Annotated in this window: 61 protein-coding genes, 1 tRNA gene, 1 pseudogene and 1 riboswitch (1 of these 64 only partly in view); of the genes and pseudogenes, 31 read left to right on the forward strand and 32 right to left on the reverse strand. The window is 61.0% G+C overall.

The window, feature by feature from the left end; genetic code table 11:
* The 9 genes and pseudogenes from BC443_RS18900 to cyoA all read right to left on the reverse strand — a co-directional run.
* A partial coding sequence (locus BC443_RS18900) for a hypothetical protein (protein WP_210766262.1) occupies window positions 1–323 on the reverse strand: 323 nt, incomplete at its 3' end.
* Between the two features lie 261 nt (window positions 324–584).
* Window positions 585–1,490 (reverse strand): cation diffusion facilitator family transporter, encoded by a 906-nt coding sequence (locus BC443_RS07235; protein WP_071231182.1) that lies wholly within the window; start codon window positions 1,488–1,490, stop codon window positions 585–587.
* 313 nt (window positions 1,491–1,803) lie between these two features.
* A complete protein-coding gene (locus BC443_RS07240) occupies window positions 1,804–1,965 on the reverse strand; it encodes a metal-sensing transcriptional repressor (protein WP_239496096.1) in 162 nt (53 codons plus the stop codon).
* Window positions 1,966–2,041: 76 nt separating this feature from the next.
* Window positions 2,042–2,179, reverse strand: a pseudogene (locus BC443_RS19065) (IS3 family transposase); the annotation flags it as partial.
* 90 nt (window positions 2,180–2,269) lie between these two features.
* Window positions 2,270–3,163: a heme o synthase gene (cyoE, locus tag BC443_RS07245; protein ID WP_071231183.1), complete on the reverse strand. Its 894-nt coding sequence runs from the start codon at window positions 3,161–3,163 to the stop codon at window positions 2,270–2,272.
* Between the two features lie 7 nt (window positions 3,164–3,170).
* Window positions 3,171–3,500, reverse strand: coding sequence for a cytochrome o ubiquinol oxidase subunit IV (gene cyoD / locus BC443_RS07250; RefSeq protein WP_071231184.1), 330 nt, complete (start codon window positions 3,498–3,500; stop codon window positions 3,171–3,173).
* Window position 3,501: 1 nt separating this feature from the next.
* Window positions 3,502–4,119 carry a cytochrome o ubiquinol oxidase subunit III gene (cyoC, locus tag BC443_RS07255; protein ID WP_071231185.1) on the reverse strand — a complete coding sequence of 206 codons (618 nt, stop codon included), beginning with the start codon at window positions 4,117–4,119 and terminating at the stop codon, window positions 3,502–3,504.
* A 2-nt stretch (window positions 4,120–4,121) separates the two neighbouring features.
* Window positions 4,122–6,104: a cytochrome o ubiquinol oxidase subunit I gene (gene cyoB, locus BC443_RS07260; protein WP_071231186.1), complete on the reverse strand. Its 1,983-nt coding sequence runs from the start codon at window positions 6,102–6,104 to the stop codon at window positions 4,122–4,124.
* 4 nt (window positions 6,105–6,108) lie between these two features.
* Window positions 6,109–7,101, reverse strand: a complete 993-nt coding sequence (gene cyoA, locus BC443_RS07265; protein ID WP_348769668.1) for a ubiquinol oxidase subunit II — start codon at window positions 7,099–7,101, stop codon at window positions 6,109–6,111.
* A gap of 472 nt (window positions 7,102–7,573) precedes the next feature.
* Between cyoA and BC443_RS07270 the strand changes: the two genes are divergently transcribed.
* From BC443_RS07270 to yidD, 3 genes are read left to right on the forward strand one after another with little or no spacing between them, the layout of a single operon-like run.
* Window positions 7,574–8,017 (forward strand): transcriptional repressor, encoded by a 444-nt coding sequence (locus BC443_RS07270; RefSeq protein WP_071231188.1) that lies wholly within the window; start codon window positions 7,574–7,576, stop codon window positions 8,015–8,017.
* Between the two features lie 36 nt (window positions 8,018–8,053).
* Complete coding sequence (gene hisI, locus BC443_RS07275) at window positions 8,054–8,497, forward strand: phosphoribosyl-AMP cyclohydrolase (RefSeq protein WP_071231189.1); 444 nt, start codon at window positions 8,054–8,056, stop codon at window positions 8,495–8,497.
* A 20-nt stretch (window positions 8,498–8,517) separates the two neighbouring features.
* Entirely contained in the window at window positions 8,518–8,808 is a 291-nt protein-coding gene (gene yidD, locus BC443_RS07280; protein WP_210766263.1) for a membrane protein insertion efficiency factor YidD, read from the forward strand.
* A gap of 40 nt (window positions 8,809–8,848) precedes the next feature.
* Here the strand turns inward: yidD and BC443_RS07285 are convergent, their stop codons facing one another.
* Window positions 8,849–9,277, reverse strand: a complete 429-nt coding sequence (locus BC443_RS07285; RefSeq protein WP_071231191.1) for a SufE family protein — start codon at window positions 9,275–9,277, stop codon at window positions 8,849–8,851.
* Window positions 9,278–9,450: 173 nt separating this feature from the next.
* Between BC443_RS07285 and BC443_RS07290 the strand changes: the two genes are divergently transcribed.
* Window positions 9,451–10,422: a DNA-binding protein gene (locus BC443_RS07290; protein ID WP_071231192.1), complete on the forward strand. Its 972-nt coding sequence runs from the start codon at window positions 9,451–9,453 to the stop codon at window positions 10,420–10,422.
* Between the two features lie 16 nt (window positions 10,423–10,438).
* On the opposite strand, the gene BC443_RS07295 is transcribed toward BC443_RS07290, so the two are convergent.
* Both BC443_RS07295 and nfuA read right to left on the reverse strand, forming a co-directional pair.
* Window positions 10,439–11,416, reverse strand: coding sequence for a TAXI family TRAP transporter solute-binding subunit (locus BC443_RS07295; protein WP_071231193.1), 978 nt, complete (start codon window positions 11,414–11,416; stop codon window positions 10,439–10,441).
* Between the two features lie 245 nt (window positions 11,417–11,661).
* A complete protein-coding gene (nfuA, locus tag BC443_RS07300) occupies window positions 11,662–12,249 on the reverse strand; it encodes a Fe-S biogenesis protein NfuA (RefSeq protein ID WP_071231194.1) in 588 nt (195 codons plus the stop codon).
* Window positions 12,250–12,445: 196 nt separating this feature from the next.
* On the opposite strand from nfuA, the gene metH reads away from it, so the two are divergent.
* The 3 genes from metH to BC443_RS07315 all read left to right on the forward strand — a co-directional run bounded on the left by metH (window position 12,446) and on the right by BC443_RS07315 (window position 18,459).
* Window positions 12,446–16,192, forward strand: coding sequence for a methionine synthase (gene metH / locus BC443_RS07305; protein WP_071231195.1), 3,747 nt, complete (start codon window positions 12,446–12,448; stop codon window positions 16,190–16,192).
* A gap of 118 nt (window positions 16,193–16,310) precedes the next feature.
* Window positions 16,311–17,963, forward strand: a complete 1,653-nt coding sequence (locus tag BC443_RS07310) for a nitrite/sulfite reductase (RefSeq protein ID WP_071231196.1) — start codon at window positions 16,311–16,313, stop codon at window positions 17,961–17,963.
* Complete coding sequence (locus BC443_RS07315; protein ID WP_071231197.1) at window positions 17,956–18,459, forward strand: DUF934 domain-containing protein; 504 nt, start codon at window positions 17,956–17,958, stop codon at window positions 18,457–18,459. The genes BC443_RS07310 and BC443_RS07315 overlap by 8 nt, the downstream gene beginning before the upstream one ends.
* Before the next feature lie 140 nt (window positions 18,460–18,599).
* On the opposite strand, the gene smrA is transcribed toward BC443_RS07315, so the two are convergent.
* A complete protein-coding gene (gene smrA, locus BC443_RS07320; protein WP_071231198.1) occupies window positions 18,600–19,199 on the reverse strand; it encodes a DNA endonuclease SmrA in 600 nt (199 codons plus the stop codon).
* 205 nt (window positions 19,200–19,404) lie between these two features.
* Here smrA and BC443_RS07325 point away from each other — a divergent pair, with 205 nt between their 5' ends.
* The 6 genes from BC443_RS07325 to pdxH all read left to right on the forward strand — a co-directional run bounded on the left by BC443_RS07325 (window position 19,405) and on the right by pdxH (window position 23,372).
* The gene (locus BC443_RS07325) at window positions 19,405–19,800 is read left to right on the forward strand and encodes a gamma-glutamylcyclotransferase family protein (RefSeq protein WP_170835859.1); all 396 of its coding nucleotides are present in this window, start codon (window positions 19,405–19,407) and stop codon (window positions 19,798–19,800) included.
* A 150-nt stretch (window positions 19,801–19,950) separates the two neighbouring features.
* Window positions 19,951–20,295, forward strand: a complete 345-nt coding sequence (locus BC443_RS07330) for an arsenate reductase family protein (RefSeq protein WP_071231200.1) — start codon at window positions 19,951–19,953, stop codon at window positions 20,293–20,295.
* Window positions 20,296–20,331: 36 nt separating this feature from the next.
* A complete protein-coding gene (gene wrbA, locus BC443_RS07335; RefSeq protein WP_071231201.1) occupies window positions 20,332–20,976 on the forward strand; it encodes an NAD(P)H:quinone oxidoreductase in 645 nt (214 codons plus the stop codon).
* Entirely contained in the window at window positions 20,973–21,359 is a 387-nt protein-coding gene (locus BC443_RS07340; protein ID WP_071231202.1) for a DUF2069 domain-containing protein, read from the forward strand. The genes wrbA and BC443_RS07340 overlap by 4 nt, the downstream gene beginning before the upstream one ends.
* 26 nt (window positions 21,360–21,385) lie before the next feature.
* Window positions 21,386–22,606, forward strand: a complete 1,221-nt coding sequence (locus BC443_RS07345) for a hypothetical protein (protein WP_083387277.1) — start codon at window positions 21,386–21,388, stop codon at window positions 22,604–22,606.
* A 118-nt stretch (window positions 22,607–22,724) separates the two neighbouring features.
* Window positions 22,725–23,372 (forward strand): pyridoxamine 5'-phosphate oxidase, encoded by a 648-nt coding sequence (gene pdxH, locus BC443_RS07350; protein ID WP_071231204.1) that lies wholly within the window; start codon window positions 22,725–22,727, stop codon window positions 23,370–23,372.
* 117 nt (window positions 23,373–23,489) lie between these two features.
* Here pdxH and BC443_RS07355 read toward each other — a convergent pair whose 3' ends face one another.
* The 4 genes from BC443_RS07355 to BC443_RS07370 all read right to left on the reverse strand — a co-directional run bounded on the left by BC443_RS07355 (window position 23,490) and on the right by BC443_RS07370 (window position 29,588).
* Entirely contained in the window at window positions 23,490–24,374 is an 885-nt protein-coding gene (locus BC443_RS07355; RefSeq protein ID WP_071231205.1) for a glycine betaine ABC transporter substrate-binding protein, read from the reverse strand.
* A 143-nt stretch (window positions 24,375–24,517) separates the two neighbouring features.
* Window positions 24,518–25,360 carry a proline/glycine betaine ABC transporter permease gene (locus BC443_RS07360; RefSeq protein WP_071231206.1) on the reverse strand — a complete coding sequence of 281 codons (843 nt, stop codon included), beginning with the start codon at window positions 25,358–25,360 and terminating at the stop codon, window positions 24,518–24,520.
* Window positions 25,360–26,562 carry a glycine betaine/L-proline ABC transporter ATP-binding protein gene (locus tag BC443_RS07365; RefSeq protein WP_071231207.1) on the reverse strand — a complete coding sequence of 401 codons (1,203 nt, stop codon included), beginning with the start codon at window positions 26,560–26,562 and terminating at the stop codon, window positions 25,360–25,362. Before BC443_RS07365 ends, BC443_RS07360 begins: the two co-directional genes overlap by 1 nt.
* Window positions 26,563–26,765: 203 nt before the next feature.
* A complete protein-coding gene (locus BC443_RS07370; RefSeq protein ID WP_071231208.1) occupies window positions 26,766–29,588 on the reverse strand; it encodes a bifunctional acetate--CoA ligase family protein/GNAT family N-acetyltransferase in 2,823 nt (940 codons plus the stop codon).
* A gap of 153 nt (window positions 29,589–29,741) precedes the next feature.
* Here BC443_RS07370 and BC443_RS07375 point away from each other — a divergent pair, with 153 nt between their 5' ends.
* The 5 genes from BC443_RS07375 (at window position 29,742) to glp (ending at window position 33,536) form a co-directional block, all read left to right on the forward strand.
* Entirely contained in the window at window positions 29,742–30,677 is a 936-nt protein-coding gene (locus tag BC443_RS07375; protein WP_071231209.1) for a histone deacetylase family protein, read from the forward strand.
* A gap of 105 nt (window positions 30,678–30,782) precedes the next feature.
* Window positions 30,783–31,415 carry an XRE family transcriptional regulator gene (locus BC443_RS07380; RefSeq protein WP_071231210.1) on the forward strand — a complete coding sequence of 211 codons (633 nt, stop codon included), beginning with the start codon at window positions 30,783–30,785 and terminating at the stop codon, window positions 31,413–31,415.
* 63 nt (window positions 31,416–31,478) lie between these two features.
* Window positions 31,479–31,814 (forward strand): DUF1244 domain-containing protein, encoded by a 336-nt coding sequence (locus BC443_RS07385; protein ID WP_071231211.1) that lies wholly within the window; start codon window positions 31,479–31,481, stop codon window positions 31,812–31,814.
* Window positions 31,811–32,341: a molybdenum cofactor biosynthesis protein B gene (moaB, locus tag BC443_RS07390; RefSeq protein WP_071231212.1), complete on the forward strand. Its 531-nt coding sequence runs from the start codon at window positions 31,811–31,813 to the stop codon at window positions 32,339–32,341. The genes BC443_RS07385 and moaB overlap by 4 nt, the downstream gene beginning before the upstream one ends.
* A complete protein-coding gene (glp, locus tag BC443_RS07395; protein ID WP_071231269.1) occupies window positions 32,334–33,536 on the forward strand; it encodes a gephyrin-like molybdotransferase Glp in 1,203 nt (400 codons plus the stop codon). The genes moaB and glp overlap by 8 nt, the downstream gene beginning before the upstream one ends.
* 21 nt (window positions 33,537–33,557) lie before the next feature.
* Here glp and BC443_RS07400 read toward each other — a convergent pair whose 3' ends face one another.
* The 6 genes from BC443_RS07400 to BC443_RS07425 form a co-directional block, all read right to left on the reverse strand.
* Window positions 33,558–34,106, reverse strand: a complete 549-nt coding sequence (locus BC443_RS07400) for an ACP phosphodiesterase (protein ID WP_071231213.1) — start codon at window positions 34,104–34,106, stop codon at window positions 33,558–33,560.
* Between the two features lie 20 nt (window positions 34,107–34,126).
* A complete protein-coding gene (locus BC443_RS07405) occupies window positions 34,127–34,477 on the reverse strand; it encodes a TusE/DsrC/DsvC family sulfur relay protein (RefSeq protein WP_071231214.1) in 351 nt (116 codons plus the stop codon).
* Window positions 34,477–34,767 (reverse strand): sulfurtransferase complex subunit TusB, encoded by a 291-nt coding sequence (tusB, locus tag BC443_RS07410; protein ID WP_071231215.1) that lies wholly within the window; start codon window positions 34,765–34,767, stop codon window positions 34,477–34,479. The genes BC443_RS07405 and tusB overlap by 1 nt, the downstream gene beginning before the upstream one ends.
* 38 nt (window positions 34,768–34,805) lie before the next feature.
* On the reverse strand, window positions 34,806–35,192 hold the full coding sequence (gene tusC, locus BC443_RS07415) for a sulfurtransferase complex subunit TusC (RefSeq protein ID WP_071231270.1): 387 nt from the start codon (window positions 35,190–35,192) through the stop codon (window positions 34,806–34,808).
* Window positions 35,193–35,206: 14 nt separating this feature from the next.
* Entirely contained in the window at window positions 35,207–35,599 is a 393-nt protein-coding gene (tusD, locus tag BC443_RS07420) for a sulfurtransferase complex subunit TusD (protein ID WP_071231271.1), read from the reverse strand.
* Between the two features lie 116 nt (window positions 35,600–35,715).
* Window positions 35,716–36,387 (reverse strand): Bax inhibitor-1/YccA family protein, encoded by a 672-nt coding sequence (locus BC443_RS07425; protein WP_071231216.1) that lies wholly within the window; start codon window positions 36,385–36,387, stop codon window positions 35,716–35,718.
* A 164-nt stretch (window positions 36,388–36,551) separates the two neighbouring features.
* On the opposite strand from BC443_RS07425, the gene BC443_RS07430 reads away from it, so the two are divergent.
* The 4 genes from BC443_RS07430 to BC443_RS07450 all read left to right on the forward strand — a co-directional run bounded on the left by BC443_RS07430 (window position 36,552) and on the right by BC443_RS07450 (window position 38,475).
* Window positions 36,552–36,642, forward strand: a tRNA-Ser gene (locus BC443_RS07430).
* Between the two features lie 377 nt (window positions 36,643–37,019).
* Window positions 37,020–37,271 (forward strand): hypothetical protein, encoded by a 252-nt coding sequence (locus tag BC443_RS07435; RefSeq protein WP_139284268.1) that lies wholly within the window; start codon window positions 37,020–37,022, stop codon window positions 37,269–37,271.
* A gap of 518 nt (window positions 37,272–37,789) precedes the next feature.
* On the forward strand, window positions 37,790–38,092 hold the full coding sequence (locus BC443_RS07445) for a hypothetical protein (RefSeq protein WP_071231219.1): 303 nt from the start codon (window positions 37,790–37,792) through the stop codon (window positions 38,090–38,092).
* Window positions 38,093–38,259: 167 nt separating this feature from the next.
* Complete coding sequence (locus tag BC443_RS07450) at window positions 38,260–38,475, forward strand: hypothetical protein (protein ID WP_139284269.1); 216 nt, start codon at window positions 38,260–38,262, stop codon at window positions 38,473–38,475.
* 107 nt (window positions 38,476–38,582) lie between these two features.
* Here the strand turns inward: BC443_RS07450 and BC443_RS07455 are convergent, their stop codons facing one another.
* Together BC443_RS07455 and BC443_RS07460 are read right to left on the reverse strand one after the other, a co-directional pair.
* Window positions 38,583–40,292 (reverse strand): potassium/proton antiporter, encoded by a 1,710-nt coding sequence (locus BC443_RS07455; RefSeq protein ID WP_071231221.1) that lies wholly within the window; start codon window positions 40,290–40,292, stop codon window positions 38,583–38,585.
* 132 nt (window positions 40,293–40,424) lie between these two features.
* A complete protein-coding gene (locus BC443_RS07460; protein WP_071231222.1) occupies window positions 40,425–41,285 on the reverse strand; it encodes a hypothetical protein in 861 nt (286 codons plus the stop codon).
* 75 nt (window positions 41,286–41,360) lie between these two features.
* Window positions 41,361–41,464: riboswitch (TPP riboswitch) on the forward strand.
* Between the two features lie 42 nt (window positions 41,465–41,506).
* Between BC443_RS07460 and BC443_RS07465 the strand changes: the two genes are divergently transcribed.
* From BC443_RS07465 to BC443_RS07480, 4 genes are all read left to right on the forward strand, one after another.
* Complete coding sequence (locus tag BC443_RS07465) at window positions 41,507–42,250, forward strand: ABC transporter ATP-binding protein (RefSeq protein WP_071231223.1); 744 nt, start codon at window positions 41,507–41,509, stop codon at window positions 42,248–42,250.
* Window positions 42,243–43,019, forward strand: coding sequence for an ABC transporter permease (locus BC443_RS07470; protein WP_071231224.1), 777 nt, complete (start codon window positions 42,243–42,245; stop codon window positions 43,017–43,019). Before BC443_RS07465 ends, BC443_RS07470 begins: the two co-directional genes overlap by 8 nt.
* 85 nt (window positions 43,020–43,104) lie before the next feature.
* On the forward strand, window positions 43,105–44,127 hold the full coding sequence (locus BC443_RS07475; protein ID WP_247643241.1) for an ABC transporter substrate-binding protein: 1,023 nt from the start codon (window positions 43,105–43,107) through the stop codon (window positions 44,125–44,127).
* Between the two features lie 24 nt (window positions 44,128–44,151).
* Window positions 44,152–45,051 carry a hypothetical protein gene (locus tag BC443_RS07480; protein ID WP_071231225.1) on the forward strand — a complete coding sequence of 300 codons (900 nt, stop codon included), beginning with the start codon at window positions 44,152–44,154 and terminating at the stop codon, window positions 45,049–45,051.
* Window positions 45,052–45,168: 117 nt separating this feature from the next.
* On the opposite strand, the gene BC443_RS07485 is transcribed toward BC443_RS07480, so the two are convergent.
* Both BC443_RS07485 and BC443_RS07490 read right to left on the reverse strand, forming a co-directional pair.
* Complete coding sequence (locus tag BC443_RS07485) at window positions 45,169–45,960, reverse strand: alpha/beta fold hydrolase (protein ID WP_071231226.1); 792 nt, start codon at window positions 45,958–45,960, stop codon at window positions 45,169–45,171.
* Window positions 45,961–46,101: 141 nt separating this feature from the next.
* A complete protein-coding gene (locus BC443_RS07490; RefSeq protein WP_071231227.1) occupies window positions 46,102–46,782 on the reverse strand; it encodes a 7-cyano-7-deazaguanine/7-aminomethyl-7-deazaguanine transporter in 681 nt (226 codons plus the stop codon).
* 270 nt (window positions 46,783–47,052) lie between these two features.
* On the opposite strand from BC443_RS07490, the gene BC443_RS07495 reads away from it, so the two are divergent.
* Window positions 47,053–47,355 carry a metalloregulator ArsR/SmtB family transcription factor gene (locus BC443_RS07495; protein WP_071231228.1) on the forward strand — a complete coding sequence of 101 codons (303 nt, stop codon included), beginning with the start codon at window positions 47,053–47,055 and terminating at the stop codon, window positions 47,353–47,355.
* A 45-nt stretch (window positions 47,356–47,400) separates the two neighbouring features.
* Here BC443_RS07495 and sohB read toward each other — a convergent pair whose 3' ends face one another.
* Window positions 47,401–48,441, reverse strand: a complete 1,041-nt coding sequence (sohB, locus tag BC443_RS07500; protein WP_071231229.1) for a protease SohB — start codon at window positions 48,439–48,441, stop codon at window positions 47,401–47,403.
* Between the two features lie 238 nt (window positions 48,442–48,679).
* Here sohB and BC443_RS18795 point away from each other — a divergent pair, with 238 nt between their 5' ends.
* On the forward strand, window positions 48,680–49,000 hold the full coding sequence (locus BC443_RS18795) for an SCP2 sterol-binding domain-containing protein (protein WP_071231230.1): 321 nt from the start codon (window positions 48,680–48,682) through the stop codon (window positions 48,998–49,000).
* 10 nt (window positions 49,001–49,010) lie between these two features.
* Here BC443_RS18795 and nudC read toward each other — a convergent pair whose 3' ends face one another.
* The 4 genes from nudC to BC443_RS07525 form a co-directional block, all read right to left on the reverse strand.
* Entirely contained in the window at window positions 49,011–49,781 is a 771-nt protein-coding gene (gene nudC, locus BC443_RS07510) for an NAD(+) diphosphatase (RefSeq protein ID WP_071231231.1), read from the reverse strand.
* Window positions 49,781–50,530 carry a DNA polymerase III subunit epsilon gene (dnaQ, locus tag BC443_RS07515; protein ID WP_071231232.1) on the reverse strand — a complete coding sequence of 250 codons (750 nt, stop codon included), beginning with the start codon at window positions 50,528–50,530 and terminating at the stop codon, window positions 49,781–49,783. Before dnaQ ends, nudC begins: the two co-directional genes overlap by 1 nt.
* 93 nt (window positions 50,531–50,623) lie before the next feature.
* Window positions 50,624–51,082: a ribonuclease HI gene (gene rnhA, locus BC443_RS07520; RefSeq protein WP_071231233.1), complete on the reverse strand. Its 459-nt coding sequence runs from the start codon at window positions 51,080–51,082 to the stop codon at window positions 50,624–50,626.
* Between the two features lie 193 nt (window positions 51,083–51,275).
* Window positions 51,276–52,157 (reverse strand): methyltransferase domain-containing protein, encoded by an 882-nt coding sequence (locus tag BC443_RS07525; RefSeq protein ID WP_071231234.1) that lies wholly within the window; start codon window positions 52,155–52,157, stop codon window positions 51,276–51,278.
* A gap of 165 nt (window positions 52,158–52,322) precedes the next feature.
* Between BC443_RS07525 and gloB the strand changes: the two genes are divergently transcribed.
* The 3 genes from gloB to BC443_RS07540 all read left to right on the forward strand — a co-directional run.
* Window positions 52,323–53,090, forward strand: coding sequence for a hydroxyacylglutathione hydrolase (gene gloB, locus BC443_RS07530; RefSeq protein ID WP_071231235.1), 768 nt, complete (start codon window positions 52,323–52,325; stop codon window positions 53,088–53,090).
* Window positions 53,091–53,166: 76 nt separating this feature from the next.
* Entirely contained in the window at window positions 53,167–54,330 is a 1,164-nt protein-coding gene (locus BC443_RS07535) for a transglycosylase SLT domain-containing protein (protein WP_071231236.1), read from the forward strand.
* 106 nt (window positions 54,331–54,436) lie between these two features.
* A protein-coding gene (locus BC443_RS07540) for an extracellular solute-binding protein (RefSeq protein WP_071231237.1) crosses the window boundary here: on the forward strand, window positions 54,437–55,032 show its 5' portion. The gene runs 1,264 nt beyond the window's last position; only the first 596 of its 1,860 coding nucleotides appear in the window; its start codon is at window positions 54,437–54,439; its stop codon lies beyond the right edge, outside the window.

A 55,032-nucleotide genomic window follows, 5' to 3' on the forward strand; every position in this document is an offset into this window, starting at 1 on the left:
GGAGCCTCCGTCAATGTGCCGCCGGAAAGCTCGGGCCAGGCCGCTTCGCCGGCGAGTGCTTGAAGGCGAGTGCTAGAGCTAGACATCGACCAGGGAAGGTGATCATGGATAGCATTTGGATGGTGTTCGGCCTGGCATTGCTTCCCGCGTTGGGAAACTTCGGTGGCGGGCTGGTTGCGGAGGTCTCGCGGACGCGTGGCATGTCGCATACACAGAAATAACGGATTATTGACATTGAGGACGACGGCGTGGGTATGGAAGCGTCCGCATTGTCGCAACTTGGTCAGCAAGAGAAACGCCTCAATGAAAGCAGCACGGTTCATGCTGTCCTATTGGCAGAACGCCGAGAGTCACATGGTCATCGTAGCGAGAATGGATTCATAAACACTTCCAGCCAGGCATAGAGCCCATGACATCTCCACACCCCCGATCTTGGCGTGGATATGCCGCTGGTCTCGTCAACCGAAAGGTGTCCGCACGACGGCAGGAGCGGTTCAGAAGCAGGCAAGCCCCCTAGGGGGCTTGCTATTCTTTATTGACGCTGTTACATGCAGCCTAGACGGGGCTCTGCTGCCTGTGGTCTCCTAATTCACATCACCAGCCCCGCAATCAGGATCGGCATCACAAACGTGACGGATAGCGGCATCCTCGGGTTGTAAGGTGGTGTGCTCAATACCGAAGCGCCCCCGCAATATCGTTTGCAACTGCGGCAGTATCTCTTCCCATCGTCCCATCGCTTCCACATCAATATGCGCCGCTAGAGCTTGACTGTTTGATGATAGGCTCCAGATATGCATGTCATGGATAGCAAAAACGCCGTCGACCCGGACAAGGGCGCAGCCGACTTCATGTGCATCGATTCCTTCTGGCACGCCTTCCATCAACACTTGCGTCACCTCACGCAGTAGTCGAACGGCGGATACCAGAATCAATAGGCTGACGAAAAGAGACAGGATCGGGTCCGCAATGGGCGGCCCGCCCAGATAAATGACCGCCCCGGCAACCAGCGCAGCGACCGAGCCCAGCAAGTCTCCCATTACGTGCAGGAGCGCTCCGCGAACGTTTATAGTCTGCTCTCCACGCATCAGCGCCCAAGCCACTGCGATATTCACCAGCAAACCGAGCCCGCCGATCGCCAAAACCATGCCACCGGCAACAGCGGGGGTGTCTGCCATGCGGCGGATCGCTTCATAGGCGATAAATACAATCACTCCGAACATAAACAGCACGTTAAACAGGGCTCCGAGAATTTCGGCGCGCTTGAGTCCAAAGGAATGCTGACGCGATGCCGGCTTCTTGGCCAGCCAAGCGGCGAAGGCACCAATCCCTAACGACAATGAATCGGTAAGCATGTGGCCTGCGTCCGATAACAGGGCAAGCGAATCAGCTATCAGGCCGCCGAATACTTCGACAGCTGCAAAACCTGTAGTGAAGACCAGTGCAAACAACAAGGTCTTGCCGCCACTATGGCTATGATTGTGGTCTGACATTGATGCCTCCTTCGTATATTGGCCATCGAGATTCCCCGCGAGCCGCTCTCACTCTCTATCAGGCCATTGGGTCGATATGTTTTTCCGCGCTAATGAAAGGCAGTTTGCACCTGCCACATTACGATTGGATATATTCACAAAGGAAGCCGTGGCTCGCCACGGCTGTCGTCCCGTAGCAGAAGTCATCCTAGTCGCTGGTGATCGTCGTACCGGCGCCAGTGCCTTTGAGCCTTTTCTTCGAGCGGGTGGTGGTGGTCTTGCTTTTTTACTCTCATTCATTTTGAGTCTTCCGTGTGCCAGGCTTTTATCTGCCTTACTTGAGGTAGGACTTAATGACCTGTAGTACCGCGTCCAAGTCTTGTTGCCGCTGCGCCAGTTCGGGCTCCCTGACGACGTGATCAGTCAGGTGCCCCTCCATGACGGCGGCCATCAACCCATTCACCGCCCCGCGAATCGCGGCGATCTGTTGCAGCACTCATCGGCACGCTTTTGTGATCGATAGCCATCACACGAAATGGCCATCGTGAAATAACGAAGAGGCACAAGGAACGTCATGCATGCATGTAGGGGCGCTGCTGGTTGTAGCGCAGCATCAGGTAGAAGCCGATATCCCGTAAAGCCTAACGCACCGATAAGTAACCGGTCGCGGACATCCATTCGCTCTTGTAGCTTCGAAATAACCGCTCCATGGACAAATTGGCCCCGCTTGGAGCGGCGGCTTCTCACATTGTGGGCGGACTTAAACCAGGGGGAAGGTCAATCCGTCAATCTCGATCCGATCATCCTGATGCAAGCGACAGCAGCGATTCGGCTATCGGCATTCGGCTATCCAGTGACATCATGACACTCAATGCAGTTACCACCACGATCGAGATACCGAAGACCTTGCGAGCCCAGGCTTGATCATTGGTGGTTCGGAAGCCTCTGAGCGTAATACTGAGCCAGTAACCGCCCACGGCAACGGCAACGATGGCGTAGGCCCATCCGGTATAGCCGGCAACCGATAGCATGACCGAGGCGATCACGAACAGCACCGTGTAGATCACGATATGTCGCTTGGCCACCGCGATGCCGTGCTTCACCGGTAGAACGGGTATCGATGCCGAGGCGTAGTCGTCGAAGCGAAAGATGGCAATCGCATAGGAGTGCGGCATCTGCCACATGCTGAAAATGATCAGCAATAGCAGGGCACCCAGATCGAACGTGCCCGTCACCGCACAGTATCCGATCACCGGTGGCGATGCGCCGGATAAACTTCCGATCAGCGTGCTGTAGACCGAGTGGCGTTTGAGGTAGAGGCTATAGGCACCCACATAGATGGCAAAGCCTAATGCCGCGAATCCGGTAGCCAACGGCGTCGTCATCCACGCCAGCAGGCCAAAACCGACGATACCCAGCAAGCACCCGAACAGCAGGGCGATCGGAATCGAAATCTCGCCGGTCACCATGGCTCGAGACTGAGTGCGTGCCATATGGCCGTCGATATCGCGATCGATAATGTTATTGAAAACACAGCCGGACGCGACGACCAACGAGGTGCCCAGTACCACTGCCAGAAATAACCACGGTTCGAAACGGCCACCGGCGGCCAGGAAATAGCCGCCGATGACTGTGACGAGATTGCCGAAGATGATACCGGGCTTGGTCAACGAACTGTAAGCCTTGTATGTCACTTGGCTATCACATCAAATTCAGACGGAGGTGGTGCATGATCCATAGTGATCCCCCGACAATCAGTCCTATGATCACCGCCGTAAATACAAAAAATCCACCAGATTCACGACCCTGCTGAGTTCTAAATTCGAGATGCATGAAAAGAATTAACTGCACCAGGACCTGAACTACCGCCGTGACAATCACCGTAATGGCAGTTGCCAGGATACTGAATTTCCCCAGCATGACTACGCCAAAAGCCGCCAGCGTTAGCGCAATCGATAGAATCAATCCAACAGTATAAGATTTATGGCTACCGTGGCTGGTGCCATCGTGAGAAGTGTGACTATCGTTCATGTCACATCGCTCCTATCAGGTAGACGAAGGAGAAGACGCAGATCCAGACAATGTCCAGGAAATGCCAGAACAGGCTCAGGCACAGCATTCGGGGTTTGGTCACACTGTCCAGCCCGCGTTTGGATATCTGGAAGAACATGATCGCGATCCAGATCAGGCCAAAGGTCACGTGCAGACCATGGGTCCCCACCAGGGTGAAGAAGGCTGACAGGAAGGCGCTACGGTCCGGACCGTAGCCTTCGGCGATGAGGTTATGGAATTCGTACACCTCCATCGCGACGAAGCCAAAGCCCAGCAGGAACGTTACCGCCAACCACTTGAGGACGGCGCCGCGGTCGCCAGCATTCTGCGCCAAGACCGCCAGACCGAAGGTGAAACTACTGATCAACAGCAGAAAGGTTTCGACCAGCACGAAAGGTAGCTCGAAGATCTCCTGCGAGGTCGGACCACCCGCAGTGGCGTTGGCCAGCACCCCAAAAGTGGCGAACAGCGTCCCGAAGATCACCAGATCGCTCATCAGGTAGATCCAGAACCCGAAGATCTTCATTGCGCCTGCGTCGTGGTGCTCATGCCCGTCGTGGGCATGAGCGTCATGTTGCTTGATTGTGTCGGTTGCCATGATTAAGCCTGCATCTCCAACCGTTTGTGGTATTCACGTTCGGTCTTTTCGACCTCCGCGGCGCTGACGTGGTAGTCGGTATCGTTATTGAAGATACGGAACATGAACGTCACGAACATGCCGATGGCCCCCAGACCCGCCAGCCACCAGATGTGCCAGATCAACGCAAAGCCGAACAACAAGGCAAACAGCGACAGGATCGGGCCTTCCGCCGTGTTCCTGGGCATGTGAATGTCCTCGAACTTGGTCGCCAGCTCGCGCTTGAAGCCACCCGGCTGCTGCTTCATCTCCCAGTAGCTATCGATGGACGCGACATCTGGCAGGTAAGCGAAGTTGTAGTTCGGGGGCGGAGAGGAGGTAGACCACTCCAGCGTACGCCCATCCCACGGATCGCCTGTCAGATCACGGTTCTTCTCGCGATCGCGAATACTGACGACAAGCTGGATCACGATGCAGGCAATGCCGCAGGCGATGATCACGGCGCCAAACCAGGCCACGATCATCAGCGGCTGCCACTCGGTCTGTTCGTAGGACTGCATCCGGCGCATGGCACCGAAGAAGCTCAGCGCATACAGCGGCATGAACGCGACGTAGAAGCCGATCAGCCAGCACCAGAAGGAGCGCTTGCCCCATTTTTCACTCAGCGTGAAGCCGAAGGCTTTCGGGAACCAGTACGTGAAGCCGGCCATCATCCCGAACACCACGCCGCCGATGATGACGTTATGGAAGTGAGCGATGACGAAGAGCGTGTTGTGTAGCACAAAGTTCGCCCCCGGCACGGCCAGCATGACACCGGTCATACCGCCCAGGGTAAAGGTGATGATGAAACCGATCGTCCAGAGTACCGGCGTCGTGAACTGGATGCGCCCGCGATACATGGTGAACAGCCAGTTGAAGATCTTCACGCCCGTGGGTATGGCGATGATCATCGTTGCAATGCCAAAGAAGGAATTTACATCAGCACCCGCGCCCATGGTGAAGAAGTGGTGCAGCCAGACGGTGAACGACAAAAATGCGATCACGACGGTGGCCCAGACCATGGTCTTGTAGCCGAACAGACGCTTCTTGGTAAAGGTCGCGATGACCTCGGAGAAGACACCGAACGCCGGCAAGATCAAGATGTAGACTTCCGGGTGGCCCCAGGCCCAGATGAGGTTGACGTACATCATCTGGCTGCCGCCCATATCATTGGTGAAGAAGTGCATGCCCAGATAGCGATCCAGAGTCAGCAGGGCAATGGTCACGGTCAGGATCGGGAACGACAAAATGATCAGCACGTTGGTGCAGAGCGCCGTCCAGGTGAAGATCGGCATGCGAAACAGGGACATGCCCTTGGTGCGCATTTTCAGGATGGTGACGAAGAAGTTGATCCCCGTCAGCGTGGTCCCGATACCCGATATCTGCAATGCCCAGATCCAATAGTCGACCCCAACGCCTGGACTGTATTTCAACTCCGATAGCGGCGCGTAGGCCAGCCAGCCGGTCTTGGCGAACTCGCCGATAACCAGAGACATGTTCACCAGAATCACGCCCACCGCGAACAGCCAGAAACTCAGGTTGTTCATGAACGGGAAGGCCACGTCGCGAGCGCCGATCTGCAGCGGCACGACCAGATTCATCAAACCGATGACCATGGGCATGGCGACGAAGAAGATCATGATGACACCGTGGGCGGTGAAGATCTGATCGTAGTGTTCGGGAGGCAGATAGCCCTCGGCGCCACCGGCAGCAATGGCTTGCTGCGTTCGCATCATGATCGCATCGGCGAAGCCGCGAATCAGCATGACGAGCGCAACGAGGAAGTACATCACACCGATCTTCTTGTGATCGATGGAAGTGATCCACTCGCGCCACAAATAACCCCACTTGCGATAGTAGGTAATCAAACCAACGAGCAGGGCACCGCCGAGGGCGATCGCCGCCGCCGTCACCATGATGATTGGTTGCTCGAATGGAATCGAATCTAAGCTGAGTTTTCCGAACATGACGTTACTCCGCTGCCTGCGCACTCATGGGCATTGAAGACTCCCGTGCTTCGTTGTGCTCGCCATGGTTGTCCGTACCCCCATGACCCGCTTTGTAACTTTTGATCAGATCGCCGTAGAAATCCGGCGAGACCTGCGAAAAGTATTCTACTGGATTGGCAATCGAGGGCTTGGCGATCTGGTCATAGTTCTCCGGGAACATCATGCTCTTGGGAGACTGTTTGATCTTGTCGACCCATGCCTGGAAATCCGCATCCGACGTTACGTGTGTGTCGAACAGCATTTCCGAGAAGCCTTCGCCGCTGTACTGGGTCGAACGGCCACGGAAGGTGCCGATCTCGTTGCCTTCGAGATAGACATCGTTGTCCATACCGGCCATGGCGTAGATCTGGCTACCCAGCGTCGGAATCATGAACGAGTTCATGACGGTACCGGAGGTCACGCGGAAGTGAACCGGCGTATCCACCGGAATGGCCAGCTCATTGATGGTGGCAATGCCTTCGTCCGGATAGATGAACAGCCATTTCCAATCGAGCGAGATCGCATCGATCGTCATGGTTTCCTCTTCACTGGCAATCGGCTTGTGCGGATCGTAAGAGTGCGACGTCTGCCATGTCAGGATGGCAAGAAAGAAAATGATGACGCACGGAATGGCCCAAACGAAGACCTCGATGATGTTCGAGTGCTCCCAGTTTGGCGTGTACTTGGCCGCGAGATTGGTTCCGCGATATTTCCAAGCAAACAGAATAGTCATCACGATGACCGGAATGACCACGATCAGCATCAAACCGAAGGCCGTGATGATCAGCGATTTCAGACCCTGACCAATCTCGCCGGTCGGATCCATCAGCGCTGAGCCACAGCCACTCAACAATAATGGCGCGGTTAACCACGTCATCACACTCAAATACTTGAGGGAGTTCCTTTTTCTCATCTCACGACCCCAGTGGAGGAAAGCTTTTCGGCCCTGCAACAATCGGTTAGCGGCCTGCATCATACGCCGCTAGCCAGGGCTGACAACTCTGACACGACGCGCAATGGCGTACCGAAGCATCGGACGTCGCCAACGAAGTAGGGATTTCGCGGTCGGCATTGTACCGAAAAAATGACTTTTGATCAGACGCTGGCGGGAAACTCCGCGTCAGTGTGGCGATATGTCGCAGACTGACGCGGCCCATTTCTCGATGTCACATCAGCGTAGCGCAACCTCGGGGTAAACCGAGCAGTATTTCGAAATCCCGAGCGATAAACATATCGGCATGTATGATGGATGATTCGGATCATGGCATCTCCATGAGTTCGCATAATATATATTATGTTAAATAGACTGTGTACGTATTGTCTTGCACGCATCGGCATGTCGAATCCCTGGATGACGATCCACCCCGTCCGGGTGAATTCTTGTCCGGTGGTTCCTTCCAGCGCTAACGCGTAGAATGTGGCCCTCTCGATGCTTACCGGGAAGTTCGATGCTCGATTCGGATGTGCTGCTCAAACAGGCAGATCAACAGTGTCAGGAACGCGGCGTACGCTTTACGCCGATCCGCCGTCGCGTACTGGAAATGATCTCCAGTACGCCAGGTGGTCTCAAGGCCTACGATCTGCTGGATCGTCTGTCGGACGAACATGCGTCCGCGAGACCGCCGACGGTCTATCGGGCACTGGATTTCCTGATCGAGCAAGGTCTGGTCCATCGCATCGAATCGCTCAATGCCTACATTGCCTGCCCGTGCCCCGAACACGTCCACCGATTCCAGTTGCTGATCTGCCGTCACTGCGGACGTGTCGAGGAACTGCATCAGGAAGCCGTCGGTGAAATGCTGGCATCCACGGCGCGCGAGCGCGGCTTCACGATCCAGCGCCAGACCATCGAGTTGCTCGGTGCCTGCGATGACTGCCTGGCGAAGAATTGAACGCGCAAGCCTGATTCCCTCTCTGCGAGAAACGTCATGTCCGATCTCTTTCACGATCTCGAACGCTCAGCGGTCGGCACGCAGCTCCCGATAACGGATGTCCTGCCGGCCGCCAAATGGAACGACGACGGTCTGATTCCCGCCATCGCGCAGCAGCATGACAGCGGCGAGGTGTTGATGATGGCGTGGATGAATCGCGCGGCGCTGGAAGAGACGCTGGCAACCGGTAGAATCTGCTACTGGTCCCGTTCCCGCCAGGCTCTCTGGCGTAAAGGGGAAACCTCCGGTCAGCAGCAGCATCTTGTCGAAGCCCGATTCGATTGTGATGGCGATACCTTGCTGCTCAAGGTGGATCAGTCCGGACCGGCCTGCCACACCGGCCGTCGCAGCTGTTTCTATCTCAAGCTGACGCCGACGGCCGCAGAGATCGACCGCGAGCCGTTGATCTCTCCGGACGAACTCTACGCCGGGAAACGCTGAGGTTAGCCGTGATCGCGAAAATCGCCACTTGGCTAATGACAGCGCTGATCCAGTGCTACCGTTATGCGATCAGCCCCCTGCTCGGCCCGCGCTGCCGGTTCTGGCCGACCTGCTCCAGCTACGCGCTGGAAGCCATTCGCCTGCACGGCCCATGGCGCGGCGGCTGGCTGACCTTGCGGCGGATTCTGCAATGCCACCCGTTTCATCCCGGCGGCGTCGACCCCGTTCCCGAGCCTCGCCATTCCGACTGCCATTGCCAGGCGACAGATACCGACCATCGAGACGATCCTGATCGCCGCGACGGGCACTGATGCAGATGAACGATGCTCGCTGACACGGCAAGTCACGGATTCAGTGAAGTTTCTGTGCGGCCTGTGTTTCGCGCGCGATCGCGTAGATCCGTTCGATCATCGCGTGCAGGCCATTGCTGCGGGTGGGTGACAGATGCTTGTCGAGCCCGAGCTCGGTGAGGAATTTGGGTTCGCCCTCGAGAATTTCCTGCGGCTCGCGGTCATCGTAGATACGCAACAGAATGGCGATCAGCCCGCTGACGATGGCGGCGTCCGAAGTGGCTCTGAAATGTAGGCGCCCCGCTTCCTCCGAGGACCGCAGCCACACGTTGGATTGGCAACCCTCGATCTTGTAGGCCGCCACCTGATCGGCCTCGGGATAATCCGGCAGCTGGCGCCCCATATCGATAATGTACTGGTAGCGATCCATCCAGTTATCGAAGATCGAAAATTCCTCGAGCAACTCTGCCTGGGCCTGTCCAATAGTCATAGCGCCTCCTCTCTTGAATTCACCCATTATAAAGCTTGAACGATCGGAGCCCCATAGATTCGATATCTCCATTACATAAGGATTTTTACGTATACACCTTACGTAAATGTCTTATGCTGTGGGCAGGAGCCGCCTAGAAGCTCCGCATCATTGGCAATGCAAGGGAATTCGACATGGCACGTAATGGTATCCGTTACGATGACGTCTGCCGCGCCATCGACACGTTGCAGAAACGTGGCGAGGCGATCAGCGTCCAGAAAATACGTGAGCTTCTCGGCACGGGCAGCTATACCACGATCAGCGACCATCTTCGCGAGTGGCGATTACGCCAGAATGGGGATTCGGTGCAATCCATCCCGCGCACCCTCGAGCGCCCGGAAGGCCTGGATAGCTGGGTGGCCGATATCTGGGACAAGGCACAACAGGCAGCTTACGAAAAGCTCGCGATCTACCGGCAGGAAGCCGACGAGCAGATCCGCGAGGCCGACGAGATCAGTCATCAGGCGCAACGCCAGAGCGAGAATGCCGAGCAGCGGCTGCAGGCACTCAACGACCACATGCTTCGCGTTCAGGAACGGCTCGAGACCAAGACGACGGAAGCCGCTCATCTCCAGGCCGAACTCCAGTCACTGCAATCCGCCCAAAGCCAACAGCAGAAGCGCATTCTGCAACTCGAGCAGGCCTGCCAGCGCCACCAGTCCAGTCTGGAGCAGGCCGAAAGACAGCACCGCGACGCGATGGCCAAGCAGCATCAGGCCAATCAGGCCAAGCTCGCGCAGGAAGAGAAGCGCCACGAGTCCGCCGAAACGCGTCTCATGGGATTGCTGGAAGAGGCCCGTCAGGAGCGCTTGAAGCAGGAAAGGCAGTACGAGCAACGCCTGACCTCGCTGGACCAGCGCTGCGAACGCCTGCAGCAGGATCTCTCCGAACAGCGCCGGCAGTATGGCCAGCTCCAGGAATCGCTGCGTGCCGACAAGGTGCACATGGAACAGACCGAGAGCGAAAAGCGGGTCAGCGACGACCGGGTCAAATCCATGCAGCAGGAGCGCCAGCGGCTGGAAAGCGAGCTCAAGAATCTACGGGTAGCCAACCGGGAGCTTCACGAGCGTCTATCTCGTGCTGCCCTGCCCCCGACGGCCAGTTGAAGCCTGCCACCTCGAGTCATTCGCTGCCGGGTGGCAGCAAACCGACCTCTTCGTAGTAGCGTCTTGCGCCTGCGTGCAGCGGTACGGTCAACCCTTCGCGAACCATGGCGGACGGGGTCAATGTCACCAGCGAAGGGTGTGACCGGCGAAACGCATCCAGATGCTCGAATACTGCCTTGACCAGTTGGTAGACGCGTTCCTCATCGACATCCTTGCGCGACAGTAACGTTGCCCGGACGCCGAAGGTCACGATGTCATCGGGATTATGGGCGTAGGTGCCACCGGGGATCACGGTTACGCCGTAGTACGGCATCTGCTCGATCAGCGCCTCGACCTCTGGACCCGCCACATTGACCAGGTGGGCCCCGCAGCCCCGGATGGCCTCGTCGATCGCCTGTGAGGGATGGCCCACCACATACAGGAACGCATCCAGTTTCCCGCTGCACATGACTCGGCTCATGTCCGTGGGCTTCAGCTCGCTGGCCAATGCAAAGATGTCTTCCGTTTCCCCCTTCATTTCCAGCAGCGAGTTGAGCGTGGCGCGCTGACCGGAGCCCGGATTGCCGACATTGACCCACTTGCCTGCAAGATCATCGAAATTGCGGATCCCGGGTGGCTTGGCGACCACGGTAAACGCCTCGGCATGCAGCGAGAAAAGCGTCCTGACACTCTCGTTGGGTCCGCTATCGTAGAACTGCTCGGTGCCGCGGGAGAGCGCATACTGAATGTCCGACTGGACGATGCCGAAATCCAGATCGCCGTTGCGAATGGCGCTGGCGTTGTAGAGAGAGCCTCCGGTCGTCAATGCCTGGCACGCCGACCCTGTGGCCTGTCGGTACAGCTCGCACATGGCCTTCCCTACCGGTAGATAGACGCCAGCGCTTCCGCCGGTACCGATCACGATCGGAGCATCCGCCCAGACAGGCAGGCTCCCCAAGGCCAGGAGACAAGCCAGATAACCACGGCAAAGCCGCTTTCCCCATGTCGAATGCATTCACTGATCTCCGCTAACAGCGCTTGTCTGATTGTTCGATTCTGCTTTCGACAACTATCGGCCGCAGGCGGAGAAGCTGAAATTCGACACGAGTTCGCAACGAGACCGGAACCACGAAAACGCGGGGAACCTTCGCCGAAGGCTCCCCGCAGGAAATGGTACCGGTTCGCGTTTTCATCGCCGGGCTTCGGCCCGAGATGCGATCTGGCGCTATCTCGACCGCAAACCGCGGTCGTGACGATCAATCAATAGTAGGCATTGGTCGTATCGGTGTGATCGGTCACATCGCGAATACCCGCCAATTCCGGGATACGCTCCATCAGCGTCTTTTCGACCCCTTCCTTGAGCGTCAGATCCACCGCCGCACAGCCCTGGCAACCGCCACCGAACTGCAGAACGGCGATCTGTTCTTCGGTCAGTTGAATCAGCCGGATTTCGCCGCCATGCGAGGCCAGACCCGGGTTGATTTCGCTGTACAGGATATAGTTGACGCGATCTTCGAGCGGGCTGTCGGCATTGACCTTCGGCATCTTGGCGTTGGGCGCCTTGATGGTCAGCTGCCCCCCCATACGATCCGGATTGAAGTCGACAACGGCCTCTTCCAGGAATGGCACGCTATTCTTGTCGAGATAGACGCTGAATTTCTCCAGTTCGAGCCGTTCGTCGCTCGGCTCCTCCTCCCCCGGACGACAATAGGCAAGACAGGTCTCGGCGTACGGTGTGCCGGGCTGCGTGATGAAGACGCGTACGGCGATATCGTCGACGTTCTGCTTGGCCAGCAATTCGGCCAGATACTCCTGGCCGCTTTCGGTGATCTGAATCGGTTGGCTCATGAGACTGCGGACTCTGCTTGAGATGTATCGCTATGGTAGAAAAAAGCGGCCATCAAAACAATCCCGAGTGATTTAGTCAGGCTTATTGTCGGACTGTCGTCGAAGTCCCGCCACATGAGCCTTTCTGATACCATGCGGCCCCTTGGCGTCTCGGACGGGACGCAATCGTTTCCCTCGCTGTTGGAGAGTTGCCACCATGCCTGCCATTGACACCACTGCTGCGCCCGACCCGTTGAGCCAAGCACTGAGACAGACGCTCGGCGAGCGCATCATGATCCTCGATGGCGGCATGGGCACGATGTTGCAGGACTACCGACTGGAAGAAGCGGACTTCCGCGGCAAGCGCTTCGCCGACTGGCCCAGCGAGCTCAAGGGCAACAACGACCTGCTGACGCTGACGCGCCCGGATATCGTCGAATCGATCCATCGGGCCTACCTCGAAGCCGGGGCAGACATCGTCGAGACGAACACCTTCAACAGCACGCAGCTCTCGCAGTCGGATTACGGCATGGAGTCGCTGACGGCCGAGCTCAACCGCGAGGCTGCCCGTCTGGCGCGCGAAGTCTGCGACGCGGTCGCCGCAGAAACCGGCATCCCGCGCTATGTCGCTGGCGTGCTGGGTCCGACCTCGCGCACCGCATCGCTCTCGCCGGACGTCAACGATCCCGCCAGGCGCAACGTGACGTTCGATCAGCTGCGCGACAACTACACCGAAGCCGCGACGGCCCTGATCGAAGGCGGCGCCGACCTGATCCTGATCGAGACGATCTTTGACACGCTCAACGCCAAGGCCGCGATCTACGCGCTGGAAGCGCTGTTCGAAGCCCGTGGCAAGCGCTTGCCCGTGATGGTCTCCGGCACCCTCACCGATGCCTCCGGGCGTACGCTCTCCGGCCAGACCACCGAGGCATTCTGGAACGCCGTGCGTCATGCCCAGCCACTGTCGATCGGCCTGAACTGTGCGCTTGGCGCCGAAGAGCTGCGCCCCTACCTCGAAGAGCTTTCCAACAAGGCCGACACCTTCGTCTCCGCTCATCCCAATGCGGGGCTTCCCAACGAGTTCGGTGAGTACGACCAGAGCGCCGAGGAGATGGCGGCGATCGTCGGCGAATTTGCCCGCAGCGGCTTGATCAACGTCATTGGCGGCTGCTGCGGTACGACCCCGGAGCACATCGCGGCGGTCAAGCGCGCCGTCGACGGCGTGGCGCCCCGCCCCATTCCCGAGCGCCCTGCCGCCTGCCGCCTGTCCGGCCTCGAGCCGTTCAACATCGAGGCGGACTCGCTGTTCGTCAATGTCGGCGAACGCACCAACGTGACCGGCTCCGCGCGTTTCAAGCGCTTGATCCAGGAAGAGGATTACACCACCGCTCTGGAAGTGGCCCTGGAACAGGTCGAGAACGGTGCGCAGGTCATCGATATCAACATGGACGAAGGCATGCTGGAATCCGAGGAAGCGATGGTGCGTTTCCTCAACCTGATCGCCGGCGAGCCCGACATCGCCCGTGTACCGATCATGGTCGACTCGTCGAAATGGTCGATCATCGAGGCCGGACTCAAGTGCATCCAGGGCAAGGCGATCGTCAATTCGATCTCGCTCAAGGAAGGTGAGGAAGCATTCCGACAACAAGCCACTGAATGTCGCCGCCATGGCGCCGCCATCGTCGTGATGGCATTCGACGAACAAGGCCAGGCCGATACCTTCGCGCGCAAGACCGAAATCTGCGAACGCGCCTATCGGCTGCTGGTGGACGAAATCGGCTTCCCGGCCGAAGACATCATCTTCGATCCCAACATCTTCGCCATCGCCACCGGGATCGAAGAGCACAACAACTACGCCGTGGATTTCATCGAGGCGACCCAGTGGATCCACAGGAATCTGCCCCATGCCATGATTTCGGGCGGTGTCTCCAACGTCTCCTTCTCGTTCCGTGGCAACAACTCGGTGCGCGAAGCGATCCATTCGGTGTTTCTCTATCATGCCGTCAAGGCAGGCATGACCATGGGCATCGTCAACGCCGGCCAGCTGGCGGTCTACGACGACCTGCCCGTCGAGCTGCGTGAAGCAGTGGAAGACGTCGTGCTCAATCGCCGTGACGACGGCACCGAACGGTTGCTCGACATCGCCGAGCGCTACCGTAGCGACGGCGGCACGGCCAAGAAGGAAGATCTCGAATGGCGCAGCTGGCCGGTCGACAAGCGTATCGAACATGCGCTGGTCAAGGGCATCACCAGCCACATCGTGGAAGATACCGAGGCAGCTCGTCAGGTCGCCGAGCATCCCATCGAGGTGATCGAGGGACCATTGATGGACGGCATGAACGTGGTCGGCGATCTGTTCGGCGCCGGCAAGATGTTCCTGCCCCAGGTAGTCAAGTCCGCCCGCGTGATGAAGCAGGCGGTGGCTTACCTGATTCCCTACATCGAGGCAGAGAAGTCCGGCGACACCCAATCCAAGGGCAAGATCGTGATGGCCACGGTCAAAGGCGACGTACATGACATCGGCAAGAACATCGTCGGCGTGGTGCTGCAATGCAACAACTATGAAGTGATCGATCTCGGCGTGATGGTCCCCGCCGAGAAGATTCTCAAGACCGCGCGTGATGAAAACGCCGATATCATCGGCCTCTCCGGGCTGATCACGCCCTCGCTGGACGAGATGGTCCATGTTGCCAAGGAGATGAAACGTCAAGGCTTCGAGTTGCCGCTACTGATCGGAGGTGCCACGACCTCGAAAGCCCACACCGCAGTCAAGATCGCGCCGCAGTACGACGAGCCGGTGATCTATGTCAGCGACGCTTCCCGCGCCGTGGGCGTTGCCAGTCGCCTGCTCTCGCCGACGCAAAAGCCGGCTTATTTTGCCGACATCCAGAAAGAGTACGATCAGGTTCGCGAGCGCAATGCCAAGCGCCGCCCCAAGGCCGCCGACCTCGACTACGCCGCGGCCAGGAAACGCCGCTTCGATACCGACTGGAATGGCTTCGACCCGGTCAAGCCGATCCAGCCCGGACTCACCGTGTTCGACGACTACGATCTCGAAGAGCTGGTCGAGTTCATCGACTGGACGCCCTTCTTCATGACTTGGCAGTTGTCCGGCAAGTATCCCAGGATTCTCGAGGATGACGTGGTTGGCGAAGCGGCGCGCAGCCTGTTCCACGATGCGCAGACCATGTTGCGCAAGCTGATCGACGAGCGTCATCTTCAGGCTCGTGGCGTGATCGGCCTGTGGCCGGCCAACAGTGTCGACGACGATGTCATCGAAGTGTATGCCGATACGCGCCGTGACACGGTAGTCGAAAGACTCCATCATATCCGACAGCAGAGCACCAAGGGCCGTGATGGCATCTGCTACAGTCTGGCGGACTTCATAGCACCCAGGACCAGTGGCAAACTCGACTGGATCGGCGGCTTCACCGTCACTACCGGACATGGCGTCGACGAGCTGGCCAAGCGCTACGAGGCGGCTGGCGACGACTACAATGCGATCCTGGTCCAGGCCCTGGCCGACCGCCTGGCGGAAGCATTCGCCGAACGGCTTCACGAGCGCGTGCGCAAGGAGTTCTGGGGCTACGCGCCGGAAGAGACACTGGACAACGAAGCCCTGATCGCCGAGAAGTATCAAGGCATTCGTCCGGCGCCCGGTTATCCGGCCTGTCCCGACCACACCGAGAAAGCCGCGCTGTTTCGGTTGCTGGACGCTACGGACAATGCCGGTGTCGAACTGACCGACAGTTTTGCCATGTGGCCTGCCGCAGCGGTATCCGGCTGGTACTTCGCCCATCCCGGAGCGAAGTACTTCTCGACGGGCAAGATCGGTCGCGACCAGGTCGAGAGCCTGGCCCAACGCAAGGGGATGACACTTGCAGAAATGGAGCGCTGGCTGATGCCGGTGCTCTCTTACGACCCCGATGCCAATGGAGAATTGCCTGCCTCGAAGGCCTCGTAGCTTCGCCGGTGTAATAACGGCAAGGCAATAAAATATGATTATTTATTCTTTCATAGAATAAAGCGCACGCGGTAAGGTGCTCGCCTTGGCAATCCATGACTAGCAGGATTAGGCCCGAATGTATCGTTACGATTCCTATGACCAGACGCTCGTCGACGAGCGCGTCGACCAGTTCCGCGATCAGATGCGCCGCTATCTCGAGGGCAAGATCAGCGATGAGGAATTCCTGCCGCTACGCGTGCAGAATGGCCTCTATATTCAGCGATACGCCCCCATGTTGCGTATTGCGATCCCTTACGGAATGCTGGCCTCCTATCAGCTTCGCAAGCTTGGCGAGATTGCCGCACGCTACGATCGTGGCTACGGCCACTTCACCACGCGAACCAATCTGCAGCTGAACTGGCCGAAGCTCGAGGACGTACCGGACATTCTGGCCGATCTGGCCAGCGTGCAGATGCATGCCATCCAGACCAGCGGCAACGATATCCGCAACACGACTACCGACCAGTTTTCCGGTATTGCCGCCGACGAAGATGTCGACCCACGCCCCTGGTGCGAGCTGATTCGTCAATGGTCGACCTTCCACCCGGAATTCGCCTATCTGCCACGCAAGTTCAAGATTGCCGTGACCGGTGCCGAGGAAGATCGCGCAGCCATCCAGGTCCACGACGTAGGTCTGCGCCTCTGGCGGGACGACGAGGGCGAGGTTCGCGTCAAGGTGCTCGCCGGCGGCGGCCTGGGACGCACCCCGATGATCGCCAGCGTGATGTGCGAGGACCTGCCGTGGCGACATCTGCTCACCTACCTGGAAGCTCTGGTACGGGTGTATAACCAGTTCGGTCGTCGTGACAACAAGTTCAAGGCGCGCATCAAGATTCTGGTCAAGGCGCTGGGTATCGATGAATTCCGACGTCGCGTCGAAGAAGAATGGGTTCATCTCAAGGATGGTCCCCAGACCCTGACCGAGGAAGCGGTTTCCGCCGTGGCCGAGCATTTCGTCGATCCGCCCCGCCGTGAGGTCGCCGAAGACGCCATCGCGGCCTTCGAGCGCCTGCGCGGGGAAAACCGCGCCTTTGCACGCTTCGTGACCAACAACGTCACGGACCATAAGGTGCGCGGCTACAAGGCCGTGACCCTGTCGCTCAAGCGTCACCAGCACTCGCCCGGCGACGTGACCTCCGAGGACATGGCCGCGGTGGCGGACCTGGCCGACGAATTCGGCTATGGCGAACTACGCGTCACTCACGAGCAGAATCTGGTGCTGACCGACGTGCCGGTGGATCGCATGGAGGAACTCTGGCAGCGTCTCGATGCCCTGGGCATGGCCAATCCTACCGTGGGCACCCTGACCGACCTGATCTGCTGCCCCGGTGGCGACTACTGTGCGCTGGCCAACGCCAAGTCGATTCCGATCGCCCAGTCGATTCAGCAACGCTTCGAGGACCTGGATTTTCTCTATGACCTGGGCCCGCTGGAGCTCAACATCTCAGGCTGCATGAATGCCTGCGGCCACCATCACGTCGGCCATATCGGTATTCTCGGTGTCGACAAGAAAGGCGAGGAGTACTACCAGATCTCGCTCGGTGGCAGCCAGGGCAACGAGTCTTCCCTGGGCAAGATCCTCGGCCCCTCCTTCTACCGTGAAGACGTGACGGACGTGATCGACAAGCTGCTCAAGGTCTACATCGGAGAGCGCACCCCCGACGAGACATTCCTGGATACCTATCGTCGCATCGGCCTGAAACCCTTCAAGGAGCAAGTCTATGCCTGAACAGCATCGTACTCTGATCGCTGATCGCCGCGTCCAGGATGACGACTGGGTGCTCCTCGAGGAAGGCGCGGAGCGTCCGGCGGGCACACGGGTCATCGTTCCGTTGGCGGCGTGGCGGGAAGCTCGGGGCGAAGACGTTGCCCCGCTGCTGACCAGCGATACCGAGCTCACGCCCGAACTCGCCGAGGAATTGCTCGATGCTCCGCTGATCGCCATCGATTTTCCCAAGTTTACCGATGGCCGTGGCTACAGCATCGCGCGTCTGCTGCGAGAGCGCTATGGCTATGGCGGCCAGGTTCGTGCCGTGGGGGACGTCCTGATCGATCAGCTATTCTACATGTCGCGATGTGGCTTCGACGCCTTCTCGCTGCGCGAGGATCAGATCGTCGAGGATGCCCTGCATGCCCTGGATAGCTTCAGCCTGAGTTACCAACCGGGCACCGATACTACGGAGCCGCTATTCCGGCGTCGGATGCGTGAACGCCAGGCCGGTTGAATCACCGCCATTTCGGCAGACCTTCTCGACAAATATCGAAAGTCGATAAATGTTGGAAGTCGACAAATACCGAAAGCTTGAAGACATGATCGCCCCGGCCCCGCCTGATGACTGCGCCGGGGCGATTGCATTTCACCATTTCACCCCCGCCGTTTCTGCTGGCGTTCGCGATTACGCGCCCTGGCGCGATCGGACTTGCGCAGCATCACGAAAGTGGCCCCCATCCCGCCTTGCTGAGGTGGCGCCGTACTGAACGCCTGAACCTGCTCGAATTGCCTGAGCCAGTGATTGAGATACGACCGCACGATGTTGGCGTGCCCATCATCATCACGAGTGCGCCCGTGAACGACGAGAACGCTGCGCAGGTCATGTTCGTAAGCGTCACGGAGAAAGCCGAATACCGCGCGACGGCACTCGATCACCGGCATGCGCATGATGTGCAGGCGCGCCTCGGCGGCATAGCCGCCATGACGCAATCGCTCCAGTACGCCAATCTGGATGCCGTCACGGCGAAATTCGATGGGATCGTGCGCACCAACCAGGTCGACGAACTCATCGGAGAGAAAATCGCGTTCATCCTCGATGGTCTGCAAGGCACTCTCGCGGCGCGCCAACTGGGCATCGGAGGGTGACGTCTGGGCCCGAACCATCGCGACCTTGTCGCGACCTTTCTTGAGGGGTTGCACATCGTTACCCAAGGCTTCGCGGAATGCCTGGTAGTCGTTGGCAGCGTGACTCATGATGGCGTTCCTCCGTCAGTAACGTGGTTAGCGCTTGGACTTCAAATGCTAGCATGGGGTTCGATGTCATGATCAATGTCATGGCAACCATCTTGCCGACAGGCAGTATCCGCATCTTGTGGAGATTGACGACAATGGCTCTCGCGCCCCGCCATGCCGATAGGGATTTTTCGTGATGCGACGCTTTTGCAAATGGTTTTTCATCTTGCTGGTCATAGGAATCGCCATCGGTTCCGGAGGCTTCTGGTATACCTTCATGAGCCCGTATGGTTACCACCCTTCGGAAACTGCCGTTATCGACGAGCGGATTCCGGAGCAGGATGTTTTCGTCTATGGCACGCTGCGCTACGACTGGCTGCGCTGGATCATCATGGGCACGCCAATCGAAACACGCGAGGCGACATTGCCGGGATATCATCGTCAGGATCTCGATATCCAGCCACAGCCGGGTGCCGAAGTGCATGGTGAGGTTCTGACGATCGACCCTGCCGCCCTGAAAGCGCTGGACCGTTACGAGCGTCTAGGCATTCGATATACGCGCGAAAGCGTCAAACTTGCCGATGGCACTACTGCCTGGGCCTACAAACGATTGTTTGATTAAGGTGGTAACGGAAAAAGATAACGGTATAAATGCAGGTGGTTCGATCCAACACTCGATTGAGGCGCCATTGCTACAACCGCTACAATGCGGGTCACCGTCCTCGGATCATTCCTGTGAAGACGCTCTGCCACACAAGGTCCCGTCGTACCGATGCCAACGCTCACGCTGTATCACAATCCCCGTTGCTCCAAATCTCGCGAAGCTCTGGCTCTGCTGGAATCTCGAGGCGTGGAAGTCATCGAACACCTCTACCTCAATGATCCGCTGACTCGGGAACAGCTCGAGGGTCTGGCCGGACGCCTGGGCGACGATGCCGATCGTATGCTGCGCCGTGACGAGCCAGAGTGGAAAGCCCGGGGCATCGGCGAACCGACACGAACCCAGATCATCGATGCCATCGTCGAACATCCGCGCCTTCTGCAACGCCCCATCGCCGATGACGGCGAATATGCGGTCATCGGACGTCCGCCACAGGCCGTTCTTCAACTGATTTGAATCCCCTGATTTTCCGCTCGCTCTCGAGGAACAGCCATGACCGACCACACGGCCGCCACCAGCCCTACCACGCCTTACGTTCTGGTGCTCTATTACTCGCGACAGGGAGCAACGAAGACGCTCGCAGAGCAGCTGGCCAACGGAATCGAGAGCGTTTCCGGCATTGAAGCGCGTCTGCGCACTGTGCCGGCGGTCTCGCCGGTCTGCGAAGCGACTGCGCCGGAAATACCCGACGAGGGTGCCATTTACGTCGACGAAGCCGATCTACGCCACTGCTCGGGCCTGGCGCTGGGCAGCCCGACCCGATTCGGCAACATGGCCGCACCGCTCAAGTATTTTCTCGATACGACCAGCGGGCTCTGGATGAATGGCGCGCTGGTCGATCGGCCCGCGACGGCGTTCACCTCGACGGCCAGCCTGCACGGTGGGCAGGAAAGCACCTTGCTGACCATGCTGATCCCGCTACTTCATCATGGCATGGTGTACGCTGGCGTCCCTTATAGCGAGACGACGCTGTTGAGTACCCAGAGCGGCGGAACGCCTTACGGCACCAGCCATTTGGCCGGCCCGAACGCAGATCGGGAAGTCGACGCCGATGAGCGCAAGTTGGCATTCGCGCAAGGTAGCCGCCTCGCTCAGCTTTCCCTTGCACTCAAGGCGATGAGGGATGCACGTTCATGAGTGAAGTTCCCACCCAGCATTCAGAGATAGCGGCTCTCGGCACAGCCCGACGCGCGGTATGGATTGCCTATGCGACGCTGTTGGCGCTGCTGGTGATCAGCGGCATTTGGCACTATATCCAGCAGCATGCGCAGGTCGCGGCGCTACTGGTGAGAATCCTGCCACTGGTACTGTTTCTACCGACAGTGTTGATGCAGCGGCGTCGAGGCCATATCTGGTTGACGGCCCTGGGCGTGCTTTACGTCGTTCAAGGCCTGATGATCGTCAGCAAGGGCGGCGGTTCGGTGCTGGTTTTTGCCGAAATTCTGGCCGCCGGCGCATTGGCGATCATGGCCTACCGATACGCTCGCTTGCGTGGCAGGCTCGATCGTCGCGTCTCATGAGGCCTTCGAGCATCTTGATTCTTGCCATGCTGGCAATCAGTGTGGCCTGCAATCTGTTTGGCTGGCCGGTCTGGCCGGCCGCCGTACTGGCCTGGCTGGCAACGCTGCGGCTATTTCGCACACTTCCTCGGACTTCGCGCCGTCAGGCCGGCACGCTCTTTGCCGCCGGCCTGTTGCTGTGGGGCGTGGCGCTGGTTCGCGGAACGCCCTATCCCTTGCTGGAAGCGCTCACCATCAATCAGTCGCTGCTGATGATGTTTGCCGGCGTGAGTTTTCTGACCATGGCCACGCCCATGGCCACCAAGAACCCACAACGGCCAGGTAGCATGATCGGCACCATGCTGGGCGCCCACCTGTTCGGCGCGGCCATCAATCTCTCGGTGGTCTTCCTGTTCGGTGAACGCATGCAGCGGGAAGGAAAACTGACGCGCTCACAGGCGCTCATCCTCGGGCGAGGTTTCACTGCCGCCGCGGCCTGGTCGCCGTTCTTCGTCGCCATGGGCGTGGCGCTGACCTACGCGCCCGGGCTCAACTACTTGAATCTGGTCCCCTGGGGACTGCTGACGGCAGCATTGCTGCTGATCCTCAACTGGATCGATGTCTGGCGATTGAAAGCCCCTTTCACCGGCTATCCCATCGAGAAGAGCGCACTGCTGATGCCCTGCCTGCTGGCGCTCGTGGTCATTGTGCTGCACCTGCTCTGGCCAGGGCTCTCGATCCCGCTGATCATTGCCATCGTTGCCCCGCTGTTCTCGTTTCTGTTGATGCCAAGGGATCATCGGCGCGAGCGCATGCAACATCAGTTCACGTATGGATTACAGCGGCTGGCCCCGCAATTTGCACTGTTCCTGGGCGCCGGCGTCATCTCTACCGGGCTGGCGGCGCTGCTGGCCAGCCTACCCGACGGACTCGACCTGCCAATCGCCCATTTCGGACACTGGCAAGCCTGGTTTGCGCTCGGCATGATCGTGATCATCTCGTTTACTGGCATCCATCCCTTGATAGGTATCGCCACCTTGGCGCCGCTGATTGCACCGCTCCATCCCGATCCGACCCTGCTCGGGATGCTGTTCTTGATGTGCTGGGCACTGGGCACCGGCAGCAGCCCGCTATCCGGCAGCAATCTGGCCATCTGCGTACGCTACCAGATTGCCGTTCAGGAGATGCTGCGCTGGAACCTGCCTTACGCCGTGCTGGGCTGGTGCTGCTGCGGGGCCGTGCTGGCGCTCCACGCACGTCTGGGCTAGCGATTCGCGCTGGGATGCCAAACAGCCCTAGGCTAATGACTAAGGCAAGCAAGCATCATCCACCAGCCGGTCAGGCTACAATGATCACCAACTCACATCGCTGCACGGAGAATCACAGATGAGCGACCTCGCCGGTATGCGACGGGACTACGAAGGCGAAGCCCTGGCGCCGGAAAACACCCCCGATACACCGCTCCCCTTGTTCGAAGACTGGCTGAAGCAGGCGACCGAGAGCGAAGGGGCGGATGCCAATGCCATGACGCTGGCTACGGTGGACAGCGAAGGCTATCCCCATGCGCGCATCGTGCTGTTGAAGGGCTTCGACGCACAGGGTTTCCGCTTTTATACCAACTACCAGAGTCAGAAAGGCAACGAGCTTGCCCATGTTCCCAATGCCGCCCTCGTGTTCTGGTGGCCGGGACTGCAGCGCCAGGTTCGTGTCGAGGGCAGTGTCGAAAAGGTCGATGCCAAGCAGTCGGACGATTACTTCTCCAGCCGGCCTCGCAAGAGTCAGCTGGCAGCCTGGGTGTCTCAGCAGAGCGTCGAAATCCCCAATCGGGACTGGATGCAGGAACGGTTGTCGCGCTTCGAGCAGGTTTACGCGAACCAGTCCGTGGAAAGACCGCCGCACTGGGGGGGATACTGTCTCGTCGCCCATGCGATCGAGTTCTGGCAGGGCCAGCGCAGCCGACTGCACGACCGTGTGCGCTACACGCGTCGAGACCTCCAGACGCAGGAGTGGCATCGCACCCGTCTGGCGCCCTGAATTGCCGACGTCGGCCTGCTATCCCGGTTTCGATAGCCGATAGAAGATAGCCGATCGCCAACGCAAAACGCCCGGTCTGACGACCGGGCGCTTCGTGGGGACTGATGGCGGGCCAGGTTATTCGGCAGTACCGTCGGTCCACTCGGCGACGACATCAGGATGTTCGTCGACCCACTTCTTGGCGTTCTCGTAGGGATCCGAACCCTCTTCCTGGTTCATGAGCATGACTTCGCCCATCTGATCCGGCGTCCAGTGGAAATTGTCCAGAATGGCGTAGGCCTGCGGCATCTCTTCCTTGAAGCCTTTGTGTACGACCGTGTTGATATGCTCGGCATCGCCGAAGGCCTTCTTGGGGTCGTCGAGATACTTGAGATCCCAGCGCGCAAACATCCAGTGCGGCGTCCAACCGGTCACCACGATGTCTTCCTTGTTCTGGATCGCACTGGCCAGCGAGGAAGTCATGGCCGCGCCGCTGCTCGACTGCAGCTGCAGGTCATCGATACCGTATTCGTCGATGGCATCTTCTGTCTGCGCCATCAGACCAGCGCCCGGATCGATACCCACGATCTTGCCATCGAATTCGTCAGCATGATCGTTGAGCTGTTCGATGGAATCGATATCGGTATAAGCCGGCACGACCAGCCCAAGCTTGGTCCCCTCGAGGTTGGGACCGAGATCCTCGACCTCGTCCTGGACCTGCTTGAGATAATCGCCATGAGTCGTCGGCAGCCAGGCGGCGACCATGGCATCGGCATCACCGGTGCCGACGGCCTGCCACATGACGGCCGCGCCCAGCGAGTTCATTTCAACGTCATATCCCTGCTCTTCGAGCACGGCGCGGATCACGTTGGTGGAAGCGACTTCGGAAGCCCATTCGACGTAGGCCAGCTTGACGGTTCCCTTGCTGTCCTGGGCCTGAGCGACACCGGCGGTCATGCTGATGCCGGCAGCCATCATCAAGGCGCCATAGCGAACGGCTTGTGACATTGCGTTGCGTGTCATCGACTTTCCCCTTTTTATGGTTTACGTACCGCAAGTCATGCTGCCGGCCAGAGCGCCGACAGCATCAGACTCTACTTCGTTTAAACGCCCTGTCTGGTTTAAACGCTCTACCTGATTTTCACGCTCTACTTGGCTTTCTCGCGCTACTTCGTCTTCTTGCCACCGCTGAGAGATTGCGTCAGCCGGTCCAGAAGCATAGCCATGATGACGACAGCGATACCGGCTTCGAAGCCTTCACCCGGACGCAACCGCTGAATGGCGCGCCAGACTTCGCTGCCCAGGCCGTTGGCGCCGATCATCGCCGCGATGACGACCATCGACAGCGCCAGCATGATGGTCTGGTTGATACCGCCCATCAGCGTCGGCAGGGACAGCGGCAATTGGACCTTGATCAGCTTCTGGCTGCGCGTGGAGCCGTAGGCGTCGGCCGCTTCGATCAGATCCTTCGGCACCTGCCGGATCCCCAGCGTGGTGAAGCGGATGGCCGGCGGCATCGAGAAGATCACCGTGGCGAAGATGCCGGATACCGAGCCGATACCGAAAAACGGAATTGCCGGAATCAGATAAACGAAGGCAGGCATCGTCTGCATGAAGTCCAGGATCGGCATGATCACCTTGTAGAAGCGATCGGATACCGCAGCCAGAATCCCCAGCGGCAAGGCGATCACGATAGCCACCAGCGTCGCGATGACCACCAGCGTCAGAGTCTGGATCATCGGGTTCCACAGGCCGAGGTTCCAGATCAGCGCCAGGCCGATCAGCGCCCCGATGGCCAGGCGCCGCCCACTGACTTTCCAGCACAGCAATACCACGACGGCGATCAGCGCCCATTCAGGCAGCCACATCAACCCGTCGTTGAGCAGATTGATGCCGGTCTGCGTACCGCGGGAAATCGCCCGGGTGACGCCGGAAAACTCGGTAGTCAGAAAATCCAGCCCGCCCTCGATCCAGTCGCCCAGCGGAATTCTTGGAATATCGAAATCCATCATTCTTCTCCCGTCTGCGCCAGTTGTTCGAGTACGGCACCCTTGACCACCACGCCGAGCAGCCGCTGCTGGTCATCGATGACCGCCACGGGAATGCTCTTGCCCTGAAACATGGGGTACAACGTGGCCAGCGGCTCGTCCGGACCGATGCGGGGGAAGTCGGTCACCAGCAGTTCCTGGATCGAATCCTTGCCGGCTTTCGCTGCCTCATCGAGGCTATCGGCCTCCAGGATTCCCAGCAGTTTGCGCTCGCGATCGACGACGTAGATCGAGTCCAGCGCATTCTCGCTCATCTTGCGCAATACGGTGCGCGGGCCGTCGTCGTGACGGGCCGTGGCGCGAACCGGGCGCATGACGCGACGTGCCGTCACGACGCGAGAGCGATCGACACCCTCGGTGAAGCGGGCGACATAGTCGTCGGCAGGACGTGTCAGCACTTCTTCCGGCGTGCCGATCTGCACGATCTCGCCATCACGCAGCAGAATGATCCGATCGCCGATATTGAGCGCTTCATCGAGATCGTGGGTGATGAAGATGGTGGTTTTCTTCATTCGATGCTGCAGCTCGATGAGCTCCTGCTGCATGTCGCGTCGGATCAGTGGGTCGAGGGCGGAAAAGGCCTCGTCCATCAACAGCACGCTGGAGTCGTTGGCCAGCGCACGAGCCAGGCCGACACGCTGCTGCATCCCGCCGGACAGCTGATTGGGATAGGCATCTTCCCAACCCTCGAGCCCCACCTGCCTGAGCGAATTCCTGGCCTTCTCGGCCCGCTCGGCCTTGTCGATGCCGCGAATCTCGAGCCCGTATTCGGCGTTCATCTGCACCGTGCGATGCGGGAACAGGGCGAAATTCTGGAACACCATCGAGAAGTGTCGACGACGACAGTGCAGCAGCGCCTTGTCGCTCAATTGGGGAATGTTCTCCCCACCGATGATGATGTCACCCTCGGTAGGTTCGATCAGGCGATTCAGACAACGAATCAAGGTCGACTTGCCTGAGCCGGAGAGGCCCATGATGACGAGGAGCTCGCCTTCCCGAACGTCGAAATTGATATTGGAGAGTCCGAGCGTCTGCCCGGTCTTTTCGAGGATCTGGGCGCGATTGAGACCCTCGTCACGTAGCTTGAGCGCTTTCTTGGTGTCGTCGCCGAACACCTTGCTCAAGTTTCGCACTTGAATCTTGGTTTGCTGTGTGTCGGTCATGTCAGGCCTAGGTTGGCAAAGCAGAAGAAGCTCTTCACGTGCCGGTTAACGCGCGTGTCGAACGGTATCTGTTAGTGTTGTTAGGTTTCGCATCATACGGTTTTATCAATAACCCTTCAAACGACAATATCCTATAATTGAATGATCGTTCAACTTATTGCCGTTTCTACCTGCTCCTCCCTGCGATCAAATCTTTCGTCTCGTCAGTCCAGTGCCGCCTCCAGACGATGGCGCTGCCAATCGCTCTGCGGTTCATTCAGCCGTAGCGTGGCTTCGAGCACGCCCTCTTCGATATTCAGGCGCAGCTCGAACCCCAGGCTTGCCAGCAATTGTCGCATCGGCAGGTTATCGCTCATGACCGTTCCGACCATGGCAAGCGTTCCCACCTGGCGGCTGTAATCGATCATCTTGCGCATCAGACGACGCCCGAGGCCAATGCCGTGGAAATCGTCACGGATGATGATCGAGAACTCGGTACGAATATTGTCGGGGTCGTTCCATACCCGCACCACGCCCAGCATCTCTTCGCCGCGTGGCCCGCTATCGCTGGCTTCTGCACTCTCACTTTCTTCGCGCCGGCGAACCGCGATGAACGCCATCTGGCGGTCGTAATTGATCTGGCTGAGCTGGGAAAGATCCCGCGTCGACAGCACCGCCTTGTGATGGAAATAGCGGTAACGAATGCTCTGCTCGGACAGGAAGGTATGGAAATGGGTGATCAGCGGCGCGTCCTCGCCTCGAATCGGACGAATTTCGACGTTCATCCCCGCCAGCACCACCGTTTCCCGCAACTGTTCCGGGTACGGCATGATCGCCTGTGTCGAGGCTTCCCCCAGATCTAGCGCGAAATCGACCGCCAGCAGACCCTCTTGGTTGAGCAGCAGCGGATTGATCTCGAGCCCTTTGAGGCGCGGCAGGTCGGAAGCCATCTGAGACAGTTTGACCAGCAGGCGAGAGACCCAGGCGATCGCCTCCCGAGGATCGTCGCTGTGTTCGCGAATCAGTCGACCTGCCCGCGTACGGTCGATGAGCTCTTCCGCCAGCCGCATGTTGAGCGGCGGCAGCGCCGTCTGGCGATCCGCCATGACATCGATCTTGTAGCCCCCGGTGCCGAAGACGATGACCGGGCCGAACTCCGCATCTCGCGTGATGCCGGCACACAACTGCAGCGAGCCCTTGCCGCGCTGCATGGTCTGGAGACAGTAGCTGTAGATGGGGCTGTCCGGCAGCGCTTCGCTGACACGCGCCTCCAGACGGACGACCGCATCTACCACGCTGCCGGGCTGCTCCAGGTCCTGAATCAGCGAGGCAGCCTGCCGACGCGATTCCCCGCCATAGCGAAACGGTTCGCAGTTGTCACGATGGACGACCTTGACCGCCCATGGCCCCTGCAGCCGTTCGGTGGCCCGCTCCGCCTGCTCCAGATCGAACACATACTCGCTGGGGGCACATTCGATACCGTAGGCCCCCAGCACGTCGCCGGTTTCCTGATGGGTCAGCCGATCCCGCTGGCGTGCCAGGGCATCGTCGATGAGCGCATGACAGCGCTGACGCATCTCGGCACTGGAGCCGAACGGCAGCGATGGCGGGGTCTCCTGCAACAGGTTCTGGACCTGGCGATAGCGCACCAGATGCAGGAAGGCTCTGACGGCCTTCTCCGGCGACACGTAGCTGGGAATGCCGGCGCGGTTGCAGGCCGCACGGGCATCCAGCGCCTCCTTCAGCCCCATCCAGCTCACCAGCAGGCGATGCCGGAAGCGCTGGCGCGCCTCGACCAGCGCATTGGCGGTCGCCAGGGATGGCGCCAGTCGTGTCGGCGCGTGCAAGACCAGCACCGCATCGACATTAGGGTCGCGCGTCACGATCTCCAGCGCACTCAGATAATCTTCCGGCGTGGCGCTGCCGCCCAGATCGACCGGATTGCGTCCCGGGCGGCTGACGTCCAGCTTCTGCGTGATCAGTGCCTGGGCGGATGCCTCGCTGAGTTCGGCCAGCAGACCGCCGCCGTCGATCAACTTGTCGATCGCCAGCAGCGCCGGACCGACGCCATTGGAGACGATCGCCAGACGATCGCCCTTCGGCGGCCTGAACCGCGACAGCGTTTCCAGCGCATCGAACAGTTCGTCGGAATCGTCGACGCGTACGACCCCGGCACGGGCCAGCGCGGCATCGACGATGGCATCGCGACGATCGATGCCGGCCGTCGGCGCAACCGGGCTCAGCGTCGCCTCGGCGGTGCGCCCGCTCTTGATCGCCAGCACCAGACGGTTACGCGACGATTCACGCAGCGCCGTCATGAAGTGGCGCGCATTGCGGAACGCCTCCAGATGCAGCAGCAGCGCCCGGCAGCGCCCGGATTGATTCAGGTAGTCGATGACATCCGGCAACTGGACGTCGAGGCTGTCTCCCAGCGTCACCAGATGGGAAAAGCCGACCTCGCGGCCAGCGGCCCAGTCGATCATCGCGTTGCCCAGCATGCCCGACTGGCCCAGGTAGGCAACGCTGCCATCGCCAATCGGCTGACTGGCGTAGGTCGCGTTGAGCCGCATGGAGGGAACCGCGACGCCGAGACACTCTGGCCCCAGTACCCGCATGCCGGATTGCAGCGTCGCCTTTTGCAGCCGTGCCCGCAGCGATCCTTCTCCTCGGGATCCACGCAGCGATCCTTCTCCCTGGGATCCAGCGAGCGCCTCGGCACCTTCGCCAAGCGACGCTCCGCCCGACACGATCAGCGCCGCCCTGACCTGCCTGGCACCTAGTTTTTCCAGGACCTCGGGCACGCCGTGCAAGGGCGAACAAATGATGGCGAGATCCGGGGTTTCGGGAAGGTCGGCAATACGCCGGAAGCAGGCCACGCCATGAACCTCCTTGTAACCGCGCGGATTGACCGCCCAGATCGGGCCGGGAAACCCTGCCAGAAGCAAGTTTTGAAGAACGACTCCCCCGGTCGACTCGGGCTTGGGGGAAGCTCCGATCACCACCAATGAGCGCGGAGCGAAAAATCGGCGCAGAAACTGCGTGGCCACGGTGGACCTCACGACGTTGGTTATGAGGTTTTCAACCCTACACGGTCAGGCCGCCGAGGTTTACCTCATAGACCAAAGTCGAAGCGCAACGGTGTGACGCAGCGCACCGCTCTCGCCCAGAATGGAGCGACTTCGAATCGGCTGGCGAGACCCATGATCACTTCGTATCTCACTCATCCCGACATCGCGCTGCACGACATGGGCTCTCACCACCCCGAGTCTCCCATGCGCCTCGAGGCCATACGTGCCAGGCTCATGCTGAGCGGCCTGCTGCAGCAGACGATGCAGTCGGAGCCCGGGCCGGCGACGCGCCTCCAGCTCGAGCGAGTGCATGCCCCAGACTACCTCAGCGCACTGGACGCACAGCGACCACAAAGCGGCCTTCAGCAGCTCGATAGCGACACGCGAATGGGACCGTACTCGCTGGAGGCCGCAGCGTTGGGTGCCGGTGCGGCGATCCGGGGTGTCGACCTGGTCTGCGGCAACCGTGCCGACAACGTCTTCTGCGCCGTGCGCCCGCCCGGCCACCATGCCGAGCGGGCGCTAGCGATGGGCTTCTGCTTCTATAACAACGTGGCCGTGGCGGCCGCCCACGCACGCGCCGTTCACGGCATAGAGCGAATCGCGATCCTCGACTTCGATGTCCACCAGGGCAACGGCACACTGGACATCTTCCACGACGACCCATCGATACTGGTCTGCAGCAGTTTTCAGGAAGCGTTCTACCCTTGGCGCTACCTGACGGGCCAGTGGCCCAACATCATCAATACGCCTTTGGCTGCCGGCACGGGCAGCCTCGGCTTCAGGAGAGCGGTGGAAGCGGCGTGGCTGCCTGCCCTGGATCGGCATCGCCCCCAACTGGTGCTACTCTCCAGCGGCTTCGATGCCCACCGAGACGATCCGCTGGGTCAGTTGGCGCTCGATCATGAAGACTTCTACTGGATTACCACGCTGGCGATGGATGTCGCGCGGCGGCATGCCGGCGGCAAACTGGTCTCGGTGCTGGAGGGCGGCTATCACCTGAAGACGCTGCCGTTGAGCGTCGAAGCCCATCTGACGGCACTGCTGGGCCACCCCTATTCGGCCTGACTTCGTGCCGAGCGCTTTCGGCGCAGGGCCTGGGCGCCGCGCTGTGATATTCTTGGGCCATCAATGCTGCACAATGATTTTCCCACGCTCCTGACAGAGAGTTTCATGGCCGCCAGTAACGATCAGGATGCCGCACTGCGCATCGCCGCCGGTCGCAAAGCCTTCGTCGAACCCCTTCGCCTGGGCGAGCGGCTCAAGGAGATACGGCTTTCGAACCATTGGACGCTGGGCGACGTCAGCGCCCGCACCGGGCTGGCCCGCTCGACGCTGTCCAAGATCGAGAACAACCAGATCTCGCCGACGTTCACCGCCGTTCAGAAACTGATCACCGGCCTGGGCATCGACCTGCCGCAGTTGCTCAAGCCCACCAAGCCCAAACGGCAGTCCAGCGGCCGGCGCGACCTCACCCCGCGCGGCGACGGCAAGCAGCACCCGACCCCGACCTACGAGCACGAGCTTCTCTCGTGCCAGCTGGCCCAGAAGCGGATGATTCCGTTCAAGACGATCGTCCGCGCTCGGCACTTCGAGGAGTTTCAGGAGTGGGTTCGCCACGATGGCGAAGAGTTCCTGATGGTTCTCGAGGGCAGAATCCTGATGTATTCGGAATTCTACGAGCCGCTGGCGATGGTCGCCGGCGATTCGCTCTACTTCGACAGCGACATGGGCCACGCCCTGGTTTCCACGAGCGAGAACGACGCCGTGGTGCTTTCGGTCTGCACGCCCGGCGACACGGACTGACGACGCGACGCTTCCACCGTGATTAATCCCCGATTTCATCTCCAGCAACGACGGGAGTCCCCGATGCATCACCTCGACGACCAGACCCGCACCGAACTCGAAGCCGCCGCCTTTCGTCGTCTACTTCGTCACCTGGACGACAACAAGGATGTCCAGAACATCGACCTGATGATCCTGGCCGACTTCTGCCGTAACTGCCTGTCCAAATGGCTGGTCAGCGCGGCCGAAGCGCGCGGCACCGAACTGGATTACGAGACGGCGCGCGAATATGTCTACGGCATGCCCTATTCCGAATGGAAAGCGCACTATCAGGCCCCGGCCAGCGACGAGCAGCTCGCCGCGCTGGAAGCGCGCCAGGCTCGCAAGGCCGAGGCCAATGGCGGCAAGGAAAATTCATGAGCGACTCGACCCTGATTCCGCTATCGATCGCGGTCCTGACGATCTCGGACACGCGTGACGAAAGCAGTGATCGTTCCGGGCAGACACTCGTCGATGCTCTCGAGGCGGCCGGCCATCGGCTCGCCGAGAAGCGTATCGTGCCGGACGACGTCTACCGGATTCGTGCCGTGGTCGCCGGATGGATCGCCGATGACGACGTGCAGGTCGTAATGACGACGGGCGGCACGGGTTTCACCGGACGCGACTCCACCCCGGAAGCGATCGCCCCGCTGCTCGACAAGCGTATCGAAGGCTTCGGCGAACTGTTTCGTCAGCTCTCGTTCGAGGAGATCGGCAGCTCCACCGTCCAGAGCCGCTGCCTGGGCGGTCTGTCCAATGCCACCGTGATCTTCTGCCTGCCGGGTTCGACCGGCGCCTGCCGCACCGGCTGGGATCGCATTCTCAAGGAACAGCTGGACAGCCGCCATCGCCCCTGCAATTTCGCCAACCTGGTGATTCCCGAGCGGGGGACGCATGGCCATGGCTGAGCAACCCAAAAGTGCACTCCAGAGTGTCGAACAGGCGCTCGAAGCGTTGCTCGACGGCGTCGGGCGCCTGGAAAGCGAGCGAATCGCCTGCCTCGATGCCGACGATCGCGTGCTTGCTGACGATGTAGAGGTCGCCATCGATGTGCCGCCGGCCGACAACAGCGCCATGGACGGCTATGCGCTGTTCAGCGGAGACAGCGGCAAGCGCTTGCCGATCTCCCAGCGCATTCCCGCCGGCCAGCCGCCGCAGCCGCTGACGCCCGGCACCTGTGCTCGAATCTTCACGGGGAGCGAAATACCGCCTGGCGCGGATTGCGTGGCGATTCAGGAAAACGTCGAGCTGGACGGCGACGACGCGATCGTCCCGGTGACCCAGATTGACCAGAACGTGCGTCGCCGTGGGCTGGACGTGGCCACGGGGCAGCCTCTGCTGGCCGCCGGCACGCGGCTCGGCGCCGCGGCCCTGGGGCTGCTCGCCGGACAGGGTTTCTCGACGGTGAATGTGGTGCGGCGGCCGAAGGTGGCGCTGCTGCTCACCGGCGACGAGATCGTCGAGCCCGGCCAGGCGCTGGCGCGCGGACAGATCTACAACAGCAACGGGCCGATGCTGGCGACGTTGATCCGCCGCTTCGGTGGCGATCTCGTCAGCCAGGTCAAGGTGGCCGACGATTTCGATACCACCCTGGCGCGCCTGCGGGAAGCTGCGGCCAAGGCCGATGTCATCGTCACCACGGGCGGCGTCAGTGTCGGCGAGGAGGATCACGTCAAGCCGGCGCTCGAGCAGTTGGGCGAGCTCTCGCTCTGGCGCCTGGCGATGCGGCCGGGCAAGCCGCTGGCGTTGGGAACGATCGGCCGGACCCGACTGGTCGGCCTGCCCGGCAATCCGGTTTCGAGCTATGTCGGCGCCTGGCTCTATCTGCGCCCATTGCTGGGCAAACTTCAGGGCTGCAGCGACAGGCTGTCGCTACCGGTGGTCAGCGCCGAAGCGCAGTTCGAGACTCGAACACAGGGGCGGCGCCACTACATGCGTGCCAATCTGGCGTTCGAGGGAGAGCGAGTCACCGCCAGCCTCTATCCCGAGCAGAGTTCGGCGGTACTGACCTCCTGCGCGGCCACCAATGCCTTCGCCGTGATCCCGGCCGACAGCCATATCCGTCCCGGTGATCGTGTCGACTGTCTCTGGCTGCAATACTGAAGACTGGCGGCAAGCGTCGGTTCACACACCGAACCGGCGCTGCATGTCGGGCCATAGCGTGGTGAAAGCGGCTTCGAGATGGTCGTACTCGTCGCGCAGCCAGGGCGTCAGCGCGGCGAGCTGATTGGGGCCGCGCAAGCGCTGGCCGATGCCGGCGATGGCGCGGCAGGTGAAATCGAAATCGGCATAACGTTGCAGCCAGTCGCCGTCGATCAGCGTCGGCACCATTCTCTCCAGACGCGCCGGCGCCTGCCGCTCGCCAAGGATCCGGTAACAGCGCTCCACCAGTGCCGCGTCCGGATGACGGCTGGCAAGAAAATGATCCCACACCAGATCCAGCGCGATACCGGCGAAACGCCGCTGGGCTTTCGGCGCCATCTGCAGCAGGCGCAACACTTCTGCGTGCCGATCGATGGCGGCATCGACCTGGCGGTGATGACGAATGCCAGACGCGACCGCTGCCGGCCACGATTCGAGATCGGCCCCCTTGACCCCGTCGGCGATCAGGTTGCCGTAGAGGAATGCATCGCTGCCGTGGCGCGAAAGCCAGGCGTGAGCGAGAAAGTTCATGGAGTCTGAATAACCGGGCGCTAGAGGCAGTTGGTCGGCTTGGGCAGGCCGGCCAGTCTGGCGCCGACCTTGGCCGGACTTTCGGGGAACAGCTGCATCAAGTAGATCGAGCTGCCCTTCTCCTCGCCTAGCGACTGCTTCACTGCCTTGACCAGCGGGCGCATGGCCGGCGCGGTCTCGAAGCGTTGGTAGAAGTCTCGCAGTACCGCGATCACTTCCCAATGGGCCGGCGTCAGCTCACGACCGTCATCCGCCGCCAGCGCTTCGGCGACGCTTTCCGACCAGTCGTCGAGCGAGACCAGATACCCCTCCGGGTCCAGCGCGATGGGTCGCCCTTCCACCAACAGTGTTCTTGCCGTTGTCGTTGCCATTAGAACCAGCTCACGCAGCGTTCATGGCTTTCCGTCAGCGACAGAAAGCCGTTCATATCGACGACGGCGATGGCCGGGCTGACCCGCTCGGCCAACCCCCGGGATGCCAGATCCTCCGCCAGCACCGACACGCGCCCTCCGAAAGGCTCGAGTGCGGCGCTGGCCGACGGTAGCGCCGCGTAACAGGCGTCTTCGATCAACAGTAGATGATCGTCGGCCCCGAAGGCTTCGCCCAGTTCTCGATAGACGGATAGCGACTGCGGGGATCGATTGAGCAGATGCAACAGCATTGGCGTCGTTCCAGGCCGGGAAGATCGAAATAAAGATCCTAGAAGATCAAGGCATGAGGGTGGTGCGCAAAGCACTCGGCCACCGCCTCAGCATTCAGGGGCACTACCGGCAGCATCAGGTCGTCGACCGAAAGCCCCCGCTCGGCGAGCGCCGTCTCGCTGACCCAAAGCGTGTCGATGTCATACATCTCCAGCATCGCCATCTGCGGGTGGGTGCCCTTTTGCCCCAAGGCACCCGCCTGCTGATCTTTCAGCAAGGCATAGACGCCATCGCCCTGGAACAGCAACCCGACCCGCTGGCCGAAGGCAGCCGCCACCAGCGCGACGTCGAGCCCCTCGCGAAGCCATTGCGAGCCGTGTGGCGGATGGCGCAGCACGATCAGCAGATCCTGCGGCACGGTTCCTACATCAGAAACGGTTTCCATATCCGAAAAAGTCGTCATGGCGCAAAGGTGATCAGTCGATCATTGGCTAGCATGGCATCGACCAACTGGCCGACGCCGGTCAGTTCGAACGGTGGCTCGACGCTATGCGCAGCCAGTCCGTGACGGCTGGCCTCGCTGGTATCCAGCACACCCCGGCGCAACCCCGCCGCCACGCAAACCAGCAGTTCGGCACCATGCGCTTCGTGGAGTCGTTTCCAGCCATCGGCCAGATGGACTTCGTCCTGCGGCGGTGACATCAGCGCCGAGGCGTTGTGAACCCCGTCATGGTAGAAGAAGACCGTTTTCAGACGGTGCCCCCCCGCCACGACGGTCTCCGCGAAACGCAGCGCCGAAAGCGCCGCCTGATGACTGTAAGGCGCGGCATGCACCAACAGAGCGTAGGTCAACATCGGCAATCGGTCGCTCCGTTTCGTGAGTCCCAAAAACGCCATGGTACCAAACGACAAGGCCCCACCGTAGTGGGGCCTCGAGTCATCCAGTATCACCAATGATCCGTGTACGCTCAGTCGCGAGACATCACGCCCAGGATCGACAGCAGGCTGATGAACAGATTATAGATCGACACATACAGCGTGATGGTCGCGAGAATGTAGTTCGTCTCGCCCGCGCGATTCACGATCTCGCTGGTCTGGTACAGGATCGCCGCCGAGGAAAACAGCACGAAGCCGGCAGATACCGCCAGCGCCAGCCCCGGGATGTTGAAGATCATCGCCGCAACCATGGCCAGTACCAGCACGATGGCGCCTGCCATCATGAAGTTGCCCAGGAAGCTGAAATCCTTGCGCGTGATCAGTGCAACGGCTGACAGACCCAGGAACGTGGCCGCGGTCATGCCCAAGGCGGTCATCACCAGTTGCGCGCCGTTGGGGATCGACAGGTAGAGGTCGATGATCGGCCCCAGCGTGAACCCCATGAACCCGGTAAAGGCAAATATTGCCGCAATGCCCGCGCCGGAGTTGGCCGTCTTGTGAACCAGGAACATCAGGCCATAGGCACCGATGAAGAATACGAAGACGTTGAGCTGCGTGACACCCATGGCCACGGCCGCGCCGGCGGTCACGGCAGAGAATAGCAGAGTCATGGCCAGCAACATGTAGGTGTTACGCAACACCTTGTTGGTGCTGACCGCGCTCGATCGACGATCGGCGATGTCGTGCGATGTTCGAAAATCCATTGTAGTCCCCTCAGTTCTGTTGAAACTCACCCATAGACCAGAATGCCCTTGCAAAGTTCCCCTGACAAGCGCTATGGAAGCCCCCGGAGAAGAAATAACTTATTGAAAGCTAAAGAACCTATTGACGTCCTCGACCGAGCTGGTAGTATGCCTCGCCGTAAGCCGGAGGGATGGCAGAGCGGTTGAATGCACCGGTCTTGAAAACCGGCGTAGGTTAATAGCCTACCCAGGGTTCGAATCCCTGTCCCTCCGCCACTTTTTCGAGAAAGGTCAGCTACTTAGCTGGCCTTTTTTCGTTTCTGGACTGTTCATTCCATTTCTCTTCTGACTACTGCCACTGAACATACAATGTGTTCCATCTTCATGTCATTGAAGACACCCAGGCAGGCCAGGCTCTCATTCAACATTGCTTGTAGATCGAGTTCCTCAGGCTTCACTAATCTCGCCCAGCCAAAACGCCAGCCCGTGCTAGAGAGCGACCCTCAAAACTGTCATAGTGGGTAGCACTTCACCAGAAGACAGGTATCGTTTTGAATTCCATAAAAAATATTCTCATTGCCGGGGCGCTGGGCGCCATCATCGGGTCAACCCAGGCGTCTGCGGCCGACTTCGAATGCTCGGCAGATAGCTTGATGAAACATGTCGGCGAGCAGACGCAGCAGATCGAGGCGTTCATCGCCAGCAGTGACGACCCCCAGCAGACCCAGCAGGAACTGGCGAGCATGGCGAGGGGCTTGCGCGAGAATGGTCGGGTTTCCAACCATGACGAGGAGATGAAGAAGCTGGCGAGCGGCGCCGATTTCCAGCCGTCCCAGTCGTTCTGCGATGATATGCAGACCACCATGTCCGCCATCCAGTCGTACATGGAGAGCCATCCGCACTGAGTTCGCTTTCAGCACCGGAGACCGTGCGGGCTTGGTTCGATATGGCGGTGCAAGGCGTCTACCCGCTCGGTTCGGTTGAGCGTTCCGTTTGTGTTCGCCTCTCTCCTGACCGATACTGTATGTATGAACAGTCATCTCGGAGCGTTCGATGGTCATCCTCTTCCCAACGCCTGAAGCCAGACTCGTACGCCGGGCGGAAAAGCTCATCTCTGTGGCACACGCCAATCGTCGTCATCAGGTGACGATTAGCCGAGGGGACGGAGAGCCTGTCGACGCCTGGGAACGGCTAGTCGAGCAGTTCGAAGACAGTGATAGCATCCGTGTCATTCACATCACCCTCCATGACGTATTGCTCAACTGGTGCTCGCCCACCTCGGGCCTCGCTTCGTGATTCAGATCGCCGAAAGTGTCTGCGCGGGATCGAAGCAGAGATATCCTTCACCCGCTTTTTTTGATTGATGGTGCGGATAGGGGGGCGGACGGTGCTACCCTGCGACTAGTCTCTAATGATGTTGCCAATGCACCGCGCGTTAATCTTCTTTGTCGTTTTTCTTCTATTGGCAGGCTGCGTGTCGGCGACGCCGCGGCTGACAGCCACGAATTTCCTGCGGGACAGCAATACCTGCGAGCGTCAGACGCACCAGATCGCTGGCGAACGTGAATATCAGCTATGCATGGCGCGCCTGGGTTGGCCGGACCCCCAGAGGCAAATGGCACTGGAACTGGCTGACGATAGCCGCAACGATCAAGGTAGTGGCTTCATCGACGAAGCGATCAATGGCCTTCAGTTCGGTTTGCAGTGGGATCTGGATCCGGATTGAACTTCGCGGCCCTCGTGGACTCACAAGCACTCGCCCAGCCGCCGCGCTCCACTTCGCTCGAGGCGCCTCCCATAGCATGAAGCGCCTCACCCGGCCGATGGATTCGCTGTACAACGCCGGCGTCTCAACTAACCTGAAAATCGATGTCTTTCCTGGAGGATTCCATCATGGCAGAACCGTTCGTCGAGATCAGAAAGACACATCTACCCGGCAACCCCCAACAGGTCAGCTATGAGGTCTACGATGGCGACACGGGTGGCAGCCTGGGGCATTTTCCGGAAGCCGCCCAGGCACAGAAGCGAGCCGACAGCATGAACAGCATGACGTCTCGGGAGACTGGCAAGCGGCTGGACCACCCCACCGACGATGCAGACGTCGAGTAATACGCTTTTTCGACTACACAACTACACAGACACCAGACGCCGCTACGGGGCCATTAATGCAGCCCCCGTAGCCTTGTTTCAGAAGCGAAGCCCAGCCGCTTCGACGATCAATGATAGAGACGTAGACCCACTCGCGTGACGCGATTCCCTTCCATCTCGCTGACGACCCAGTGAAATCCATGCCAGTCGACGTCGTCCCCGACCACGGGATGGCCGCCGACGCGCAGCGCCACGAACTCCCCTAGTGTCATCTCCTGCTCTCCGGGACTCAGCGTCAAACCGTAGGCGTTGGCCACTTCCTGCATCAGGGCCTCGCCATCCAGCGTGAAGGTACCGAAGAACGCACGCTCCCGCTTGAGCTTGGCCTCGCCGTTGAACAGCCGGTTGAGCGATGGCAGATCGCCGGTCCGCCCGATCAGACAAATCACGTCACTCAGCCGCAAGCGCGTACTCCCCTTGGGGTGCAGCATGGCGTGCTGGCGAAAGATCGCCGAGATCAGCGTACCGGATGGCAGGCGCAGCAGGCGAATCGGCACGTCATCGAGGGATTCATTCTCGACCTTGTAGACGAACATCTCGTAGTCGTTCTCCGGCAGCACGCCCAGTTGCCCGCGTCGATCGGGCGTCGTGGTTTCCGGCAGCACCACCCGCATCCAGCGGGCGACCCGCGCCAGTGTCGAGCCCTGCAGCAGCAGCGAGATCAGGACGACGAAGAACGCCACGTTGAAATAGAGCGTGGCGTTCTCGACACCGCTGATGACCGGGAAGATCGCCAGCACGATGGGAACGGCCCCGCGCAGCCCGACCCAGGAAATGAAACCGATCTCTCGCCACCGGAAATTGAAGAACGGCACCAGCGAAGCCACCACCGCGACGGGACGTGCCAGCACGATCAACGCCACGGCCAGGATGGCGCTCGGTATCGCGTAATCGATCATCTCCGACGGCGTGACCAGCAGACCCAGCACCAGGAACAACCCGATCTGGCTCAGCCAGGCCAGCCCGTCGTGGACGGGAAGAATGTGCGTGAGATGGCGACCGGGCTGGTTGCCGATCATCAGACCGGTGAGATAGATGGCCAGGAAGCCGCTGCCGCCAGCAGCGCTGGTGGCGCCGAAAATGCAGAACCCCAGCGCGAGCGCCAACAGCGAATAGAGCCCCGGTGCCAGATCCAGATAACGCAGCAGCTTGGCCGATACCCAGCCGCCGCCCAACCCGACGGCAAGCCCCAGCCCGAACTGCAGGAAGAAGCGCATCAGCGTCTCCCATACACCTCCGACGGCACCGGTCAGCAATTCGGCGAGAGTGATGGTGAGAAAGATCGCCATCGGATCGTTGGTACCGGATTCGATCTCGAGCGTTGCCCCCACGCGCTCGTTGAGATTGACGCCCTGCCCCTTGAGCATGGAGAAGACCGCTGCGGCGTCCGTCGAGCCGACGATCGCCCCCACCAGCAAGCCTTCGGTAAGCGTCAGATCCATTAGCCACATGGCCAGCAGGCCCAGAATACCGCTGGTCAGGAAGACCCCGATGGTGGCCAGCGACAGTGCCGGCCTGAGCCCCACGCGGAAGGTCCGGAAGCGCGTGCGAAGGCCGCCGTCGAGCAGAATCATCGCCAGCGCCAGGTGGCCGATCAGAAACGCCTGAGAGTAATCATCGAACTGCAGGCCGAGCACGCCTTCCTCGCCGGCGAGCATACCCAGGCCCAGAAAGAGAACGAGCAGCGGTACGCCGATCCGGGACGACACCCGGCTGGCCAGAATACTGAGGGCTATCAGCGCCCCACACACAAGAAACAGGCTATTGATCGAGTCCAATTATCAGCCATCGGTTATGAGTTGGGATGATCCAGGGTCTGTTGCCGTTTCGGCGCGGCCGTGCATGAAACGGCAACAGACCCTAGTATGCCATGCAGGCGAAGTCTTGCGTGGTCGAAAATTGCTGCAAATTTAATCTTTTAGCCAGTGCGGATGACCACTTACCTGATCCCCGGCACCTTCTCCATGCAGCGCCAGCAGCACCGCCAGCGCACGCATTCCGGGGCGATAGTCGGTGAGATCCGGTATCGGATGACGGCGACCATAAGCGGCGATGAAGGCATCGCGGTGGCCGGCGTTTTCCAGCAGCAGTTCTAGCAGGCAGAGATCCAGCTCCAGCGGCGCCCACACCAGCGCTTCCCAGTCGCTCCATAGCCAGTCCGTCGCGCCTTCGAGAAATTGATCGCTGCGCAGATCCGGCAGGCACCAGACGCTCTTCGCGGGCTGCGGCCAGCTCGGCATGTGGCCTATCCAGTCGCGCCGGGGATGGTTCTCCACGAAAGCGCGAGCACGCTCCGGCCAACTCGACAACGGCGAGATGTCACCAACTGGGTGACCAAACCCCGGCTGTGCCTCCTGGTGCAGTAGCCCCAGTTGATCGCCGAGTCGCGCGGCCAGCGCCTCGCTCATTACAGGCGGGGCGGCATGACGCCATGGCAGGCTCCAGAGCGGCGCCTGCTGCAGCCGGTCGAGGAACGTCATCGGCAGCGGCGCCATCGGCAAATGGGGCGGCAGCCATCCCGGCACGCGGGTCAGCGCCTCGGGAACTTGCCAACGGTCGAATCCGAACAGCTGCTGGATACCCCACCAGAAACCGTCGTTTGCGGGCGATCTTCTCGCCAACTTCAGCAACTGCGGGGAAAGCTCTTCGCTGCGCCACAGCCAGTTGGCGCTGTCCGGCCAGCGTAGCGCCAACGGCGTCAGCGACTTGCCCGTCAGCGCCGCCATGCGTCGTGTCAGCTCGTCATCCGCGCGGATCGGAACGTCTCGCATCGTCAATGCACTTCGTCCTTGTGTCGGCCCGATCATCACCGGTGGGCAGGCGGTGATGGTCGGCGTACAATCGCAGGCACTGGATAGGGGTGCCCATGCGACGGGCTGAGAGTGCGGTATGCACAACCCTTGAACCTGAACCGGCTAATACCGGCGGAGGAAATGCCAGCAGTTCTCGCATGACTTCGCCCGATTGCCCTACTACATACGCGGAAGTTGTCATGCCACCACCCGGACTCGTCGTCCGCCAGGCCTCGCTGACGTTCGGCGATCGCCCGCTGTTTCACGGGCTTCAGGCCCGGTTCGACGCGGGCAGCTGGACTTGCCTGCTCGGTCGCAGCGGCAGCGGCAAAAGTTCGTTGCTGCGCATGATCGCCAGCCTGAGACTACCTGACAACCATCATCTCGATCTCGATACCAGCGACGGCACGCCGCTGGCGGGCCGTCTCGCCTGGATGGCGCAGCAGGATCTTCTCGTTCCCTGGCAGCGCGTGGTGGGTAACGTGATGCTGGGTGCGCATTGGCGAGGGCGACCCACGCCCGAGGATCGACAGCGTGCCGGGCGTCTGCTGGACCAGGTCGGTCTTACCGACAAGGCCGGCCAGTGGCCGGACGAACTCTCCGGCGGGCAACGCCAACGCGTCGCCCTTGCCCGTACACTGTTCGAGGATGCCAGTGTCGTCCTGATGGACGAGCCCTTCTCCGCGGTCGACGCCATTACCCGGCTGGAACTGCATGACCTTGCCAGCCGGCTCCTGGCCGACCGCACGGTGATCATGGTGACGCACGACCCCCTCGAGGCGCTGCGTCTGGCCGATCGAATCCTGATCCTGCAGGGCGAGCCCGCCCGCCTGGTATCAATACCCGTGCCCGAAGGTGCTCGCCCGCGCCCGCTCGACAATGTCGACCTGCAGCGTCGTCAGGCCGAGCTCGTCACTCGGCTGCAGGAGTCGGCACATGCTTGAGAAGATTGCACCGGGCCGACTCGTTCGCCCCGTGGGGGCGCTCGTCGTCCTTGTTGCCATCTGGCAGTTGGTACTGATGCTGACCGGCGTGCCACGCTACATCCTGCCCTCGCCGACGGCCGTCGGTAGCGCGCTGATCGAACAGCGCGCGTTGCTTGCTCATCATGCCGGCATCACCGCCATCGAGATAGTGGCCGGGCTGATCGGCGGCATCCTGCTGGGGCTGGCAACGGCGCTGGCGCTGGCTCGCTTCCGCGCCCTGCGCCGCACGCTACTGCCCCTATTGCTGATCAGTCAGGCCATCCCGCTGTTCGCGCTGGCGCCAATCCTGATGCTGTGGCTCGGTTACGGCCTGGGCCCGAAGATTCTGATGGCCATGGTCATCATCTACTTTCCGGTCGCGTCGACCGGCTACGACGGGCTGCGGCAGACACCACAAGGCTGGCTCGATCTGGCCCGCACCTTCGGGCTGAGCCGGCGCCAGCAGCTGCTGAAGGTGCAACTGCCGGCCGCCCTGCCGTCGCTCGCTTCCGGGCTGCGGATGGCAGCCAGCGCGGCGCCGATCGGCGCGGTGATCGGTGAGTGGGTCGGCTCCAGCCAGGGGCTGGGCTACTTGATGCTCAATGCCAATGCACGGTTGCAGATCGACCTGATGTTTGCCGCTCTGGTCGTGCTCGTGGCGTTTGCCGTCCTGCTCTACTTCGGCGTCGATGCGGCATTGAGGCTGTCGATGCCCTGGCACCGGGATCGTGTGGAGTCCGGATCCTGAAACGAGATCACACCGGGTCTTTCCAGCGAATCGTATCAACCATGCATGCCTTCATGAATACATCAAAATGACAGGGGAACAAGCAATGGCAACCCAACGTGCAACCCAACGATCGACACTGTGGCGGCGCGGACTGGCGATGAGCCTGGCGCTGCTGGGCCTGATCCTGGCGACGCCGATCTTGGCGCAGGAAGACGAAGATGCCTTGGCGCCGCCACAGATGATTCCGCTGAGCGTGATGCTCGACTGGTACGTCAATCCGGTTCACGCGCCGATCGTCATCGCCAAGCAGCGCGGGCTGTTCGAGAAACGCGGACTGGATGTCGACATTCAGGCCCCGGCCGATCCCAGCGTCCCGCCCAAGCTGGTCGCCGCCGGGCGGATCGATCTTGCGGTCAGCTATCAGCCGCAGCTGCATTTGCAGGTAGATCAGGGGCTTCCGGTCGTTCGCGTCGGCACACTGATCGCGACGCCGTTGAACGCGTTGCTGGTACGCGCGGATAGCGGTATCGAAGACCTTTCCCAGCTCGCCGGGAAGAAGGTCGGATACTCAGTCGGCGGCGTCGAAGAGGTTCTGCTGTCGGCCATGCTCGAGAACAGCGGCCTGAGCCTGGACGACGTCGACATGGTCAACGTCAATTTTTCGCTGACGCCGGCGCTGATCAGCGAAAAGGTCGACGCCGTCACCGGTGCCTTCCGTAACTTCGAGCCGGCGCAGATGAAACAGGAAGGGGTCGAAGGCAAGGCGTTCTATATCGAGGAACAGGGCGTGCCCACCTACGACGAACTGATCTTCGTCGCCAATCGCGAGACGCTGGACCAGCACCGCGAAGCCGACCGACGCTTCATGGACGCCATCGGCGAGGCGACATCCTGGATCATCAATCATCCGGACGACGCATGGCAGAGTTTCATCGCCTACGATCCGGCGCTGGATACGCCGCTCAACGCGGCCGCCTGGAAAGCCACACTGCCCCGCTTCGCCTTGCGTCCGGCGGCACTCGACAGTAAACGCTACCGCGATTTCGAGGCGTTTTTGCTCGAACGAGGCCAGGTCAAGGCCCAGAGCCCGGTCTCCCGCCTCGCGGTGGATCTCAACGCACCCTAGCGAAAGATCGTCTAGATTGGTGATATGAGTTCAATATCATCGCGTTATGACGCACTGCATTACGACCCGCGGCAGGATCCGACCCAGGCGCTGCCGAGCACGACCGTCGACGAACTGGGGGCGTTGCCGGCGCGACCCGGGGTCTACGTCTTCTTCGGTCAGAATGAACTGCCGCTGTACGTCGGCAAGAGCGTCAACGTGCGCAGCCGCGTTCGCAGTCATGTGCAGCAGCCGGTCTCCCGACGCCATGAGCAGATGATGACGCAGACCCGGCGTATCGCGTGGATGAGAACCAGCGGCGATCTTGGCGCCCAGTTGCTGGAGGCCGACCTGATCAAGCGCTGGGTGCCGCTCTACAACCGGCAGCTACGCAAGCGTGTACGCATGGTGAGCTGGAACTGGCCCGACGGCGACGATCGTCCGACGCTCACCGACGGCCAGTGGGTAGTGACGGCTCGGGCACGGTTCTATGGCCTGTTTCGCAATCGCCGCGATGCCCAGCTGACGCTCCGGGACATCGCCAACGACGAATCGCTGTGTCTGCGCGTACTGGGACTGGAAACCGGACAGGGACGCTGCTTCGGCTATCAGATCGGCCGCTGCCTCGGCGCCTGCTGCGGGATGGAAAGCCTGGAAGCGCATACCCAGCGAGCGCGGAATGCCATGGAGAAACTGCGCATCGAGAACTGGCCCTGGCCCGGCCGCGTCGCTTTCAGGGAAAGCGACCGGCAGGGCGAGGTCGGCCTGCACATCGTCGATCACTGGCACTATCAAGGCAGTGTCGAACGACTCGATGATCTGGACACCTTGCCTGACACTCGCGGTTTCGATATCGATACCTATCGTATCCTCAATCGTTTCATCTCGTCCGATGACGCAGGTATCGAGCCGATCCCGATCGATGGCGGAATCGACCCCTTATAACGCCGAGCCGACATGACGTCGAATCGCTACGCTTACCCTTCGGGCCAGCCTTCGGCTGTTACCGCCTACGGTCGTTGCGCCTTGTCTGGCTATCGCTCGTCGATTTTCAGACAGAGCTTAGAAGCCGGTGATGAAGCGATTCACGGCCTCCCGGAACGCCTCCGGCTGTTCGGCGTGCAGCCAGTGACCGGCGCCTTCCAGGGTCTGCCATTCGACGTTGGGCATGACCGCGGCGACCGCGTCGCGATGACGATCCCGCACATAGTGGGAATCACCGCCACGAATCAGCAAGGCCGGACCTTCGAAGGGCTGATCGCCATCGGGCGGTGCGATGATGTCCTCGTACCCCGCGCCGATCTCGTCGAGCCCGACCCGCCAGCGCATGACGCCATCGTCGTCGCGCACCAGATTGGTCGCCAGAAACTGACGCGTGGGCGCGCTCTCGATCTCTTCTTCCATTATCGCCGCGGCTTCGCGACGGGATGTCGGCTGCCCCGTCTCGACCCGACGCATCGCCGCGAAGATCTCGTCGTGGCCGTGCTCGTACGCCACCGGCGCGATGTCGGCGACGATCAGATGCGCCACCCGCGCGGAATGAAGCCGTGCCAGCGTCATCGCGACCTTGCCGCCCATCGAATGCCCCAGCAGGTCGAAGCGTTCGACATCGAGCTCGTCCAGCAACGCGACGACATCGGACGCCATCGCCGCGTATCGCATCCCCTCGACGTGAGGCGAGCGGCCATGATTACGCAGGTCGACGGCGATCACGCGTCGATCGACCTGCCACTGCTTGATGTGGGAGCGCCAGTTGTCGGCGCTACCGAACAGCCCGTGCAGCACGACCAGCGGAATCGCGGTATCGCCGCTCTCCGCGACGCCGGTATCGATACAGTGAAGTTGCAACGTCATCCCTCCTGAAATCCGGTTCGACGGCTCGAGAAGCCGCCAGCTCGGTCAAGGATAACAAAACCCGGGGTTCGGCTCCGCCTCCACGCAGGCGACACCGCCAGCGCCCGATAGACGGCGTTGCGCGGCGACAATCGGCGACGGCTATCCCCGCTGGCGCGACACGCCGGGCAGATTGAATCGATCTCCCTGGGCCAGCAGGCGACGCCCCAGGTAGGCCAGCAGAACGCCGTACAGCGGCAGGAAGAAGATCAGACTGATCGACAGCTTCACCGCGTAGTCGAACCAGGCGATCTCCACCCAGTGCTCACGCATGAACGGATCGGGGCCCTGCCAGAAGGCGATGGCGAAGAACGCGAAGGTATCCGCCAGGTTGCCGAGAATCGTGGAGAGCGTCGGCGCGACCCACCAGGCGCGGAGCCGGCGCAGCCGGTCGAACACGTGAATGTCGAGCAGCTGGCCCAGCACGTAAGCCATGAAACTGGCCAGCGCGATTCGACCGACGAACAGGTTCCACTGGGCCAGCGCCTCCACTCCCTGAAACCGGCCCTGCTGAAACAGCACCGACACGGCATAGGAGATCAATAGCGCGGGCACCATGACCCTGGCGATGATCCTTCTTGCCGGCGCCTTGCCGAACAATCGGACCGTCAGGTCGGTGGCCAGGAAAATGAACGGAAAGCTGAACGCCCCCCAGGTGGTATGGAGCCCCCATAGGGTGAACGGCAGCTGGACCAGATAGTTGCTGGCAGTAATCACCAGCACGTGGAAGCTGACCAGCCACAGCAGGGCGAGTCGGCGTTGTCGATTGTCGAGTGTCAACATGAGAGACCTTTTTCGTTTGCCGTAGCTCTCATTTTCAAAGAGCTATTACCGGAGTTGGCCGAGGGGTTAGGGAACCCTCTGAATGGCGATGGTGGCCGGATGGCTTGAAGCGGGCGCCGATTATAGGGACTCCCGACTGCGATCACCAGCCGCCCGGGAGATACGCGCCAAAAAGCATTGTAACGTTCAGTTACATCACGCTAATATCAGCAATGACTGAACAGCGGGTTCAGTGTAGGCGATCCGCCAACGCGCACGCGGAATTTCACGATGACGACAATGATTACCCCACTCGGCGACCACCAGATCGGTCCTGCCACTGCGACTCTCAAAGCGATCGCCAATGAGAGCCGATTGCGTATTCTTTGCCTGCTGATGCAGGGTGAGCATTCCGTTAGTCAGATCAATAGAGAAATGACGCTGAGCCAATCGGCGCTATCACAGCATCTTGCCGTTCTGCGCCAGGAAGGCCTGGTAACGACCCGCCGCAGCTCGCAGGTGATCTACTACTCGCTCCACGGCGACGTCGCCGAGCGCCTGATCCAGACGCTCGGCAAACTGGATATCGCCTGAGCCGCTTTCGCCCGGCTTGCCTATTGCCGGGCGGTGCCGAGCGGGTCAGCGGCGCTGCCAGCGCAGATCCTCGACCCGCTGGAGAATATGGTCCACGCTTCTTTCCAGACCGCTCTCCATGCCTTTACCCAGTTTGCTTATCAGGCCAGAACGTGATGCCAGCGCCACATTGAGCACGCGTGCCTGCTGGCGCTGCTTTTCCAGCAGATAGGCGTCACTGGTTCCCACTGCATCGATCAGGCCGGCGTCGAGCGCCTCGCTGCCATACCAGATCTCCCCTGTCGCGACGGCCTCGATATCCAGGTTGGGCCGCCGCTGGGCCACGTAATGCTTGAAGAGGTCGTGGGTGGACTCGAGATCCTCGAGAAACTTGGCACGCCCCTCTTCGCTGTTTTCGCCCAGCACCGTCAACGTGCGCTTGTAGCGCCCGGCGGTCAGCAGCTCGACATCCACATCGTGCTTCTTGAGCAGCCGATGGACATTGGGTATCTGCGCCACGACGCCGATCGAGCCGATGACCGCGAACGGGGCGGCAATCACGTGGTTGGCACAACACGCCATCATGTAGCCGCCGCTGGCCGCGACCTTGTCCACGCATACGGTCAGGCGGGCACCAGCATCACGAAGGCGATCCAGCTGCGCCGCGGCGAGGCCGTAGCTGTGCACCAGGCCACCGCCGGACTGCAGACGCAACACGATCTCGTCTCCGCTCCTGATCTCTTCCAGCAGCAGCGATACCAGCTCGGCCAACGCCGGCGTTCCGGAAGCTTTCAGGTCACCCTCGAAATCGAGCACCCAGACACGCTCGGCCTCGCGTTTCGCCTCCTGCTTGTGGGCCAGTTTGGAAGACTTCCGCAACTGCTTGGCCAACTGGCGTCGGCCTGCCTTGGGCACCGCCGCCAGATGCAGCTGACGACGCCGACGCTGAAAACGCTCGTCCAGTTCGACGACTTTCAGCGTCGATCCGGCGCTGCCCTGCCCCTTGCGACGCCCGAGGGCGATCAGCATCAGAATCACACCGAGGGCGATCACCAGTGTCGCCGTCTTGGCGAGAAAGAGACCGTAGTCGGCCAACCATTCGATCACGTCATACTCCTTGTTCTAGCCAGTCATGATCCTGGCCGTTCATCGTTCTAACCATTCACGGCCCGGCCGTTCACTTTCCGTTCAAATTACCGTCGCTGCTGGATCGAGATTCGCAGGGTTCGAAACATTCACCGTTCTCGACAGAGGCATCGAAGAAAATCGCCTTCCCCGCTTCCACCGCTTGCATGGCAATACCGGCGATGATTTGCTTAGCGCTTCTGTTACAGGAGACATCATCATGGATGACGACCAGTTGATCGCCAAACTTCGTGCCCGGTTCGATACCGAGGCTGCCGAGACGGTTTCGGCCGTCTATCAGTTCGATCTCGACGATGTCGACGACTACCACATGACGATCGATCATGGCTCGCTCGACATCCAGCCGGGGCGCCATCCCGAGCCCAGCGTCACCATCTCGAGCGATACCACCACGCTCATGAAGCTGGTGAGAAAGGAACTCAACGCCATGCAGGCGCTGCTGACCGGCAAGGTGAAGGTCAAGGGAGACATCGGCCTTGCCAGCCGGCTCCCCAAGCTGTTCGGAAAATCCACCGTCTGAACCGATACGTTCAGCGTATGGCGACCGCCCCGCGATGTGTCTCGATCAACTGCCGTGAAATCGAATAGGTTGGCGGCAGTTGAGGCAGTTTTTCCGGGGTGAACCAGGCCGCGTCGACGATTTCCTCGCCGTCGATCCGTATTCGACGACTGGCCGCCTCGGCGAAGAACCCCATCATCAACGAATGCGGGAACGGCCAGGACTGGCTCTTGAAGAAACTCACCCGCCCCACCTCGACGCCCACCTCTTCCATCACTTCCCGCCGCACGGCCGCTTCCACCGACTCTCCAGGTTCGATGAAACCCGCCAGCGTCGAGTAGCGCTGCGGTGGAAATCGTGGGCTTCGCGCCAGCAGCATGTCCCTGCCGTGCGTCACCAGCGTGATGATGCAAGGCGAAATACGGGGATAACCGCGCAGGCCGCAGTTGTCGCACTGCATGGCAAACTCGTGGGACAGCCGCCGCGTGGCGTGACCGCAACGGCCGCAGAAGCGATGATCCCGCTCCCACCGTGTCACCTGCAGCGCGGTCGCCAGCAGCTCACTTTCCGAGGCCGACGCCTGTGCCAGCCAGTCGCGAAACGGCGGCCAGTCTTCGCCGTCTGTCTCGACCACCACGGCCACCGGCTCGCCGTGCCAGTATCCCAGCCGCAGCGCCTGTTCAGGCCATCGTTCGCAATAGACGAGCATGCTGCCGGATTCAGCCCGCGCAACCCCGCTCTCGCCCATGCGCAGCAACCAGCCGCCGACGATATCCATCGGCGGTATCTCGCGGTGTAGCATCAGTGTTGGGTCTCCGGCATTTCCAGGGCATCCCATTGGCACTGCCCGGCCGATTGGCGGATTTGCTCGAGCCGCTGCTGGTGAGCCTGCCACTCGGCTTCGCTCGGCTTGAGCACCGCCAGCGGCACGCCGTTTCGTTCGACCCGACGCATGCCGCTGGCAGCGCCGGGCGCGCGGTCATCACCGTCGTCGTTACCGGCGAGCGACAATGCGGTCTGCCCCCCGGTCATGGCCAGGTAGACCTCAGCCAGGATCTCGGAGTCCAACAGCGCCCCGTGCAGTACGCGCTGGCCGTTGTCGATATCGTAACGCTTGCACAGTGCATCGAGACTGTTGCGCTGCCCCGGATGCATCTTCCGAGCCATCTTCAGCGTATCCAGCACGCTGCAATGCTCGGCCACGGGGCCGAGCACCGGCTCGCCACGCACCGCCTTCAGCAGTTTGAACTCGTGATCGAAGAAGCCGACATCGAACGGCGCATTGTGAATGACCAGCTGCGCGCCGCGCATGAATTCCCACAGCTCGTCGGCGATCTGGGCAAACACGGGCTCGTTGGCGACTCGTTCGTTGGTGATGCCGTGGATCTCGACGGCTTCCGCCTCGATATCCCGCTCCGGATTGACGTACTGATGATAGGTGCGCCCGGTAAAACGGCGATTGATCAGTTCGATGCCGCCGATCTCAATGATGCGATGGCCTTCTCGCGGGTCGATACCGGTCGTTTCCGTATCCATGACGATTTGGCGCATACGTTTTCCTCGCTTGTGCCTGGCGGCAGTCATTCGTGTTTTGACGACAGGATCACGACTTCTGGTGTTCGGACCGCTGCATGAAAGACCAGATTATCGTGCCGAAGACCGACGCTTTGCGATGACTTCGTCGATCGCCTCGTTGACCAGCCGATCGGCGGCCTCGTTTCCCTCATGGCCGCTGTGGCCCTTGACCCAGTGCCACTCGATGGCGTGGCGGTGGGTTTCGGCAAGCAGTTCCCGCCAGAGTTCCGCATTCTTGACCGGCTGCTTGGCCGCGGTCTTCCAGCCACGTTTCTGCCAGCCGTGTATCCATTCGGTGATGCCCTTGCGAACGTACTGGGAGTCCGTCCACAGCGCGACGCGACAGGGCCGGTCCAGCGCACGCAGGGCCTGGATCGCCGCCATCAGCTCCATGCGATTGTTGGTGGTTTCGGCCTCGCCGCCCTTCATCGGCTTCTCGTGTCGACCGGAGACCAGCAACGCCCCCCAGCCGCCGGGGCCGGGATTGCCGCGGCAACCTCCGTCGGTATAGATGGTCACGGCGGGCATCGTCGGCGATTCGGAATTCGGAGCTGGCAAGACGTACTCTCTTCTGGTGATAACGCTTCTGGTGATGACACTTCTGGCGATGACGCTTCTGGTCTTCTGGTGATGACGGCTGTCTATGATGTCAGGCGGTCGTGGAGCTCAGGCAGTCGTCTGCGGAGATCTAGCGGGTGCTTCATCCTGGCGCTCGGCATGGTCACGTTTCGACGAGAGACTCACGTTTCGACGAGCGACACGACTCGCCTGCCGTTCCCGGCGCCAGCGGCGCCGCAGCGTCGACCGCCATGCGGCCTGCGGCATGAATCGGCGTGCGATGCGATTTTTGGCAACCGTGATGACCGGTCGGCCGGGTCTCCCTGGCCAGCCCCAGCCAGGCGCCGGACTTGCCGCCACCGAGCACCGGGTCGCGCAACTTGATCGGCTGGACGGGAATACTGCGCCGGCTTGCTACCACCAGATAGGCCGAGGACAGCGGCAGGTTGTAGCGGCGCCCGAGCGTCTCCAGACGGTCGCTGCCCAGCGCGCGGCCGGGTAACCGGAAACCGCAATAGTCTACCCGCTCGATCTCGAAGTCGACAAACGTCAGCCAGTCCCGCAGGCGCGCTGGCGTTCGCCACTGGTGCTGCCACGGCGCGGGGTGATAGCGCCGGCGCAGGCCGGTCGGCCCGAAGGGATGCCAGCCGAATATCACCAGACGACCGTCGCCACGCGTCACGCGAGCCGCTTCCTGCAGAACGTGGTGAGGTTGGTCCACAGCCTCCAGCAGGTGATGCAGCAACACCAGATCGACACTATCGTCGGCGAGCGGCAGGCTGCCGGGCAGGCAGACCAGACAGTTCTCGGTGCGAACGAGTTCGGTGGAAGGCGCCCAATCGAGCGAATGGCGAATCGGACACATGTCGCTCATCAGCGGCGCCATGCCCAGTTGCAGGCTCACCATGCCGCGATGCTGCTCGCAATGCGGCCCGAGACAGGCGCGCTCGGCGCGCCACAACGCCTGTCCGGGCGGCGATGCCCAGAACCGGCGTCCCTGGCGGACGGCTGCCTGCAGGCTTTGATCCGGCGGCGAGATTGACACGGACGGCTTTACTCCCCAAGGTTATCGCTTTTTGGACGGCAGCTCGCCGCTGAACCTGACGGCGTGAAGGCTTGCGGGAACCCGCGCGTGCTGCACGGGGTCAGACCAACGGCTCGACCCTCGATACCCGAATCCACAGACGAACCTGCCGGAGAAGAATGCCACATGTTGACCGTGAAGCCGATTCCCGCGTTCCAGGACAACTACATCTGGCTGCTGCGCCAGGACTCGCAGGAGCGCGTCGCTGTCGTCGACCCCGGTGATGCCAAACCCGTCATAGCCTGGCTGGAACAGGAAAATCTGACGCTCGACACCATCCTGATCACCCACCACCATCAGGATCACACGGGCGGGTTGCAGGCGCTGATCGAGCGCTACGCTCCCACGGTCTACGGCCCCGCCAACGACGCCATCTCCGGCATTGACCATCGCGTCGGCGAAGGTGACGAATGTCGCGTGCTGGGGCGCCGCTTCGAAGTCTACGCCGTCCCCGGCCACACTCTGGATCATATCGCCTTCCATGCGCCCGGCACACCAGGGCTTTTGTTTGCCGGTGATACGCTCTTCTCCGGCGGTTGCGGGCGCTTGTTCGAAGGTACTCCCGAGCAGATGCGGGACTCGCTGGCGAAACTCGACGCACTGCCGGAAGACACCCTGGTGTTTGCCGCCCACGAATACACCCTCGCCAACCTGGCTTTCGCCGCCGCCGCCGAGCCCGACAACGCCGCTCGCGACGCCTACCGGCGCGAGTGCCAGACCGCTCGCGACCTGGATCGGCCCACGCTGCCGACCACGCTGGGCCGCGAACGCCAGATCAACCCGTTCCTGCGCGTCGACGAGCCAGGCCTGCGCGAGACATTGCATGAGCAAGGGCCCGTCGATGACAGCATGGCCGCCTTTGCCACGCTGCGCGCATGGAAGGATCGTTTCTAGCATCGCAGAGCGAGACGACGTGATTCGCTGTCGACCTGACCACTGCGGTGACCGTGTTACCAAGGATCTTGAACGAATGAATTTCCCACCGAGGCGCTGCCATGTCTTCGTCGGCCTCGCCGGTAGCCTGCTGCTGTCCGCGCTTCCCGTGACCGCCATGGCAAAAACGGCGCCGGAGGCCGCAAGCGGCGCTTCACAACGTACCTTCTGGTCTTCGCTGGTGCTCCAGGAGCGTCGAGCGCCCGATGTCTGGAACCGCCTGCGCAAAGGGTTCCGGATGTCCCACGAGACGGCCAACCCCCGCGTGGCCGAGTGGCTGGCGTGGTATCGCGAGCACCCGCAACACGTTGAGCAAGTGGCGGAACAGGCCAAGCCCTGGCTTCGCTGGGTCACCCGGCGACTGGAGGCCCATCAGCTGCCCAGCGAGATCGCGCTACTGCCCTTCATCGAAAGCGGCTACGACCCGACGGCCACCAATCCGGGCGGGGCAGCGGGCCTGTGGCAGTTCATGCCTGGCACCGGTGATGCCATGGGCCTGTCGCGCACGGCCTGGTACGACGGCCGCCACGACGTGGTCGCCGCCACCGACGCCGCCATGAACTATATCAAGCAGCAGGCCGACCGCTGGTATGACGGTGACATGCTGCTGGCGCTGGCCGCCTACAATGCGGGCGCCGGCACCGTGAATGCCGCTCGGAACGCCGCGGCCAATCGCGGTGACCCGATCGACTACTGGCATCTGCGCCTGCCTGCGGAGACCATGGCGTACATTCCGCGTCTGCTGGCGCTATCGGCAGTAATCGCCGAGCCGGAGCAGTACGGTGTAGCGCTGCCCTCGATTCCCGACAAGACCCAGTTCGCCCAGGTCGATACCGGCGGTCCGCTGACGCTGTCGATGGCAGCGGACCTCGCCGGCGTCGACCCGCAGACGCTGCGCGATCTGAACCCCGGCTTCAAGCGGGCCTCGACGCGCCCGCGCGACGACGCCAGCCTGCTGGTACCGGCGGCAGCAAAGCAGCGTTTTCTCGCCAACCTGGCGACGCTGCCCACTGCGGAACGCACAGTGCTCAACCGCTATGTAGTTCGTCGCGGCGATACCCTCTCGGCCATTGCCGCGCGCTTCGGCGCCAGCGTCAACGAGATCCGTCAGGAAAACGGCCTCGAGGGGAGCATCATCCGTATCGGGCAGACGCTTTCCGTGCCCGCCACGACATTGGCGCAGAACGGCGATCATCGATAGCGTTTTTCCCTTGATCGCGCTTTGACAGGGCAGCGTTTAGCGGTACAACGATTCACCACGTCTGGCGCCCACACGGGCGCTCGCACCGAGATGAAGGATATCGAAGATGGCTGGATTCCGATGGCTCCTGGCTGCTGCCGCGCTGGCGCTGACCATACTGCTGTCGGCGCCGGTCAGCGCCCAGCCGACAGAAACGCCGGGGCAGAGCGCTGGCGTACCTACCGTGCATGCCATCGCGCTCTATGACGATCCGGCGCTGCCCGCCGACTTCGACCACCTGCCCTACGCCAACCCCGCCGCCCCCAAGGGCGGGACGCTGCGCCGTGCAGCCAACGGCAGCTTCGACTCCACCAATCCCTTCATCATCCAGGGCACGCCTGCCGACGGCCTCAACCAGATCTACGACACGCTGATGGAATCCAGCGCCGACGAACCTTTCACCATGTACGGGCTGCTGGCCGGCGGCATCCGGCTCGATCCCGACCGTCACTGGATGGAAATCGATCTCCGGCCCGAGGCGCGCTTCCACGACGGCACGCCGGTCACCGCCGAGGATGTCGCGTTCAGCTTCCGGCTGCTCCGCGACAAGGGCTCGCCCTTCTATCGCGCCTACTACGCCAGTGTCGAATCGGCTTCGGTACTCAGCGAACGCACTGTGCGCTTCACCTTTTCCAACAACCAGTCGCGGGAACTGCCGCTGAT

Origin of the sequence: Salinicola sp. MIT1003, assembly GCF_001858555.1 — a bacterium.
Lineage (GTDB): Bacteria > Pseudomonadota > Gammaproteobacteria > Pseudomonadales > Halomonadaceae > Salinicola > Salinicola salarius.

Excerpts from the sequence above, each read along its gene's own strand:
- BC443_RS07235 (WP_071231182.1), bottom strand. The coding sequence starts at position 1,490 with ATGTCAGACCACAATCATAGCCATAGTGGCGGCAAGACCTTGTTGTTT.
- cyoD (WP_071231184.1), bottom strand. The coding sequence starts at position 3,500 with ATGAACGATAGTCACACTTCTCACGATGGCACCAGCCACGGTAGCCAT.
- cyoC (WP_071231185.1), bottom strand. The coding sequence starts at position 4,119 with ATGGCAACCGACACAATCAAGCAACATGACGCTCATGCCCACGACGGG.
- cyoB (WP_071231186.1), bottom strand. The coding sequence starts at position 6,104 with ATGTTCGGAAAACTCAGCTTAGATTCGATTCCATTCGAGCAACCAATC.
- cyoA (WP_348769668.1), bottom strand. The coding sequence starts at position 7,101 with ATGATGCAGGCCGCTAACCGATTGTTGCAGGGCCGAAAAGCTTTCCTC.
- BC443_RS07270 (WP_071231188.1), top strand. The coding sequence starts at position 7,574 with ATGCTCGATTCGGATGTGCTGCTCAAACAGGCAGATCAACAGTGTCAG.
- hisI (WP_071231189.1), top strand. The coding sequence starts at position 8,054 with ATGTCCGATCTCTTTCACGATCTCGAACGCTCAGCGGTCGGCACGCAG.
- BC443_RS07285 (WP_071231191.1), bottom strand. The coding sequence starts at position 9,277 with ATGACTATTGGACAGGCCCAGGCAGAGTTGCTCGAGGAATTTTCGATC.
- BC443_RS07290 (WP_071231192.1), top strand. The coding sequence starts at position 9,451 with ATGGCACGTAATGGTATCCGTTACGATGACGTCTGCCGCGCCATCGAC.
- BC443_RS07295 (WP_071231193.1), bottom strand. The coding sequence starts at position 11,416 with ATGCATTCGACATGGGGAAAGCGGCTTTGCCGTGGTTATCTGGCTTGT.
- nfuA (WP_071231194.1), bottom strand. The coding sequence starts at position 12,249 with ATGAGCCAACCGATTCAGATCACCGAAAGCGGCCAGGAGTATCTGGCC.
- metH (WP_071231195.1), top strand. The coding sequence starts at position 12,446 with ATGCCTGCCATTGACACCACTGCTGCGCCCGACCCGTTGAGCCAAGCA.
- BC443_RS07310 (WP_071231196.1), top strand. The coding sequence starts at position 16,311 with ATGTATCGTTACGATTCCTATGACCAGACGCTCGTCGACGAGCGCGTC.
- BC443_RS07315 (WP_071231197.1), top strand. The coding sequence starts at position 17,956 with ATGCCTGAACAGCATCGTACTCTGATCGCTGATCGCCGCGTCCAGGAT.
- smrA (WP_071231198.1), bottom strand. The coding sequence starts at position 19,199 with ATGAGTCACGCTGCCAACGACTACCAGGCATTCCGCGAAGCCTTGGGT.
- BC443_RS07330 (WP_071231200.1), top strand. The coding sequence starts at position 19,951 with ATGCCAACGCTCACGCTGTATCACAATCCCCGTTGCTCCAAATCTCGC.
- wrbA (WP_071231201.1), top strand. The coding sequence starts at position 20,332 with ATGACCGACCACACGGCCGCCACCAGCCCTACCACGCCTTACGTTCTG.
- BC443_RS07340 (WP_071231202.1), top strand. The coding sequence starts at position 20,973 with ATGAGTGAAGTTCCCACCCAGCATTCAGAGATAGCGGCTCTCGGCACA.
- BC443_RS07345 (WP_083387277.1), top strand. The coding sequence starts at position 21,386 with ATGCTGGCAATCAGTGTGGCCTGCAATCTGTTTGGCTGGCCGGTCTGG.
- pdxH (WP_071231204.1), top strand. The coding sequence starts at position 22,725 with ATGAGCGACCTCGCCGGTATGCGACGGGACTACGAAGGCGAAGCCCTG.
- BC443_RS07355 (WP_071231205.1), bottom strand. The coding sequence starts at position 24,374 with ATGACACGCAACGCAATGTCACAAGCCGTTCGCTATGGCGCCTTGATG.
- BC443_RS07360 (WP_071231206.1), bottom strand. The coding sequence starts at position 25,360 with ATGGATTTCGATATTCCAAGAATTCCGCTGGGCGACTGGATCGAGGGC.
- BC443_RS07365 (WP_071231207.1), bottom strand. The coding sequence starts at position 26,562 with ATGACCGACACACAGCAAACCAAGATTCAAGTGCGAAACTTGAGCAAG.
- BC443_RS07375 (WP_071231209.1), top strand. The coding sequence starts at position 29,742 with ATGATCACTTCGTATCTCACTCATCCCGACATCGCGCTGCACGACATG.
- BC443_RS07380 (WP_071231210.1), top strand. The coding sequence starts at position 30,783 with ATGGCCGCCAGTAACGATCAGGATGCCGCACTGCGCATCGCCGCCGGT.
- BC443_RS07385 (WP_071231211.1), top strand. The coding sequence starts at position 31,479 with ATGCATCACCTCGACGACCAGACCCGCACCGAACTCGAAGCCGCCGCC.
- moaB (WP_071231212.1), top strand. The coding sequence starts at position 31,811 with ATGAGCGACTCGACCCTGATTCCGCTATCGATCGCGGTCCTGACGATC.
- glp (WP_071231269.1), top strand. The coding sequence starts at position 32,334 with ATGGCTGAGCAACCCAAAAGTGCACTCCAGAGTGTCGAACAGGCGCTC.
- BC443_RS07400 (WP_071231213.1), bottom strand. The coding sequence starts at position 34,106 with ATGAACTTTCTCGCTCACGCCTGGCTTTCGCGCCACGGCAGCGATGCA.
- BC443_RS07405 (WP_071231214.1), bottom strand. The coding sequence starts at position 34,477 with ATGGCAACGACAACGGCAAGAACACTGTTGGTGGAAGGGCGACCCATC.
- tusB (WP_071231215.1), bottom strand. The coding sequence starts at position 34,767 with ATGCTGTTGCATCTGCTCAATCGATCCCCGCAGTCGCTATCCGTCTAT.
- tusC (WP_071231270.1), bottom strand. The coding sequence starts at position 35,192 with ATGGAAACCGTTTCTGATGTAGGAACCGTGCCGCAGGATCTGCTGATC.
- BC443_RS07425 (WP_071231216.1), bottom strand. The coding sequence starts at position 36,387 with ATGGATTTTCGAACATCGCACGACATCGCCGATCGTCGATCGAGCGCG.
- BC443_RS07435 (WP_139284268.1), top strand. The coding sequence starts at position 37,020 with ATGAAACATGTCGGCGAGCAGACGCAGCAGATCGAGGCGTTCATCGCC.
- BC443_RS07445 (WP_071231219.1), top strand. The coding sequence starts at position 37,790 with ATGCACCGCGCGTTAATCTTCTTTGTCGTTTTTCTTCTATTGGCAGGC.
- BC443_RS07450 (WP_139284269.1), top strand. The coding sequence starts at position 38,260 with ATGGCAGAACCGTTCGTCGAGATCAGAAAGACACATCTACCCGGCAAC.
- BC443_RS07460 (WP_071231222.1), bottom strand. The coding sequence starts at position 41,285 with ATGCGAGACGTTCCGATCCGCGCGGATGACGAGCTGACACGACGCATG.
- BC443_RS07465 (WP_071231223.1), top strand. The coding sequence starts at position 41,507 with ATGCCACCACCCGGACTCGTCGTCCGCCAGGCCTCGCTGACGTTCGGC.
- BC443_RS07470 (WP_071231224.1), top strand. The coding sequence starts at position 42,243 with ATGCTTGAGAAGATTGCACCGGGCCGACTCGTTCGCCCCGTGGGGGCG.
- BC443_RS07475 (WP_247643241.1), top strand. The coding sequence starts at position 43,105 with ATGGCAACCCAACGTGCAACCCAACGATCGACACTGTGGCGGCGCGGA.
- BC443_RS07480 (WP_071231225.1), top strand. The coding sequence starts at position 44,152 with ATGAGTTCAATATCATCGCGTTATGACGCACTGCATTACGACCCGCGG.
- BC443_RS07485 (WP_071231226.1), bottom strand. The coding sequence starts at position 45,960 with ATGACGTTGCAACTTCACTGTATCGATACCGGCGTCGCGGAGAGCGGC.
- BC443_RS07490 (WP_071231227.1), bottom strand. The coding sequence starts at position 46,782 with ATGTTGACACTCGACAATCGACAACGCCGACTCGCCCTGCTGTGGCTG.
- BC443_RS07495 (WP_071231228.1), top strand. The coding sequence starts at position 47,053 with ATGACGACAATGATTACCCCACTCGGCGACCACCAGATCGGTCCTGCC.
- BC443_RS18795 (WP_071231230.1), top strand. The coding sequence starts at position 48,680 with ATGGATGACGACCAGTTGATCGCCAAACTTCGTGCCCGGTTCGATACC.
- nudC (WP_071231231.1), bottom strand. The coding sequence starts at position 49,781 with ATGCTACACCGCGAGATACCGCCGATGGATATCGTCGGCGGCTGGTTG.
- dnaQ (WP_071231232.1), bottom strand. The coding sequence starts at position 50,530 with ATGCGCCAAATCGTCATGGATACGGAAACGACCGGTATCGACCCGCGA.
- rnhA (WP_071231233.1), bottom strand. The coding sequence starts at position 51,082 with ATGCCCGCCGTGACCATCTATACCGACGGAGGTTGCCGCGGCAATCCC.
- gloB (WP_071231235.1), top strand. The coding sequence starts at position 52,323 with ATGTTGACCGTGAAGCCGATTCCCGCGTTCCAGGACAACTACATCTGG.
- BC443_RS07535 (WP_071231236.1), top strand. The coding sequence starts at position 53,167 with ATGAATTTCCCACCGAGGCGCTGCCATGTCTTCGTCGGCCTCGCCGGT.